Below are 55,140 nucleotides of genomic sequence, written 5' to 3'. Positions count from 1 at the left end.
GGGACTATGGGTTGCAGCAGTGATGTGAAGCGTGGCGAGGTGGTGTGCATGTGCGGCGGGCCCACCGTGTTCGAGGGGGCCGTGATTGGCCAGGTGTTTACCGGCGATGTGCAGATGCAGTGTCCGCATGCGCACCACCACAGCGCGCAAGCCGACGAACGCGAACGGGCGCCCACGGAGACGGGGCGCCCGTTGTCGACAGCATTGATCGCGCTTGCGATCTGGCAGGCCACTTACCCGGCGGCAGCGGTTGCGGATGACTGCGGATCTTCGCTCGCGCATGCCGCCATGTTCTTCGCCGCAGGCGCGCTCACGCGTTACTTCAAGCCGAGACTTCTGCGCTGGATTCGCCGCCGCGCTCAAGCTCCAGCGCGGTAACAAAGCCGCCGCCGCCGTCGACGGTGTGGGTAGCTTTGGACACCAGCCAATCGGTGCCATCAATTTCCGGTTTGAAGCCGCTCACCGTCACGGTTTGCTCTGGGTAGATATCGGCGCGCCCGAGTGCGAGGCGGTAGCTGAGCTGGGCGGTGCCGCGATCAAGCCGTTTGAACTCTGCCTCAGCATGCTGGCGCGCTTCCTCCGCAGTGGCATACGTGGGCTGCAGCTTTTTCTCGTTCTCTGACGTGCCCACCAGGACGCCGGTGCGGCGTGCGGCCTTGCGGTCGCCCCAGTACGCGCGCACGCCTGTGTACTTCTCGCGGTCAGCCACGGTGTAGCGGTGTTGATCGCCGGATGCGCGAGTGATCTGGACACCGGGAAGCGGCTGGCCGCTGGCTGTCTTGCTGGCGCCGATGGGCGCGAAGATCAGCGCGCCGGCTTTCACCGTGGCCACCGCATCAAACCGCTTCCCCAAGCGCGTCAGGAGATTGATATCGCTCTCGTTGGCCTGGTCGAGATGCGGGATGCGGACGGACGCAAGGTTTGTGGCAATGGACGGGCGCAATGAATGCTCGGCGGCGATTGTGCCGAGAATGTCGCCCAGGGTGGCGTCATGCCAGCTGCGCTCGCGGCGGCTGCGGACAGCTCCGGTCAGATCCGCCGAGCGCGCCCGGATGGCGACGATATCGGGAGCGCCGCTGTGCTCCACGTCATCGACCACGAACGTGCCCTTGTCGAACAATCCGCTTTCACGCCAGCCGATGGCCACCTGCAGCGTGACGCCGCGTCGCGGTAGCGCCACGCGCCCATCATGATCGTGCAACCGCAGATTCAGTTCGTCGGCTTCGTCGCCCCGGCTCTCCGTCAGCGACAGGTCCAGCAGTCGCGGCGCGAGACGGTCGGTCAAATCCTGCCCGTCCAGCACCACGCGCCATGCAGGGATCGGGTACGGTGCCGCCCTCATGCGACCGCCTCGGTGGCGCCGTCGTCCTGGCGCTCCAACTGCATCTGAAACTCGATCAGGCGCGGCGTGCCGTCGGGAAAGAACTCCTTTCGCGTCTCGCTCAGGCTGACCAGCAGATAGGCGCCATATACGCGCCCACTGCCCTCTACCAGCGCCTGTGGCTTGCCCTGGTCGCCCAGCTCTCGCAGTGTGTCGAGCACCTGCAGATCGTCCACCAGCTCGGCGGCGATGGTGCCCTGCAGGGTGATGGTGTCGTCGCCTGGGCCGACGTACTGGCGAGCCGGGCGTGCACCCAGCCGGTCGCTGCTGGCATGGCGCCACGTCATCTGCCGCTGCAGCTGCTCATAGGCCGCTGTAGACAGGGAAAACACAAACGTGCCGTAGGTCATCATCATGGCGGTGTGCCTCAATCGCTCAGACGGGAGCCACGGCGGCTGGCCCGCTCGCGCTCGATGGTTTCAATGGTCTGGCGGACCAGGTCGGCGATGGCCTGGCCGTCGCTGCCCGGTGCCGCTGTGATCTGGATCGTGTAGCTGTTGCCGCCTGCGGCGCCCGTGGCGGCCTGCGCGGCACCCGGCGCCACTACCGGGCCGGCGCTGGCCATGACGGGCAGCGCAGCGGCGCCCAGGGCGATTCCTGCGCCTGCCTGCTTCATCCGGTCGCCCAGGGTGGCCACCTGCGACAGCGGCTCGCCCTGGCTGCGGTCGAGACCACCGGCCAGGCCCTGCATGGTGAAGTCGCCGAACTGCGCGAACACGCGTGAGGGGCTATGGATGCCGAGCATGCCCTTGAACTTGCCCACCACGCCCGAAGCGACGCCGGCGACGGCGTCCATGGCCGCGCTGCCTTTGGACACGATGCCATTGACCAGTCCCTGCACCATGTCGATGCCGGCCTGCATCATCTGCGCGGGCCATCCGAGCAGGATCTGATTGACGCCCGCCCACATCGCGCTCAGGCCAGAGCGGATCTTGTCGCCGTTGCCGGTGAACAGGCCCACGATCAGATTCCACGCGCCCTGCAGGTACGTCCACGCACCGCCAACAGCGTTCTGGATCACCGGCAGGATGGTGGTAAAGGCGCTGACCAGCCAGCCAATGGCCTTCACCGCCATGCGCAGGTTCACCGTCAGCACGGTGGCCAGGATCTGGCCGAACCCGCGCCCCGCATCGGTGGCGCCCTGCAGCTGCTCGCTGGTGGCCTCGAACGGCGCGAACAGCTTCATCACCCAGCTCCACGCCTGGCTCATCGCCGAGGACACCATGTCCCATACCGGGCCGAGCGGTTCGAGCGCGGTGGCCAGCTCCGCCATGATCGGATTGACCACGTCGAGAATGCCCTGCCAGGTGCCGATCATGAATGCTTTGATCGGCTCCCAGTATTTCCACACCAGCGCTGCCACCACGCCGATGGCGGCGCCGATGGCCAGCAGCGGCAGGCTGATACCCCCGAGCAGCGGCAGCAGCATGCGGCCAACGTTGAACAGCATCGGGAACGCCCGGCCGCCCAACGAAAGCACCTGGCCCAACAGCTTGCCCAAGCCGCCGCCACCGCTGAGCAGCACCACGGCCTTGTGGATCTGCGTCAGCGCCATCGCGCCGACCCCACCTGCGACAACCAAACCGCCGAGCGCAGCAGCCAGCGCGGTGCCGCCGATGGCCAGCTTGGCGATGGTGGCGACCATCTGAGGGTTGCTCTTGACCCACTCGGCCATGCGGTCGGCGACCTTGGCCACGCGCGCAGCCAGTTCCTTCACCGTGGGCAACAGCGTCTTGCCGATGCGCTGGGACAGCACGATGGCGCTGTTCTTGAGCAGGATCAGGCCATTCTCGGCCGTGCCGACACGGGCGGCGTACTCGGCGTTCATCGAACCGCCGTACTTCTGCTCATCGGAGACCTTGCCCAGGTTCTCCTTCAGCAGGTCGAGGTTCGTCAGCAGCGGTGCGATGGCGCCGATGGACTCGCGGCCGAACAGCTGCGTCATGGTCGCGGCCTGTTCGGCCTTGGGCAGCTGCTTGAGCCTTTCCAGCACGCCGAGAATCGCGCCGCCGGCATCGTCCTGCATCGCCTTGGCCAGATCCCCTGCCTTGAGGCCGAGCTTGTCGAACGATGCCACCTGCCGGGCAGTTGCGGCATCGCCCGAGGACAGCGTGAGCAGCATGTTCTTGATGCCCGTGGCAGACACTTCCGACTCGATGCCCATGCCGGCCACCGTCGCGCCCAGCGCCGCCAGCGGGCCGCTACCCAGGCCGGCGACCTCGCCAAGGGCACCGATACGGTTCACCACCTCGCTGATCTTCTGCACGCTGGCCGGGCCTGTGTTGCCCAGGTAGTTGATCTTGTCGGCCAGCACGACAACGTCATCCTGGCCCATGCGGAACGCGGTGCGCCAAGTCGCCATCGTCTGGCCGGCGTCTTCGGCGGTGGTGTCGAACGCCACACCCATCTTCGCCGCGTCCTCGGCGAAACGGGTCAGCTCGTTGCTGGCGATGCCGGCCTGGCCGGCGGCGGCGACGATCTTGGCGATGTCGGTGGGCACCATTGGCAGGCGCCGCGACAGCTCCTGAATATCGTTGCCCATCTTCTCGAAGCCGTCTGGCGTGTCGAAGTCCACCACCTTCTTCACGTCGGCCATAGCCGACTCGAAGTCCATGGCCTGAGCGATGGGCAGGACTTGGGCGCGCAGCGCGCCGAACGCGGCCAGTGCGACACCCGCGCCGTGGGCTGCTGCGTTCATGCCGGCGCTGTGGATCTTCTGGCTACGGGCCTTTGCTGCGTCCAACGCGGCCAGGCGAGCGCGCTGCTGCTCCATCTGCTGCGAGGCGGCGGCGATATCCGTGCGCAGCCTGCGCTCATGCGCACCGAGCTGGCGCGTGCTGATGCCGGCCCGATCCAGTCCCGAGCGCAGCCGCTGCAGCTCCACCTGCTGCTGCTTCTGCTGGGCGCTCAGCTGGGCGGCGGCAGTCTTGGCCTGGCTGAACTCACGGCTCAGCTTGCGCGTGGGGGTGCCAGCCTCCCTCATCTGGCGGGCAAGCGCCGCCACCCGCACCTGCGCCTGCTGGTAGCTCTGCTCGGTGCCGCGCAGCGCCTGCTGCTGCTGGCGGTAAGCGCTCACATCCCGCTGGGCGCTGTTCAGGCGCCGGAGGGTGGCTTGCTGCGCCTGCAGGACCGAAGCCAGCCCCTTGCTGCCGGCCATGACTTTGCGGAAGGGAGCGGTGGCCTGATCGAGAGCCTGCAGCACCACCTGCAGGCGAAGGTTGCCGCCGCTCATGCGACGACAACCGCTGCGCCGGCTAGGCCGAGGGCGTGTCGGTCGGTGAGGAAACCAGCGCCGCCAGCAGGCGGCACAGCGCGCTCAATGCCCAGGTCAGCAGAGTGCAGACTCCGCAAAGCAGGAGGCCCGCCAAGGCGATGAAGACAACTATGTCCATGGGCGAAAGGTATCACGGCTCGGCTCCACTTCTTACACGGGCGCGCTCGCGCCATTCGATCAGTTCAAACAGCGAGAGGGCCGATAGCTCGGTGAGGGTGAATGGGAAGATCACCGCGATATCGGCCATGAAATCCTCTACGCGCTGAGGAATTCCCGCTGCGCCTTCGGCACAAAAAAACCAGCGGCGAGGGTGCCGATGGCGACCAAGTCGGCAGGGTCCAGCTTGTTCACGTCGGCAGCCGTCAGCGTCGGCTCGGTGATGCGCGGCAGCAGCGCGGCCACCGCGCTAACGTCGATCTGCAGCAGGTCCACCAGCTTGATGCCGCGCAGCTCCCCAGCGTTGGGCTTGCGCAGCTTGATGGTGGCGATGACCTGCTCGCCGCGCTGGATTGGGTAGTCGAGGGTGACCGTGTTGGCGTCGATGGCTTCGGCGCCGGCGGTGGTGGTGGCTTTGTCAGTCATGTCGTAGGTCTCTCAGGGCAGAGGTAGGCCGGACCGCTGAGGCAGTCCGGCTATGTGGGTCAGGCGCCGATGGCGCGTCGCTGGCCGGCCAGCTGGTCCACGCCGTTGACGATGAACACCATGCCGACCATGTCGATTTCGATCTCGGTACGGCCGTTGATGCTCAGCTTGTAGTAGCTGGCGGTGGTCTTCACGCTGAACTCGGTGTCGTCACCGACCTTGCCGGTGCCGGGGTCAATCTCGCTGTGGCGGCCGCGGATGACGATCTCCACCGCATCCACGTCGGCGCTGTCTTCGCGCTGGTATGCGCCAGCGAAGCGCAGCTGCACGGCGTTGTGGGCGATGGCGCCGTACTGGCGCAGCACGTCGCGCATCAGTCCGCCGCACTTCCATTCCAGTTCGATCTTTTCCTGGCCGAGGTCGATATCGATGGGGCCGAGCATGCCGCCGGCGCGGTATTCCTCCATCTTGCGGGTCAAGGTCGGCAGCTTGACCTCGGTGACCTGGCCCAGGTAGCTGAGGCCGTCATTGAACAGGTTGAGATTCTTGAGCTTGCTGGGCATGGACATGGGAGTGGTTCCTCAGTACGGCATCAGCCGTTGATACGGGCCGGGAAGTCGGCGAAGTAGCGGTCGGTGATGCGCTGGTTCAGTACCAGGTTCTCCAGCGGCGGTACCGGCGTGTAGTCGTAATCGATGGTCACCCGGCCGGCCTTCAGCTGGCTGGGCTCGTTGGCGGCTTCGTCGTACCAGGCCGATGCACCCAGCACATAGCCCGCGTTCACCAGCTCGCGGAATTTGGCATTGATGCTCTCCAGCATGTCGCGGATGAGCGACGGATGCTCGGGCTTGTCGATGTAGACCATCTGCGCCTCTGCAATGGTGTCGGCCAGGATCTGCGCGGTGCGCGTGGCCGTCTCGAAGGCGAACAGCGGGTCGTCGCTGCAGGTTCGCGAACCCCAGAACTTGTAGCCGTTGGAGTTGATGAGGGTGGTGATGTCGGCGGCGTTCAGCAGGCCAGCGTCGGTCGCCGGATCTTGCAGGTCCCAGTGCACGTCGCGGCTGATGCCGGTCACGCCGGCGACGGCCACATTGGAGATCGACTTGTGCCAGCCCTGCTGCTCATCGATCATCGCGCGCAGGCCCAGGGCGCGGGCGGTCGCGAACGCCATGCTGGTGGTGGCGTCGGCAGTGTTGAACGCGACGAAGTCGGGATAGATCAGCATCAGCTCGCGCTGGCTGAACTGCTCGCGATAGGCGATGGCTTCGCTGACCGAGGCACTGGCGGCACAGCTCGCGTAGGCCATCGCGCGCAGCTTCTTGGCGATGACCGCCAGCGCGGCCGAAACCGGCTGGGTGTCCAGACCGGGTGCGCCCAGGATGCGCGGACGCACGCCTACCTGCGCCTCAGCCACCAGCAGCGCCTGCATGCCGGTGAAGGTGGCGCCGTCCTTCTTGCCGATCACGTTGGCGGTGGTGGCGCTGTCGTCGGAACCTTCGGCGACGCGCACCACCACGGTAATGGCGTTGGCCTGGTCGGCAATGGCCTGCAGCGTGGCGCGCAGCGTGCCGCTGGTGCCGGCCTTGCCGACGGCGCCCAGCACGTCGGTCAGCAGCACCGGTCGGTCGAGGGGGAACAGCGTGGCGTCAGCGTCCTGCGCGGTGCAGACGACGCCGACAACAGCGGTGGCAACAGTGCGGATCGGACGCACGCCGCCGTTGATTTCGATGACGCGTACGCCGTGGTGGTAGTCGGTGGCCATGAGGGGACTCCTGCGGTTATGGGGTGCGGAAGCGAAGCGGGACAGAGAGACGGGTGGTGCTGGAGGCGCCGGCGGGCACCGTGCGCTGGCCATCCAGATCCAGCACGAACGTGCCTGGGTCCTGACCACGCGAGAGGGTGATGCGGCTGAGGCGCAGGCGCGGCTCCCAACGCATCAGCGCCGTTGCAGTAGCGCCATACAGGCGCAACCGCGTGGCTTCGTTGAACGGCTGGTCGATCAGCTCCGGCAGCAGCGAGCCGTAGTCGCGGCGCTGGATGCGCGAGCCGGTGGGAGTAGTGAGAATGTCGGCAATGGACTGCCGCAGATGCGCGGTGTCGTCCTTGAAACTGCCTGCCTGACCGTCCATGCCGATCATGCCGGCGGTCCCGACGTGCCGCTGCCCGGCTGCACCGCGCCGTGCTTGTGCTGCTTGAGGCTGATGCCGCCGCCCACAACGTCCTCGGACGCCTCAGCCTTGCCGTTGATGGTGACCTGGCCGGTGATGCTGGTATCGCCGTTGATGGTGACCGGCCCGTTGATCGTCACGCCACCATCTGCGGTGATCGTGGCATTGCCACCGCTGGGCAGGATGGCTGCGAGCGCATGTGACGCGCTGTCGTAGCTGATGACAGCGCCATCACTGAACTTGACCATGACCAGATCCGCATTGTCGGACGGGGCGGGGTACTGATCGCAGTACAGGCCGCGCAGGGCGACCGCATTGGCCAAGTCGCCGTCGCTGCACACCAGCGTCACCTGCTCGCCGACGCTCGGCGGTGCCCACACCGCGAGCGTGCCGGCGGCGGATGCCAGCCATGGGATGTAGTCGGTATGGGCCTCGCCCGTGCGGACACGACACAGCGCACGCGCATGATCGACCGTCGTCACCACGCCATGGCGCAGCAGGTTGTTGATCTGTTGGGGCTGGGCGCTATCCATGCGCCCATGTTGTGCCGTGCCTCTCGCGCGCGCACGTAATGGCACGCGTAGATCGACGCGCTACAAAGCTTCGGTTACCACCAGCCGGCCGCGCCTACGCTGGCCACCATGATGGAACGGCTGACGTTCCCGCCGGCCCTTCGCATGAGGCAGTGGAACTCCACATCCGCGCGCACATTCTGGCCCGAAGCGCTGGGCACGCTGACCTGGGCCGAGCACGACTGCGAAGCGCTGGCATTGCGCCAGTCCGGCGCCGTACTGCCAACGTTCGCCGCGCCGACGTTGGCGAACTCGAAGCGCACGTCGTACTCTCCCACGCCGCCGTTGCGCAGCCACATCCCGCGTTCTGCCACGCGGCTGGAGTTGTTGCCACCGCCGATGGTCGACACCCAGACCTCGTAAGCGCCATCGGCGTTGATGCGCAGCTCCACCTGCGCCGAGGTGCTGCCCTGCGCGTTGGTATCTGATTGGTTGTGTGCGGAGAAGCCCTTGCCGTGAAAGGGTAGAACGTAGGTTGCTGTGCCCTTTGCAGCCCACAGGTTCGACACGTCGACGCCGCCGGAGCGATATCCCACGTCGCCACGCTTCTGACCGTACTGGATGTGGGCATACCGGAGCGGTTGCCCGCTCCGCCGGTATCCGCTGGCGGTCGGGCCATCGCCCATCACATCGGGGTCGAACAGGTCGTCGAAGTCCACGCCGCCGCTTCGGTATCCGCTCGCCATGTCAGACTCTCTCCCGCAGCTCTCGAACCTGCCCCGCAAGCTCCTGAATAGCACGAGCCAAGACAGGAAGCAGCTGGTCGAGCTTGACGGACGGAACGCGCTCGCCGTTGAACTCGACGCCCTCAAGATCCACAGCCTCGGGCACCAGCTGTGCCAGCTGTTCGGCGACGAAGAACAGCCGCCGGCGCCCGTCGCTGTTGTACTCCGGCTTGTAGCGGCCTGCGGCCAGTTCCATGCGCTCTAATGCTGCCAGGCCATAGGACACCGGGCCATCGATGTCCTTCAGCTTGCGCGACGAACCGAAGTCGAAGCCGCCATTGCACGAAAATGCGCCGTTGCCGGCGAAGGTAAAATGACCGACGCCCCCGCCGGCGACCAATAGCACATTCTGATTGCTGCCCTGGAATTCGATGTACCCCATGGTGGTCGCATCCACCTGCCGGCCGATTCGCCAGTTGAAAGCGGACCAGCTGGTGTTGGAATCATTGGTGGCGCGATAGTATTCCGATTGCAACTTGTCAGCGTTTGCGCCCGGCTGTGCCGTAAGCTTTTGCAGGACGTAACCCGCGTACTGCCCTCCGGGGATTGCCGGGCCGTTGACCGACAGCTGCGGGGTGTTGATCTTGTAGGTGCCAGCGAAGGTGCTGTCGTAAGAGTCGCCCCGCACATACATAGTTGCGAAGTTGGTGCCCGCCTGATTCACGGCCTGCAACGCCGCGCTGCCATCACCCTGGTTGGTCACCCGAAGAACAGATGCCCCGCCGTAGTTCCAGTTAAGCGCGCCGGTCACCGTGTCGCCGGCCCTATTCACCTTTCTGGCAGGGTCAAAGTTGCCGCTTGTCCAGATGGTGCCGCCGGCCGAAAGGGTGGCGGTATACCCGCCCGCCGAGTTGTTGAAGTCGAAGTAGGCACCGTTTTTTACAATGGAGGAGCCGGTATCGCCCAGCACCAGGATGCCGTTGCTGGCCACCCCACTCCATCCGTAGGAACGCAGCATGGCCCCATTCACCGCCAGTGGCCCGGTGAAGGTGTCTCCGGCACGGTTGGCTTTGCCGTCGAGCGCTGGCTGCAGGCCGTCCACCTCGTCGATGGGATGCGAGTGGGGAGCCGGCGTGAACCTGTTCGGCACGCCGGTGAAGTTCTTCCAGTCCAGGTAGTAATCGCCGTGCGCGCCGTCAAGCAAGTCCGCGTTGAGGCCGTTCCCATGGCCCTCATCGCGCAGCGCAGCGGACTTCAGGCCCAGCTCGACGCGGAACATGGCAGCGGTGGCCAGGCCGAGCAGCGTCCTGACGAAGGTGGAAGGCGCGCCGGTGCCGAAGCGGTTGTTGATGTAGCGGGCCAGGCCGCGCGGGGTGATCGCCGTGGCAGGATCGCTGCCGGCGTCGGCCTCCTGCTCGGTGGCCAGCCGCACCACACCCATCTGCGTGGTCGTCGCCGGTGGATTGATGAAGTCGATATCGCCGACCTCGATGCTGGTGGCGTTGATCTTGGCGAACCGAATGTCCGTGGCCAGCAGCAGGGTTGCGGCCGCTGCCTTTTCCATGATGGGTGTGGACTGCGAGTAGACGGCAAACAGCGTGCCATCCTGCAGGTACAGACCAAAGCCGCGCAGCGTGTAGGTATCGGTGCCGTCGTCGCGCACGTTCAGGTGCAGCGTGTCGTCAGCAACGGCCTTGCCACCGAAGGTGGTCAGGCGCTTGAACTCCGCCGGCACGGATGCGCCCACGGCGCCCACATCGAAGTGCTGAGCGGTCAAGCCAACCTGTGTGACCTTGACCGGCGCGGTGCCCGTGTTCTCTGCGTTGACGATGGCGGCAAAGCCTGCCGGCGTAATGGTGATCTGAGGGATGGGCATGGGTATGTCCTACGGTTCGCTGGCGGCCAGCTGCAGGCGGGTAGAGGTAAGCACGCGGGCCACGCCCAGTACGCCGATGGCGCCCTCGGCGTTGATGCCCTGAGTGAAGGAGTAGTGCGAACGCACGGGTTTGGCGCGGTCCACCGCAGCCATCACCTGGTCGATAAAGTCGGCGGTGGCGTCTTGCCCACCTTGACCGCTGAGGGTCAGCAGCAGCTCGAAGGTGTGGGGCTGGCCGGGCGGGTCCATCTGCCACCACTCGCGCAGCTGCACCTGTCCGCCGAAGCTGGCCACCACGTCGGCAATGCTCTGCGCGGTGCCCTTGTGCCGTTGGATCTGGAACGAGCTGGCGATGCGGGCGCGCTTGATCTGTTCCGGCCACTCGCTGTCCCAGGTATCCACCGACACCGTCCACGCCAGGAACGGCAGAAACTCCGCCGGGCACGTCCACGGGTTCCACAGCAGGTGGTGAACCATCGGGATGCCCATCAGCTGCGCATCGGCGCCCTCCACGGCCCGTTCCAGCGTGGTGGCATTGGGGGGCAGCAGGGTGCGCACCTCAGTCATTGGTGCCCACGTGTTCGATCACCACAGCGGTGCAGTACGCCGCGCTCTGCGGACTGACCGTGATATCTGCGGCGGGGCTGTCCAACTGCACGCGCTGCACGCCCTCGACATGCAGGGCCGAATACAGCGCCGAGAGAGGAACGTCACGGCCCAGCCGCTGCGACTGGCTCAGGAAAAGCCGCATGCGGCGGTTGGCCTCGGCAATGACCAGGGCGCTGTCAGGTCCGTTGAAGGTGGTCAGCTGCGCGCGGACCTCGTACGGCTCAATGGTCGCTGCCGCCACAGTTACGTGGTCGGTGAGGGGGCGCACGTTCCCATTGAGCAGGGCCGATTCCACCGCAGCCAGCAGCTGCCCAGAGGGCCTGCCGTCGCCCTCCCGTGAAAGCACGGTCACCACGACTTCGCCGGGCGAAGGGCTGGCCACGCTGGCGTCGAGTACGGCCACGTCGGCCGACAGGGTGTGGAAGATGTAGGCCCCTTCGGGGCCAGCAACTGACAGGCCCTCAGGCGCCAGCTGGATGCGGCGCCGGAAATCGGAATCGCTTTCGTAGACCGCCGGTGTGCCCGTCTCGGGATCTGCGGGGGTCAGTAGCTTTCGCTGAACCCCGTACGGTACCGCCAGGTTGTCGAGGTCGCCGCCCTGGGAGTACGGAAGAAGGAGGCCGCGAGCGCGCTGGTTGAACTGCTCGCGCAGCAGCACCTCTCGGTACGCACTGGCCTGCAGGATCTTCACCACCGGGTCGGATTCGACCACGGCGGTGTACTCCGGGCAAAGGCGGCGGAATTCAGCCAGACGCTCGGCGTAGATCGACTCGAACGAGCGCTGCTCGAAGATGTCGGGCGCCGGCAGCTTGTCGACTTCGATGGCGGTAAATGTGGACACGACAGCGCCGATTCGGGGATGCGTTCAGCATCCCATCGCGCGCGCGCGTGCCTATCGGCTACGCCATGTAGGGGGGGCGATTACGCTACAGACCTTCCAGATGGTCGAGGATCAGATCGCGCACAAGCCGTTCGTCGGCTGGCGAGAAGCCCAGCAGGCGCCGACGTGCATAGGTAACGCGGGGACCGCCCTTGCTGACCGCATCGCTGCGGCCCTCCTGATGGATCAGTGCAATGCGCGATACACGGCCGGTGAAGCCGACGGCCACCTCATTTGGGGTCACGCGTACGCGAAGGTGCCGCGCCTGCCGGATCTTGGCGAACATTGCGCCGCGCTTGATGCGCCCGGCCTTGGCCCGACGCAGGGGCGCGGCACGGCGCGCCGCGTACGGCGTGCCATCTGGGTTCTTCTGCGTTGCGATGCGCTGCTGTTGTGCCCGGCGCAGCGCGGTACCGACCTTGCGCGCCAGCTTGCCGCGTTCGGCCGGCTGCAGACGCCGCAGCAGGGGCGCGGCCCAGGCTTCCAGTCGCTGTAGATCCTCGCTCACTGCGTGATCGCCGGCAGGGTGGCGATCTGGACGCCGTCTGCGACCAGGGCGCCGCCGGCGAGCGTGTCGGCGTGGGCACCCTCTGCAGGCGGCTCCGGCAGGTGCTGCAGCTGCACGCTGCCATCGGCGGCGCGGGTGACCAACACCCGTTCGCTGAGCGGCATCTTGATGGCCAGATCCACCAGGCTGTCGCCCAGCACGTCCACCTCAAAGGTCAGCTTCTCGCGGTTGGCAGGATTGGCCAGTAGTTCGGGCTGGTGACGGGTCAGCCATTGCAGCAGCGGCACCATGACTGCCTCCGGCGCGCCGCCGAAGTCGGTCAGCACCAGGTCGAGGGTGTAGCGGTACTCGAACGCCAAGCCCGGCCGGTAGGTGCCGGCCAGGCCACCACTGTCGACGAAGATCAGCAGCTTGTCGGGGTCGCTGGCCAGTGCCGGGACGGCGGCGACCAGGTGGTCCCGCAGCAGCTGGGGCTTCTTCATGGTGTACCTGCCTGCCGCTCAAGGTCGGCGTGCAGTTCGAGGGCCAGTTCCTGCAGGGCCACTACCTGCGCGGCGGTGGCGTGGCAGGTGGCGTAGTTGCTGGCGACGGTTTCGGCGACGACAGAGAGCGGAGTGGCGGCGGCGGGCGCATCAGGATCTCCGGCAGGGCCGGAGGTGGCGTTGCCGCTCGCGGCGGTGTCGTGGAGCTGCACGAAGCCAGCAGGAACAACGCAGGCAGCATCAGCGTTCGCGGTGACATAGATGGGAACCTCTTTGACGATGGTGTCGCCGCGCTCATGCACCAGCTGTACGCGATCCACGTACTCGGTCACGACGCGGGTGGTGCCTTCGGCCAGCTTGAGGCTGCTGGCTAGGGCGGCGTTGTCGGCGACGGCCTTGGCCAAGGCCGCGTTGGCCTTGTCCAGCGCGATGGTGGCGCGGCTGACGCGCGACTGCTGGCAGCTGAAGAGACCGGCGGTGGCCAGCACCAGGGCGGCCAGTGCGAGGGCGCGGTAGAGCATCAGCGCGCCCCCAGCGCGGCCAGGGCGCGCGTGGTGCGGGCGGTGCGGTCTGCCATGCCATTGGGCGTGGCGCGGCTGCGGGCGTTACCTAGGTTGATGACGCGGCTGACGGTCAGCACGTCGCGCTGATCGGCGTAGGAGTTGAGGCCGTTCTCTTTCCAGAACGCAGCCGCCGCCATGGCGCCGATCTCCGGCTCGATCAGCAGGCCCGGCTGTTCTTCCAGCGGCTGGCCGATCAGCTGCCCCATGCGGCGATAGTTGCCCCGGCCGGTATGCTGCAGCGGGCCACGGCCGCGGAACAGGTAGCCGTCGCCGCTGGCCTCGTTGCCATTGCCGTTGCGGCTGGCGTAGACGCGGTTGCCGAGCTTGGCCGGCTGATGAACGAACCCGGCGGCTTCGGCCGGCGTGATGTACCGGCCGAACACTTCCAGCAGGCGTTCGCGGCTGTAGCTGAGCGACTCTTCGACGCGCGACAGGCTCAGGCTTTCGTGGCCGAGCTGTGCCAGGAAGTAGGCCGCGCGCACCGGCGTGTTGATGCCGAAGCGCTTCATGGCTGCATTCAGCGGCTCGGCCCAGCGCTGTGCGCGCTGCAGCGGGCACTGCATGATCTGAGCGAGCAGAGCAGGGGTCAGCATGTCAGTTGCTCCCGAACAGGTGGGCCACGTTTCCGCGCGCCCGGTAGACGGCCACCAGCAACACCACCAGCAGCGCCAGCTGCCATGCGGTGACACGGGCGCCGGCGCCCTGCAGGATGATCTGCAGGGCCTGCCCGCCGGTGCTGGCAATCAGCAGCCAGGCGCACCAAGCGATGCCGTGCCGATGGTTGGCGTTGGGTGCCGGCCGGTAGGTCAGCAGGCGCACGCAGATGGCCACGCAGCACAGCAGCGTGGCGGTGGTCAGCAGCTCAGCCATCGGAGCCTCCGCGCGGCAGACGGCTCGGATCGGCGCTGCGGCTGCGCTCGATCAAGGCCAGGGTGAGGGTAATGATGGTGGCCGCGCACAGGAACGCGGCCAGACCACTGGACGCCACATCGAAGCGGCGCATGACCTCCGTGCCGCCCATGTAGCCGGCCACCACGCTGATGGCCAAGTAGATCAGCCGCTTCCAGAGCGACAGATCCTTGGCGGATACGACGAACAGTGTGGCACCGGCGAACGCGCCGATGAATGCGTCCGTCTCGATGCCCGGCAGCAGCGAGGCGAGGCCGACGCCGGTGGCCAGTGCGGCCATGCTGCCGGTGGAAGTTGGTTCGGTCATCTTCAATCCCATAGCTGGACAAGGGGACGCATCACTGCGCCGGTTGAGGGTGTCGGTACGTCCGGCAGTTCCACCACGGTGCCCATGGGCAGGACAGGGCCATGCAGGCTGATTCCATAGTTCAGCGCCATCACCCTCTCGACCATGCCGGCGGTGGTTCCGAGGTGCCGATAACACAGCGCGTCGATGGTGTCGCCCTGTAGCGAGCGGACGCGCATCAGATCAACTCCACCGTGACCCGGCGCAGCCCTTGCAGATCGCTGATGGCGTTGCGGTGATCGCGCCGCAGTTCATCAATGGTCGGGGTCAGATCGTCGGCGCGTTGATTGCCCTGGGCGGTAGCGTCATAGGACCGGTAGCGTTCGTGCAGCTCCACGGCGGTGCCACACTGCACGGCGCGCCGGTACAGCTGCAGCAGCACCGACTCGCCGTCGATCTGCTGCGCCGGTATGTCTGCCAGCGCCGCATAACCGTCCGCTTCCTTGCGGGCCTGCCACAACGCCAGCTCCCGCGTCACTGAGGCCACGGCCACCACCACGGTGTTGCGCAGCCGCGCCGCCAGCATATCGCCCGGTACCCGGATGGCCTCACGCAGCGCGTCCACGTCGATCTCTGGCCAGAACGGGCCGGCGATGACAGGGGCAAGCTTGGAAGCGGGCGATGCGTTGGCGGTGAAGGCGCTCATGGTGTGTCCGTAGGTCGCCGGTGGTCGGGGCGTCACACCAAGGGAGAGAGGTCTTGGTGATCGGCCCCGAGCCGGCGGGGTCGCGGGGTACGCTCGGTGTGACGTCAGTCGTTGGACTGGCTGGCGTCGAACTTCTTCTGCAGGCGCTCGGCGCGCTTGAGGTCTTCCTTGCCGCCGCAGCTGTCATGCAGCTGGATCGCGGTGCGCAGGTCTTCGATGGCCTGGGCAACTGCGTCGGCGCTCAGTGGCGCCGCCTCGGTATCGGTGGCCAGCAGGCTGCGTCCACGCGCCAGCAGCAGACGGGCGCGCACTTCGTCGGGCATGTCCTGGCCCTCGGTGAGCGTGGCCGCCCGGTCGATCACATTCAGGTCGAACGGGGCGCTGGTCTTGAGCGCGTTCAGCGCGGCCAACCCGATCTCCTCAGCCACCACGCAGGCCGCTGTGCGCTTGTGGGTGTCCGGCATATCCAGACCGTGGGCCAGGACATACCGCGCAATGTCGAGGCCGGCATCGAAGAGCCCGGCATCGAAGTGCCACAGCATCAGCGTGGAGACGATATCGTCCTTGCCCCCGGCGTCCGCCGACAGCACGCCGTCCAGATACGGCGCATAGGACGGCAGCAGCGCAACCTTGAGTTGAGCCTTGCCCTGCGTGGACTGGATCTGCTTCAGCCGGGCGCGGTCGGAAGCCAGGCGCACCTGCATCTGCTGGTAGATCGTGGTCCCTTCCATCAGGTTGCTGCCGGCGGTGCGCGCCGCCTCCTTCGAGGCGAGCGCACGCTTCACATGGCGGCTGGCGGGGGTGTCGGCCATGGTCAGATCCCGAACTCGATGTTCTCGGCCACCGCGCCCAGACCGTAGTCCTCCACCACGTAGTCATCGTTGGACGACTCGAAGTTGGCGACGCGGTTCTTGTTCGGCTGCTCGATGATGTGACGGCGGCGCGAGGCAATCTGCCAGTACAGCGACAGGTTGCTCAGGCTGGTCACCATCAGCGACTTGGCCGGGAAGAACGGCACGATGACCGGCTGCAGGCCACCGATGCGCTTGGCGCCCAGGATCAGTTCGGCCGCGACCTTCTCGGTGGGGGCGTTGTCACGGTTGATGATCGGGAAATACTTGTCGTGCACCAGCTGGCGGCCGCAGATCACCACCAGGCTCGGATCTTCCTGATGCCACGGGTCGATCATGTTGGCGACCAGGTCCATCACCAGGGCATCAATGTTGCCGTAGTCAGCGCCGGTACCGCCCACCTTGATCTTGCCGCTGCCATCGACGCCTTCGGTCATGACGCGCTCGGGCGCATGCTCGCGGTACTTCTGCAGCCAGCCCTTGTTCACGTCCTGCAGCATCGGATTGGCGACGCGGTCGGTGTTGATGGCAATGCTGGTGCCGTGCCAGCCGATCATGATCCGGTCCAGTGCCTGGCGCTGGATGATCGCGTCGCGGATCAGGGTCTGGAACTCGGGGCGATGCGCCCAGGCGTCCAGGCGGGCATAGGGCAGGGCGGTGTCAAAGTCGGTCTTCTGGCACTCGTAGGTGTTGGACACCAGCGAGGTCGGATCGGACGGATTGCGCTCGCCGTTGCCGCTGGTGTCGGTGCGGCCGGCAATGGTGCCGGTGATGCCAACGCCAACCTTCTGGCCCTTCAGTTCGTTCACGCCGACCATGTTGATCGCCTGCAGGAAGGTACTGCTTTCCTGCATGCGGGCTTCGAGGCTCTGCTGCACAGTCGGCTCGACAGAGAAGGTGTTGGCCACACCGCTGACGTTGTTCAGCGTGGCAACCTGCTGGGTGTAGCCCTCGAACAGGCGGCGGGTTTCGGTACGCATGGGGTAGCTCCGGGATGTTGAGAGAGGGGCCGATCAGCAATCGGTGATGTTGGCGGCGTCCACATCCTTGCCACCCGGAACAACCGGACGCTGGGTGAATGCCTGCGGGGTGTCGTCCAGCCTCTTGCGCAGGCCAGCAACCTGAGTGGACAGCGCCTGCACCTGCTCGCGCAGTGCGCGGTTGTCCTGGCCGAGCTTGGCCATGGCCGCATCCTGTTCACCCACCGCGCCGAGCAGCTGAGCGGCGAACTCGGCCACGTTGAACTCGGGATCTTCCTTGGCAGGCGCCGGCGCGGCCTTCTTGCCCAGGCCGAGGCTCGAAAGGAACGCAGCGACCGGGCCGGGGCGACCCTCCGGCTCATCCTCGGCGGTGAACTTGATGACCGTCTCGGTGGCCTCGGTGAACAGGTTCTCCGGGGCCTGCTTGCGGTCCTTCAGCGGGCTGCTCTCCGGGTGCTGGGCCGAGAACGCGAGCATGCTGGTGCCCAGGCTGGCGGGGGAGTCGGTCACGGCCAGGCCGAACAGGTACGCCTTGCCGCTGTCGGCGAACTCCGGGGAAATCTCGATGCTGGTAAAGACCTTCTGCTTGCGTACGTTGACCATGTCGACCAGGTCATCGGTCGGCTCGACCTGGGCGAAGAGCGCCAGCTTCTTCTTGCCGGCAATTTCGACTTCCTCGGCCTTCACCGCCAGCACGTCGCCATAGGCGCGGAACGGGCTGTCCGGCAGCGTGCTGCGGAAGTGTTCCAGCCAGATGCGTGCGCCGTACACCTCCGGGTCGTAGGTTTCGGCGATGTCCGCGATCTGCTGGCGCTCGATCACTCGGCCATCGGTGGTGGCGCCTTCGACGGCAACACGAAAGAACTCGGAACGCTTCTTGGTTTTGCTGGCCATCTCGCCCTCTGCTGGTGTCGTTGCGCATCGGTTCTCGATGCGATGACCCATGGTCGAATGAGGGCGCTGTAGCGGCAACGCGGTCAGTTTGTAAGCCGCTGTTCTACGTGGGTTTTTCGTGTCGCGCGCGCGTGGCGGCGGGCAACCTGTTCACGTGACCAGCGTAGCCGAAAAACTCCACGTCGATCCACGACGCCAAGCCAAGTTCCTGTACTGGATGGGTTGGCGCGTGTGCGATATCGCCTCGCTGATCGGCGAGAAGGAAAAGACGGTCCACAGCTGGAAGGCGCGAGACGAATGGGACCGCGCAGACACCGTCGAGCGTATCGGCGGCGCATTGGAGGCACGCCTGGCCATCCTGATCCACAAGGAAGGCAAGACCGGCGGTGACTTCAAGGAGATTGATCTGCTGCACCGCCAGCTGGAACGGCAGGCGCGCATTCAACGGTACCAGGGCGGTGGCAACGAGGCCGACCTCAATCCCGCAGTGGCCAACCGCAACGCGGCTCCCAAGAAGAAGGCGCGCAAGAACGAGTTCAGCGAGGAAGAGATCGAGCGCCTGCAGACCGCGTTCGTGGATGGCTGTTTCGACTACCAGCGCGATTGGTACCGGGCGGGCAACGAACGCACGCGCATCATCCTGAAGTCGCGCCAGATCGGTGCCACCTACTACTTCGCCCGCGAGGCGCTGATCGACGCGCTGACCACCGGCCGCAACCAGATTTTCCTGAGCGCATCCAAGAGCCAAGCGCACATCTTCCTCGGCTATATGCGGGGCTTCGTGCGTGAGGTGCTGGACCGTGACCTGACCGGCGACCCGATCACCCTGGCCAATGGCGCCGAGCTGTTCTTCCTGGGCACCAACGCCCGCACCGCACAGGGCTACCACGGCAATTTCTACTTTGACGAGTTCTTCTGGACCTACGGTTTCAACCAGCTGAACAAGGTCGCCAGCGGCATGGCGATGCACAAGAAGTGGCGCAAGACCTACTTCAGCACGCCGTCCACCATGGCGCATGAAGCCTTCGACTTCTGGACCGGCGAGCGCTTCAACAAGGGACGCTCGGTGTCCCAGCAGATCCAGCTGGATGTGAGCCACGCGCGCCTGATGGGTGGCCGGCGTTGCGAGGACGCGATCTGGCGCCAGATCGTGACCGTTCTAGATGCGGCCGGCCGTGGCTGTGACCTGTTCGATATCGAGGAACTACGCCGCGACTACAGCGCCGAGGAATTCGCCAATCTGCTGATGTGCGAGTTCGTGGATGACAGCGCCAGCGTATTCCCGCTCACGATGCTGCAGCCCTGTCAGGTCGATAGCTGGGTCGAGTGGGCGGACGACTACAAGCCGTTTGCCGTCCGGCCCTACGGCGACCGCGCTGTGTGGATCGGCTACGACCCGGCCGAGACTGGCGACAGCGCGGGCATTGTGGTGGTAGCCCCGCCGCTGGTGCCCTGCGGCAAGTTCCGCGTGCTGGAACGCCATCAGTTCAAGGGCATGGAGTTCAAGGACCAGGCCGCGTTCATCGAGCAAATCACCAAGCGCTATTGGGTGACCTACATCGGCGTGGATGCGACCGGCATGGGCACCGGCGTTGCACAGCTGGTGCGCCAGTTCTTCCCCGGCGTGACCGTCTTCAACTACTCGCCCGAGGTGAAAACGCGGCTGGTGCTGAAAGCCTACGACGTAATCAATGACGAACGGCTGGAGTACGACGCCGGCTGGACCGACCTCACGCAGTCACTGCTGGCGATCCAGAAAACCATCACCCCGAGCGGGCGCCAGGTGACCTACACCGCCGGACGCTCGCGCACCACCGGCCATGCTGACTTGGCCTGGGCACTCATGCACGCGCTGCAGAACGAGCCGCTGGAAGGCGGACAGGCTGCGCGCGGCACCATGGAGATATTCTGATGACCGACACCGACCAGGGCGCCATGGCCGCGCCGCCGGTGAGTATCGAAGCCTTCACCTTTGGCGAGGCCAGCCCTGTGCTGGAATCGCGCGGTTTCCTCGACTACCTCGAATGCTGGCGCAATGGCCGCTACTTCGAGCCGCCGGTGGATCTGCAAGGGCTGTCGCGCACCACGCGCTCCAACCCGTACCTGCACAGCGGCCTGACATTCAAACGCAACATGCTGGTGCGCACGTTCCGACCGCACCGGCTGCTGGGCCGCGAGGCGTTCTCGCAGCTGGCGCTGGACTACACCACCTTCGGCATGGGGTATGTCGAGCGTCGCCGCGCTATGTCAGGAGCCGCGCACAGTCTTGCGGTGCCGCTGGCGCAGTACGTGCGCCGTGGCGTGCAGCCCGGTGAGTTCTTCCAGGTGCGCGCCGGACGGGTAGAGCATGAGTTTCCCGCTGGTGAGGTGTTCCAGCTGCGCGAGGCGGACGCGGATCAGGAAATCTACGGCCTGCCGGAATGGATGCCAGCCGTACAGGCCGCGTTGCTGAATGAGTCGGCCACGCTTTTCCGCCGGAAGTATTACAACAACGGTTCGCACGCCGGCTACATCCTCTACATGACCGATCCCCAACCCGAGGGCATGGACGTGGATGCGTTGCGCGACGCACTGCGGCAGTCGCGCGGGCCGGGCAATTTCAAGAACCTGTTCGTTCACTCGCCCAACGGGAAGAAGGACGGCCTGCAGGTGATCCCGGTCAGTGAGGTGGCGGCAAGGGATGAATTCACCGGCATCAAGAGCGTGACCCGCGATGACATGCTGGCCGCGTTACGGGTACCGCCGCAGCTGCTGGGCATCGTGCCCCAGAACAGCGGCGGCTTTGGCTCGATCCGGGACGCAGCGGCGGTGTGGGCGGCGATGGAGCTTGCCCCGCTGCAGACGCGCATGACCGCGATCAACGAGTGGCTGGGGCAGGAAGTGATCCGCTTCGACGTCTTCGAGCTGGGAGCGGCAGCGGCATGAGTCAAGCACGACAGAACCTCCGCTGCGGCGCCTGCGCGCGCCTGTTGGCCAAAGCGGCTGGCGACTACGACCTACAGATTAAGTGCCCCCGGTGTGGGGACATGAACCACATGAAGGCCCAGAGCCTCTCCACGGATCGCCACGAGCGACACCACGAAGAAGGCTCTACCCATGAAGAACGAACTGATCCACGGCGATGCGCTGACCGTCCTGCCGACCCTGCGGGCCAACAGCTTCGACGCGCTCATCACTGATCCCCCGTATGCCAGCGGCGGCACGCACGCCTCCGCCCGCCAGCGTAGCCCGAACGAGAAGTACATGCAGAGCGGTGGCCCGCACCTGCATGCGGACTTCCCCAGCGACGAACGCGACCAGCGATCACATCTGGCATGGATGCACCTGTGGCTTGCGCAGTGCCACCGCGTCCTGCGCGATGGCGCGCCCGTGTTGCTGTTCACCGACTGGAGGCAGCTGCCGCTGACTACCGACGCGCTGCAGTGCGCCGGCTTCATCTGGCGCGGTGTGGCGGTGTGGGACAAGTCGGGCGGCGTGCGACCGCAGCGTGGCCGCTTCTCCAACCAGGCCGAGTACGTTGTGTGGGGCAGCAAGGGCGGGATGCCGCTGGGGCGGGCGGCACCCACGCTGCCGGGTGTATTCCGCGAGGCGGTACGCAAAGCCGACAAGCATCACCTGACCGGCAAGCCGACCGATCTCATGCGCCAGCTTGTCCGCATCTGTGAGAAGGGTGGCCGCATCCTCGACCCGTTCGCCGGCTCCGGCACCACGCTGGTGGCCGCAGATGCCGAGGGCTACAACTGGACCGGAATCGAGATGACCGCCCACTACTTCGACGTGGCCAGGGCGCGCCTGAACACTCCGTAACGCACGCACATCTCAGCTCAACACAAGCCGCCTTCGGGCGGCTTACTGGGAGTTAGTGCGAACCGCTACCAGTGCGGCGGCTTGTTTATTGGCTTCTTGCCTGTGTGTATCCGGGCGGGCAGCAGCGCTCTCTGCAGTTCTTCATCAAGAAGATACTGCCTTGTCCAATCTGCATGTTGATCGAGGGAAGAACTTACGGCGCGTCCTGTTGGCTTGTGCTTATCAGGCGGGTGGCGTGGGGTCACCACTCCCAATCTCACATTGGGGAAATCGCAGCGTATGGCTTTCAGTACTGGCTCGACATCACTGTCGTTCGAGCAGACCACCAATTGCTCGTAGCGCCCGGACGCAGCATCCCGGTACATGGCTAGCGCAAGGTTCACATCGGTTTGCTTTTCTTCGATCTTCCACACGCGTACGCGGTGCGTGCGATCGTAGGGCTTGTCAGGGACGAAAGCGGGGATCAGCGTTCCCTTCTTATCCATGCTGTGCTTGCCCAGCGTCTTTGAGAACCGCGTTGGATGCAGATGTTCCAGTGCACGCAGGTAGCTCTCTTGAGCGGCAACGGACGCGGCTCCATGCGTGGCAAAGCGCCCTAGCGCCATTGCTGTGAAGTAGCTCACATGCTGAAGGTCGTTAGCTGGATCTTGATCCCGCAGAAGGATCTCAAACAGATGCACGACGTCGATCCATTTGAACTCCGTGCTGCGGATTCGGCCGTAGTAGAAGTTGTACCCGTCTACGTACACCGCTGTTGGAATGGCCATCTTTGCTTCCTGCAGATGTGAAAAAACCGCCTTTCGGCGGTTTTTTCGTCCCAAGCCGTTTAGCCAACTGAATGACGACGGCGAAGGAGGAGTGGTGAGCAGGATTGTATATCCGGATATGCATGAAATCCCGCACAATCCTATTCCAAATATGGAACGCTACCGTAACGGAGGTGGAACAATGGCGTAACGGCATCAGCGGTGTAAGACGGCGGCCAGGATGATATCTCAACTAGGGGAACCGATTCGATTCCGATGGCGGCGCCCGGCACTGGGGTGCAAGACAGATTCAGCGCGGCTGATGCCCGGCCGGGGCGCCCGGCCCAGGGGCGCCAGCAAGACAGATGCAGCGCGGCCGATGCCCGGCCGGGGCGCCCGGCCCAGGGGCGCAGCAAGACAGATTCAGCGCGGCCGATGTCCGGCCGGGGCGTCCGGCCAGGGGCGCAGCAAGACAGATTCAGCGCGGCCGATGCCCGGCTGGGGGCGCCAGGGCTATGAGCGCAAGACAGATTCAGCGCGACGGGCGAGGATCGGACCCGACCATACCGGATTGGTCGTGTGCGTAGGTTCATGCCGTCTGTACCCCGACGCGCGCACTCGTCTCCCCGCCACGCCTGCGCACTTCATAGGGTGCTTTTTCTGCACTCCCCGCAGCAAAGCCCAGCCCCGGCCCTGTATGGCGTTCTCCGGGGTTTCCAGCCAACGCCTGGCCCTGCGGTTCCCTGCGCGAAAGGGGCGCCTGCGAGGCCCTCTGCGGGCGTTCCCTGGCCCTTGTCGACAGGCCCGATTTTTCAGGTGACCACGGGAAAGAGGTAACCAGGTAACACCCGGCCTCGAACAGGGTCTAAGCCTTTGATTGCAAAGGCATAAAGGTGGTTACCTTTTGAGGTGATGGGAGGTAATTTTCTGCCGCCTACAAAGTAATGTCATTGATTCATAAGGAATTTTTACTCTGCCGATGTTACCTCCCCAAAAGGTAATCGGGTTACTCCAAGGTTACCCGATTGTTACCTTCATAAAGATCATATAAGTAATTGATTTTAAATGTTAACTTACCGAATTCGATGGGCTGATTACCTTTGTTACCTCTTTCCCGTGGTCACCTCAAAAATTGCAATCTATCGCGCGTAAGGGGGCCGTCAGCTTCCCTGCCGCCGCACGCACTCACGCCTGCAGCCCGCGCCCTTGTCGCAGCGTTTGCGACGCCCAGCCGTATCCTGCCGGCCATGCCGCTGCCCCCCGACTTCTACTGGACGACGCGCTCTGCCAGCCTCCCCGACGATGCCCCCACGGTCATCGCTTGCAGTGGCGTGTGGGTGGTCGTACTGCTACGACGGGTGAACGATGGGATCTGGATTGCCAGTCTCGACCGGCATCGGCATGGTCCCGGCGGGCCGTCCCGCCGGTGTAGCAGTTACGAGCAGGGCCGCGCCGGCGCTGAGATGTGGGTGACCAGGCACGAGACCCGCCTGCGCGAGGATGTGGCCAAGATCGAGGCCTATCGAGAGGCGGTGCGGGCGAACAGGTTGAAGAAGCTGCACATCGAGCCGCCTTTCGGCTGGCAGGGGTAGACGCCTGCCGGCATACGCTCAGGCTACGGGCTGCAGGAGCTGCTCGGTGTTGTTGCGCGGGGTGTTCACAGCCCGGCTCACGCGGTAAGCCTGCATAGCGGGCGGCTCGGAAGCCAGCAGCATCGCCATCGCTTCCTCCGGCTCAGCCGTGAGCCACGCGTCGAGCTGGCCAGGGTCGATCCAGACAGGCATCCGGTCGTGGATATCGGCCGACACCCCGCTGCTGTCGCCGGTGACGATGGTGAAGGTGCCCAGGTTGCCATCGGGCAGCAGCGGACTGGTGTCCTCCCACAGACCGGCGGCCAGTAGCGGCCCGGTGGCGTGGATGAACCAAGGGTCTTTCTTCTCGTCTATCAGGCTGACCGACCACTCGTAGTAGCCGGCCATGGGGACCACGCACCGGCGCTTCTTGAACGCCGAGCGGAAGGCGGGCTTGGTGGCCACCGTCTCGATGCGGGCATTGATCGTGGAACCCTGCAGATTCTTCGCCTTTGCCCAGAACGGTAACAGGCCCCACGCGAGCCGGGATACCTGCCGGCCCGTGCCCCGGTCAAGGATCACCGACGCCAGTTGTGTGGGCGCTAGATTGTAGCTTGGCGGGATCTGGGCTAACGCCGGCGCGAGGTCGACCAGCGATCGCAGGCCGAAGTCGACGACGGGGAGTTGGACGAATCGACCGCACATCTCCAGACCGTATCGCCACACGCCATGACACGGCGTGAAGCCGGCAGCGCCTACCGGCTACTAAGTGCAGGCGTGGAGTACCTACGCAGTTGCTCCTCAGACGAAGCGAAGATCATCGTAGAGCGCTCGGTCTGCAGGCGATTAATCGCGTCAACCGCATCGCACTCTAGGAAGTGAAGGCCTGGGTAAAATCGGTTCGAATCACATATGGCGATAGCGCGAAGCGGAGACAGTGGCATAACCATATCAAGCGATGCGGCCACATCCGGTTGCATGTTGACTATCGGCTGGTCGGAAATTATGAAAGGTGCCTCAGGGGTTGTAGCCAGCAGGGAAATGCGCGAAGAGTCAAGTGACCGATACAGGCTCTGCCCAAACGCCGCACCGTAAACGAAACTCAGGAACCACCACGCTCCGGCCAAGGCCTTGTTGGTCGGCTCTTGTATCGCCTCCGATCTGACCTTGGCAACGCTGTCCCGCATGTGCTTGGTCCGCATGGTCGCCTGGCCCACGTACATGCAAAGCGGCAACAGCCGCGTGGTATCAGATAGCAAAGACGTGTCGTCCTGCAACAGCGCATCCATCGCCTTCCTGGCTTCTAGCTCATGTGCGGTGTGCAGCGTCTCCATGAAGTTGCACTCCAAGGCATCTCTCACCTGCCTAAACTCATCGGCTAGCTCTGGTATTACCGAAGTCTCCAGACCGCGCTGGATGGAAAGCCACTTCTGGAGCATCGAGTGGAGAAACTCCCTTGACGCGCCAGAGGGAATGGCGTCGATGGACACCCTTAGGATCTCGACTTGGAACGGAGTGAGGATGGAGGCGCGGTAGAAGTCGATCTCCCGAGCAAGACCTCTGACGCTGTCAAAACCGATCTTGCCAGTCGGTGTCGTGTAGTGGACGTCCCTCCCGTTTTGGGCCCAGCGTGAAAGGTGCCATGACCACACGAAGTGGTGCTTCCTCTGGACTTCGACGCTCTTGGAACTCACGGACTGCCGCCGGTAAAAAAAGTAGTGAGGCCAGCAGACTGAGTGGTTTCACGCAAGGTCGCTGGGAAAATATATCGATCTATCTCGCTGATCTTACAGCTAAATCCAACTATCTTGTAAACAGTAGGTCATCCGTTCGATTCGGATAAGCGGCACCATCCTCCGATCCACTGGCATCCACGGATGTCCACGGTGCACAATCAACCCGCTGAAATAGCGGGTTTTTTTGTGCTTTTTTGTCCCCGGCCGTCCATGAGCATCCACCCAGACTGGGGGTGCAATTGGGGGTACATGGGGAATCAAGCAAGAGAGATAGGAGGATGTACCCCCAATCGCCCATAAGTCGTTGACGGATATGGCTGCAAGGAACGCAAAGGGCAAAGAGAAGCCCTACAAGCTTGCAGCAGGAGCAGGGCTCTACCTGCAGGTCATGCCCAATGGGAATCGCTACTGGCGAATGAAGTACCGCCATGCGGGCAAGGAGAAGTTGCTCTCCATCGGGGTCTACCCAGAGGTGACCCTGAAGGAGGCGTGTGACAAGCGCGACGCCGCGCGCGCGCAGCTGAGAGACGGCAAGGATCCGTCCGAGGAGAAGCAGCTGGGCAAGCTCAAGGCCCAGCTGTCCGCAGATGGTCGCTTCGGAGCTGTGGCCCTTGAGTGGCTTGAGACAAGAGGTGACCTGGCAGAAAGCACGCGGTCCAAGGCCAAGTGGATGCTTGAGACATACGCATTCCCATGGCTGGGCAAGCGCTCAATCGAGGACATCAGCACTGCAGAGGTTCTGGCAGTTCTGCGCCGGCTTGAAGCCCAGGACAAGATTGAGTCGACCCAACGACTGCGGCAGATCTGCGGCCAGGTGTTTCGATACGCAGTGGCCACCGGTCGGCTTGATCGGGATCCTACTGCCGCCCTGCGAGGGGCTTTGAAGACCGCGAAGAACCGTCACTATGCCTCGATCACGGATCCAGCAAAGATTGGAGAGCTACTGCGGGCGATTGACGGGTATACGGGACAGCTCACTACCCTCTGTGCCCTCAGGTTCGCGCCGTTGGTGTTCGCCCGCCCAGGCGAACTGAGGAAGGCGGAGTGGTCCGAGATCGACTTCGAGACTGGCCAATGGTGTATCCCGGCAGAGAAGATGAAGATGGGCGTTGCACACATCGTCCCTCTATCAAAGCAGGCCATGGCGGTTCTCCGTGAGCTTCACCCGGTGACCAGCAGGAGTCGTTACGTCTTTCCTTCAGTGCGCAGTTTGCGGGATCCCATGAGCGAGAACACTGTCAACGCGGCACTGCGTAGGCTGGGCTACGGTACTGACGACATGACAGGTCATGGATTCCGGAGCATGGCGTCCACCCTCCTGCACGAGATGGGTTGGACCTCAGATGCAATTGAGCGGCAATTGGCTCATGCGGAGCGAAATCCAATCAAAGCAGCCTACAACCGCGCTGAGCATCTTCCAGAACGACGTCGGATGATGCAGGCATGGGCTGACTACTTGGACAAGCTGAAGACTGGAGCGAAGAAGCCGCAGCTGCTCGCGGTTGCGTAAGCCTGACATCTGGTTGATAGCCCTCAGCCAAGAATGTCGATAGTGCATAGCCGCCGCCCTAGCAGCGGCTATGCCAAATCGGAGTTCCGCTTCCGGCCGTAAGCGCACATCCGGCCTACCCTCGATGAACAAATTTAACCTACTTTCCAGTGGATGATTGCCTACGGGCTAATCTCAGTGGTAGGCCGAGCAACGACCCGCGCGAGGGACGGATGTGACTGACGGCGGATATACTGCGCTTAACAGTGGCGCGCGATGTGCTGCCGGCAAATCCACTCGTGCTGGACGCACTCTGTGTTGCTGGCGGGATCTACCTTCCCTATCCAGTCCATTCTCATGGCCTCTAAAGTGCGCAAAAACTCAAGGACGTTTGCCGTTGCAGCTCCCGCAGTGGCACCGGCGGAAGGCGAACGCCGAGCTCTTCGTGGATTTATCGGACAATTCGAGCGCTCTGGGGCTGCAATCTACGCTGCGCTTGAGCGCGACGAGCTACGTTGGATTGGCGTCGCCGATCGCAATGCCGGAATTGCAGACGACCTGGTGCTTGGATTCGACGGATTGGTTGTCGGTCACCAGTTCAAGACGTCCAAGTTCCCTAAAGCTTTCACTGTTGAGACGTTACTTACTGGTGCCAATGGCCTCTTGCAGCCATTGGTCTATGCTTGGCAATCTTTGCGCAATGACAATCTGGGAAGTCGTGTTGAGATTCACTTGGTTGTCAATGACTTTCCATCGACCACTGACAAGCCAGGTGACGGTACCCCATCACACAGCGCGGCATTCCTTGAAGAGTTTCAACTGCATCCAGATCGGTCGCTGTCGGATTGGTGCAAGTCAAAATGGGGACGACTAATCGACCACCTGCGTCGCGAAGCCGGCTTGGACGATGACAACTTCGAAAAGTTCTTGCACAGCCTCCGTGTGGTTTGCGGAGCTGCGGCGAATTTTGTCATGTCCCATAAGCTGAACTCTGAGCAGGCGCGACAGGCATCGGAGATCGCCAGCGTACTGCCAAAGCTAGTCGCCGATGAACGCGACAAGGATAGGTGGACGCGTGACGAGCTACTCCGTGAGCTTGGATGGGACGATCCCGCCAAGACGCTGCTCATCCATCGTTTCCCAATCGGCGCTTATGTCCAGCGAAACCGTGACACTGAGGTCAAGCTTCTGTCCGCGCTGCATGCCGCCGACCAGGGCTACATCTCACTCATAGGGCCGCCCGGCTCCGGAAAATCCACTCTCCTGCAGGTCGCACTGGCCACTGAGGCAGGTGTACGGCTCGTTCGTTATTTGGCGTACGTGCCGGGCGCTGCTCAAGGCGTGGGCCGTGGGGAGGCCGACTGCTTTCTGGCCGACGTAGGTACCCAACTGCGAAACAGCGGTTTGGTTGGACTTCGTCTTCGCGATGACTCACTGTCAGAGCGTCGCGAACAATTCGGCGTCTTGGTGCGGCAGGCTGGCGAGCGCTTTGCTCGCGACGGGATCCGTACAATCATCGTTGTCGACGGGCTCGACCATGTGCCTCGCGAAGAACGGCCGACCAATTCGTTCCTGGGAGAGCTGCCTCTTCCTGCAGCCATCCCCAATGGGGTTGTGTTCGTACTTGGCACGCAGCGGCTGGATCTCGCGAATCTGAAGCCCGCCGTAAAAGCGCAGGCGGAAAAGACTGAGCGACAGGTCCTGATGGCGCCTCTCGGCCGCGAAGAGATCGCCCAGATGGCAGATGCGCTAGGCGTTCCAGCGGCGATTCCGAGGTTGGATCTGAGCAATCTCACGCATGGCCACCCGCTCGCAACGCGATACCTGATTCAGGCCTTGTTGCACGCTGATGAAGCCGGCCGCAAAGACCTTCTCAGCGGCGGGATGGCGTTCGACGGCGATATCGAGACCGTATACGCGGCCGCGTGGCGGGAGATCGCATACGATGCTGATGCAATGGACGTGCTGGGCTTTATCGCTCGGGCCGAGGCACCCATAGACCTGCGACTGCTGGCCATGATAGTCAAGGAGCCCGCGATTGAACGCGCCCTGATCATTGCACGACACCTGCTCGTCAGTTCATCTCAAGGGTGGAGCGTCTTCCACAACAGCTTTAGGCTGTTCGTCATCGCTCAGCCGCGAGCCCGCCTCGGGAGCGTCGATGCCGAATACTCGCAGCGCGTATACCGCGACCTCGCCAAGTTGGCGAAGAGCGCGCCGCCTGAATCGGCGCAGTACTGGCTTGAGCTGCGCTACCGCGCCCGTGCCGGCGACGGTGCCGATGTACTTGCATTGGCGATACCCGCTCGCTTCAGGCAGCAACTAGCTGAAGGGCGCTCCATCGCCGATATCCACGCCGATATCCACCTGGCCCTGCTGGCAGTGCGTGCAACGCACGACGCGACTGCATTTGTAAGACTGCTGCTGTGTCGTGACGAAGTGGGGCGGCGCGAGTCAGCCCTTGAGTACGCCAACCAGCTTCCGCTGGCAATGCTGGCGGTCGGGAACATTGATGCAGCACTCTCCTTCGTGAAGGACTTCCCCGGCCAGGGCTACGAGGTCGTCGACGCCCTGCTTGCGCGAGGCGACTTCGAGCGAGCGAAGGAGCTGTTCGAAGGCCTCGATCCGCTATCGCAGCTCCATACGCCCAAGTTCCAGAACCACGGGTTGAACCATAACGTTAATGAGTTCGAAAGATGGGCAAGACGCGTCTTCCACTTCCGAGACGCCGAGCAGATCCAGGCAGCGATTGATCACGTCGCCACATATGGGCTGCGCGATACCGAGCCGATGGATCCGGCAACTGTCGCCGCGCTGCGGCTACATCTGAGGAGGGAAGTCGCAAAGGCGATGCTCGTGCAGAAAGCAGACTCCGATCCAGAGGAACTGTGCAGCAAGCTTGGAGTAGCCGACGAAGACAAGCCGTCGGTAATGGTTCACGCGGGGCTCGCGGCCAGTCGGCGCGGCGACATTGCGCAAGCGCTTGCGCTGTTTGATGCTGCCACTGCCCTTCCAGGTTTCGGGGAGGTGCCCAACCACTACCGCCGTCGGATGGCGCTGATTGCATTCGCAGCTGACCGCCGTCACCTAGCCGAGGCCCTGTTCGACAAGCTGGTTGCACCGATGATCTCCATGTCCGATGACAAAGCGGACTTGGCTGGGCTGGGTGGTCTGGTCGGCGCAGTGATGGATCACGCACGGCTTTGTACATTGCTCAATAGGCCGCTGCCGAGTCCGGCACCGTCGAAGTACACCTTCCTTCATCCATTCCAACAGCACGCCGCAACGATAGGTGTGCTCCTGGGCCGCAGCGCCCACGATAACGGCTCCTTGCCTGCAGGCGGCATCCAGGACGCAGCCCGCGCCTGCCTTGGGTATGTCCTACGTCTGGCACCAGAGGACGGCATCGACGCATACCGCATTCAGCAGGCCTTGAAAGCAGCCCCCGTGTTTGTGAAGGCGCTACTGAGGCTTGGCGCCGAGCGAGGCGAGACTGAGTATCGCGCAGTACTACGGGAAACTGAAGCAGCCATTGCCTCATCGACGTTGAGTGGTACTGACTACCTTCGACGCAGATTGGCTGTCGATGCGTATCGGGTTGACGGTGACCGGGCGGCTGCAGTTGATCGGCTCAACGCGCTCCTAGTGGAGCTTCAGGAGAGTACACCGAGCGAGCAGATCGACGGGTTAGCTAATCTGGCCATCGGATTGGCTTCGGTCGGAGACGTGGAGCGGGCGAAACAGTTGCTGGCGACAGTTCCCGATCAATGCCTTGGCTACGCGCTGGCCCCCAAGAAGGACCCGCAGTACGCAGTCTGGCGAGACATCCTAGTCCTTGCGAATGCAGCTGACCCTGAGGGCCGTGTCAAACGTGTCTCAAACTTGTTGCGCCAGGTCGACGGCATGACGGAAACGGAAGGTTCCTCGGCCGCGCATCGCCTAACAATGTCGCTGATAGAGGAAGCGATGCAGGTCGGGCCCGGCTTCGGCTTCGAGGTGTCAGAGACACTGGCGGATTGGCATTTGATTGGCTGGCCGAACCGCGTCGACCTGCTCATGAAAGGGATGGTCCGGCGAAGCCCTGAACTCGTCCTGGTTTGCGCGACCGTCTGGTGCGGTCTGTGTTTGCCTTTCTATATGGAACCTCACTACCGGGACCCGTACCACGTCGGTGACTTCATCAACGTCGCCGCTGACGCAGCCGGCCCTGATCAGATTGAGGCGCTTGCGCTGATGCTATTGGACGCCGTTGAGGTGACCAGCAGAGCGCATGAACGGGTAGCGCTGCTCCAGCGCATCCGCACGGCTTCCGGAAAGCATGGGTTCTCGTCGGCCGATCTCGAAGCTGCGGTCGCCCGGTGGAAGTCAGAAGCACCGGAACCTCGACACTCGTATACGCCCAGTAAGTACGACGCGGAAGCCACTCTCGAGGACCTTGAGCACGCATTTGAAGCGGATGGCGCCGATCTGAACTACAACGCTCCTTACCGCTTCAGAGAGCTGGCTGACACCGCTCCACTTCATCTAGCGAAGAGGATGTTTGAGCGTTGGCAGAAATTGCAAGACAGTGCGCCCTGCCGCTTCCTGATGGTGAAGCGGTTTGCTGCGGCGGGTGAGGTCGAGTACGCCAGGAAGCTGATGCAAGGCTACGAGACAGGCAAAGACCCTTGGAGCTCGTGGAGCCAGTGGATGGGCGGCGGCAAGTTTTTCTACTTTGAGGCGAAGAAGATTTTGCAGGGAGCATCTACGTGCCCTGCCGCCTTTGAGAACATCGTCGACTCGGTGACAGCGGGCCAGGAAAACACCCAGTCGCTGCTTGCAGAGCTAGACTCGATACTGCCGGTAATCAGCGCGATGCCAGATTGGCCGGCCATCTGGTCGCTGCTTGAGGAGCAGATGACCTACACTCGCGAGTTCCAGTTGGGACGGCCCTTCCAGTCCAGCGAGCTACCGCTCAACGACACCGAGCTTCTGGAGGATTTGCTGCATTTTGCCTACCGGCTTCCGGTTGCAGAACTTCAGCGCCATGCACGCAACACGACGCTGACCCTGGGAGAGCAAGGTGGGCTTGGTCAAACTCTGTTTACGTCTGTCAGTCGGCGACTCATGGACGGTGTGTTGGACGCTCCGTTGCAGGCGCTCGGAACGCTGTTGTCTACTGACAGCGAGCACCTTAAACCCGAGTTGGGCAGCGCCGTAGCTACGCTGGTCAGTCACCCTGACATCGCGGTAGCAGAGTCAGCCGCGCTATTGTCGCATCGGTGGGGGCTGACTGTTTCTGTAGACTCGACTCAGTTGCCGCTCTTCTATCGCCTCGAGCTCGGCCATCTGCCAGAGGGCGACCAGGCATTCACCGATGAGAGAACTGGCGCAATGCGCGTCGAGTCGCTGCTTGGCTGGACCGATATGTTGCGCTCGACGGCACGTCACATTGCGAAGGCAGCTGACATTGAGGAAGTGACTGTCCGCCGCCGGGCCGCGATGTTCATCCAGAACTGGGGAGGGCTTGATGCATTTGGGCCCTCTGGCGTCGATAGGCTTGAAGCTCAGCTTCGCGTCCTTGATATGAAGATCACTTACCTGAAGCCCCATGCCTACATCGCCATTGCTGCCCTCCGCCACGTCGCGGGAGAGCTGCGGCTTGCCGGCAGGCTCAACGACCGCGACAAACCGGTGCTGTTGGAACAGTTGGGCTGCCCGCTTCCGCCGCGACAGTGGACGCTTCCGCGAGTTCGCCCCGAATGGATTCGACTGCCGCTGATTGACCCCAGTGCAGGCTGGTCCGAGCGAGCGCGGAAGTGGGTTGACGAGGTTGAAGGAGACGTTGCCCCTTTCCCAGTCCACCGTGACGGCCAAGTTGTGGCCGAAGTGTCCCGCTTCCATATCCTCAAGGCGCGGCTGTCAGAGCATCGCCTCTACCGCTTTAGAGCGCCCTCGGCAGAAACTGATGGTGAAGACTTCGGCAATTGCTATGCCAAGCTGCCCATAGTTGTTTGGGTAGGCCAGTACGTCGCACTTGACCATGATCTGGCGCCGACGCTGATAAGGCGAGTTGTCTGCTCCGTGGACATGGGGTGCGACACAGCGGCTTACCCATTCGCCCTGTGCCCGAATTGGGCGGAGAGACTTCGCTGGCGCTCTCAAGAAGAGAATCTGAGCGTTTTCCTGGATGCAAACGGAATTGTGGTCGCGAAGCTTTACTGGTGGCGCGATGCGGGTCCGGTTGATATCGATTCGGATTCTTTGTGGGGGGAGGGCTGCTACCTCGTTGTGACGCCGTCAGGCCTCAAACAGCTCAATTCTGCACGTGGCGGGCGGTCCTTGGGAATCAATGTATTCGCAAGCAGGCAGATAAGGGAGCCAGGTGGCTTCGGGCAAACCCTTCTAAGAACAGCGAAGAGCGGATACTCGGTCTAAAGCCATCCGTGTTCCGCTTCGACGTGGGGTGTTCAAGTAACCGCCTCGATCGCCGTTGGCTTTAGTTTTGGGACGAAATTTGAAGGGACTGCTGCGGTAGCGGCAACCGTTTCTCATTCCTGCGACAGAAATGGCTAGCCGCTTACTAGGTTCGATGTCTACCTATGGCGGGTAGACATTGAACATTGGAACTAGGCTGACCAGCAAAGCAGCTTCGGCCTGAACAAATTGCTGGTGACTACTCTGCGGCCAAATACGGAAGGCCCTGGCATAGCACTTCTAGAGGGATGATTGAGCTGGGTATAGATCTAAAGAACTCAGGCTCATTGTTGATGTGGTTTCGAAGCCTGACTGCATCTTTGGTCGTCTGGACGAGAACGGCAATCGGCTTGGATGGAAGTGTAAAGCTGCCCTCGCAGCGCCACTCCCGTTCGTGAACCCAATTTATGCCTGTTCCATCGACGGCTTCAAGTCTTACGACACGCCACAGCTCACTTTTTGGAATGCCAAGGAGGCCTAGTTCCTCGTCTGAAAGGTACAGAACAGGCCTGCAGCCATCTTTGTACGCGCGTCTCTTTGTTATGACCACCCCGTACGCTTCATATCGAGGCTTCTTGGGATCTGTATTGGACTCATTGAGCACATACTTGAGTGAGCCCAGCGGGACATCCATGAAGCAAGCAGCGGATGACCCGCCCTTGATGTAGCCAGACTTGGTTGTGCTACCAAATATCTCACCAGTGCCAAGAATGCTAACCAGATTCTCATAGGCAGTGAATTTGTCGGTCTTTACCGTATTTCTTGTGAGGTGAACCAAAAACGGGGAAAGATCAGGGCGCTCGAAGAATGGAAGATCATTGTCAGCAGTTGCCATACTCTCTCTCGCAGTGTCTAGATATCCAATTGCCAGGGTCCCTGGTCACGGGTATGCGAAATAACCACAGCGGGTCACATGGTGAACGTTTCTCCACCGTGCTGCTCGATTCTACGGCGGTGGGTTTCAGCTCACAAGTCAATGCAAAACAGAGAGGCGCGATATCAAAACCTCTGGCTCTTCTGGGGAGGCAAGTGTTGAGTATCGGTCGGCTACTGCGCTCGTCTATCTCCGATAGAGGGCTCGGCAACAGCAAGGTGCCCGGCATCTTGGCCAGCCGAGAAAGCAGCCCGTAGGGCTGAATCACTTTGAGCAATCACCAGCCAAACGTCTTGCCACGGACCTTCGTGCTCAGGCTTGCCTGGTCCAGCAACCAGTGATAGCCCACGTCGTTGGGGTCTGGGTCAGACCAAGGATCGATTTAATGGTGCGGTGCATGCTCGCGGACTTGCACGCCAACTCTGAAGGGCGTCCGTCATCCTTCGCGCAGCGCCGGGTTTTGGCTGTCGTAATAGGCTTTATTTTGCCGGCAGAGATGCGCTTGAATCCCCTTCCTTGAAATAGACTCGTGGCCTTGACGACTCTTAAATCAATTGACGCTGAGATCAAGCAGCTCGAAGCGCAGAAGAAGCTTGTTGAGAATCGTGACAGTGAGCTGCCACAGGCAATCGCTGTTCTCCAGAAGTACTCGGGGAGTTCTCACGGCCGCTCAGCGGCGCCAGCTTGCGAAGCTCGTGGGAAGCGCTGGCGATGACGACGCAGCCGCACCCATGCGAGCGGCGAAGCCTTCGAAGTCTTCAGCTAAGGGACGCACGCTCGGCAAGGTAGCCCCGAAGTACCGTTTGCCCAGCGGCGAGACTTGGACGGGCAGGGGGCTGACGCCGAAGGTCTTCACCGCTTGGGCTAAGTCCGCTGAAGGCAAGGCCTGGAGTGCCGCGAACGTCGGCGAGAAGTATCCTGCCGCAAGTTCAACCAAGCCGCAGGCTAAGGTCGGCAAGGCCGTGCTGAAGAAGGCGCGCAAGGTCGGCGCTAAGGGTAAGGCGGCAAGTGCTCCGGCCAAAAAGGGCGCCGAGAAGATCGCTCGAAAGGCCGTTCGCAAGGCAAAGTCTGCCTGATTTGAAGGCGAGGGCCCCTCTCGACTGGAATCAAAGAAATTTCAAACCTGTACTACGACCTTGAGGACGCTACCGAGAGTCCTTGCGGATAGGGCTCCGCTGGCAGCCCTAGAGGAAGTACACGTGATGTCGAACAGCAAGATCGAGTTGATCTACTGCGTGATGGTGGTCGCCACAGCAGTACTGGCGGGGGTGGTGAAGTGCACCGCCCCAAACAACTGCATCAACTGCAGCTTCATGGATCCCTGATCCCAACTAGCGACATACAGAACGCACAAGGCCCGGCTAGTCCGGGCCTTGTGCGCTTCTGCTGCCAATTACAAAGGAAATGACGATGGTGAACTCAGTTGAAGGTCTGGCCCAGCGCATCCGGGGCCTCTGGATGGCGGCCTTTGCCTCAAGGCTTGGCCGTTGCGACACCGCGAAAACTGGCGACACACAATTAGGAAGCGGAAAAGTGAAGATGCCGCGTGAGCCCCTGACGAGGACGACCACCCGTGCGAGGACTGCCGGCGGTCGCAAGACAGGAGACCGGTGATGCAACTCCAGGCCCGAGTGGATCCCCTAGATCGTAGCCAGTGCGCTGCGATGGAGGCAGCCTCGAAGCTTCGCGATGACCGGGCAATCGCCCGAGCCCTGCGGATACTGCAGCGCCGAGCCTGTAAGCCAGGTCAGGCCATGAGTGACGTCGCCACCTGTGGCGCGTTCTTCCGCCTTCGATTGGCTCATGAGACGCGAGAGCACTTTGAAGTGGCCTTTCTTGACGCTCAACACCGGCTGCTGGCGGTTGAACGGCTGTTCTCCGGAACGATAGGCTGTGTCAATGTCTATCCGCGGATCGTGCTTCAACGGGCACTGGTCCTGAACTCAGGAGCTGTGATCCTGGCCCACAACCACCCCAGTGGGAACCCAGACCCGTCGGCTGCAGATCGAGCTATTACGACACGCCTCAAAGAGGCTCTTGGCCTGGTCGATGTCAGGCTGCTGGATCACTTCGTTGTGACAGCGGACAAGGCGCTATCGATGGCTGCGCGGGGAATGCTTTAACGAAGCAGCTGCCGCTTCATTGATACCTGGCAAGAGAACTTGGTGCAGTGGTCCCGCAGTAAGCGTGGCGCGGCAGTTATAGGGCGGTCCCGGAGTTCTCAATCTTGTCTATGAACTCCTGGCGTCTCTCGGGCGGTAGCTTGGCCAGAGAAGCAAGTGCCATAGCAAGTTCTGCCTGCTGCTTCTCGCCGAGTGTTCCCAGGCACAAGATCGCATCAGCCATCGCTGAGCTGCCTGCAACAAGGTAGGCGGGTGGAACCTCAAGGGCAGCTGCCAGCACGAAAAGCGAATCAAGGCTGACGGCCATTGATTCGCTTTCATATCGGCTTACTCGTGCCGACGCTGTGTCTTTATCCAAGCCCATGCGAACTCCAACTTCACGTTGACTAAGCCCCCGTAAAGCACGGGCTTGTCGCAAGCGTGCAGCAACCACGCCGCGAGGAACGGGCGTATGGCTGTTCATGAACGGTTGGAGGGCTTGGGCCGCATGCCAACAGGATGACGCCACTTCTACGCACGGGGTAGACTCTACGTGGCACGTAAGTTCGGCGCAACCTCAAGGCCAATCAATTGATCGCATGCAGCGGCTTACGTGTCGCTAGCTGCGGGAAACAGTCAAACGGGCAATTCAATTAACAAGGAACAACACACCATGGGCGTCATCCTCTACAACCTTCTGATGATCTTCTTCCTGGTCCCCCTGACGATCAGGGCATACCTGAGCCTCAAGAAAAACAGTCTTCCGTTGCCGCACTTCCAGAACAACGTGGTGGTCAACCGAGTCAAGCTGCGGAAGGCAATCGGGATCTGGTCCCCGATTCTCTTCTGGGCCTTCCACGGCGGCTGGCTGATGTTCAACCTGTCCATTGATGCCTGGATCGGCGTACTGGCGACCATTGCCTACATGGTCTCAAGCGCCTTGCTCTCCAGCCAGATCAAGGCCAAGCAGATCGGGGTCATCCCAGAGCAGGCTGCCAGTGGCAACGACCCAGCCTGATCGGCTTCAAACGGCCAGCTATCGGCTGGCCGCTTCGTGTGACCGGAGTACAAATGAAAAAAAACGATAGACGAGCGGAAAGCTACCTGGGCTAGGGAGCGAGCTTCGGAGCTGTGGGCTCGGGCGACAGCGCTTGATGCAAATCCAAGTGGCGGCTGGAGGGATCGTGCCCGCCGGCGGCGGGCTGCCGATAGGCTGATCAGAGAAGCGGCCTACTACGAGCGGCTGGCGTCTCGGCTTGACGGGCTGATCGCCAGTGAGGATTGGCTGCCGTTCTAGCTCACGGTCTGACTCGGGAGATGGACTGGCAGGGGGCCTTGCGCCCCCTGCCCGGACTCGACGTCATTTTTTCTTTGTACCTTGCGCCGGGCCATTGCGCGACCATTCGGCGCAGAAGATCGGCCGCTTAAGGTCAGCGGCCGATCAGGATCTGGTCCGCTAGTTCAGAACCGCATGCCCTGGATCGGGTGCCAGGTCTGAATTCCCAGCTTTTCTTTCTGGTAGTACGCATAGTTAGTCACTGCAAGCGAAGGCGGCTCTGGCATAGCGGATTCTGCGGTAGGCGCTAGCTGGCCTGTCCGCCTTGGAATCTACAATTCTTCGCCCTGATCGTCCTCTGCGCTAACATTTGGGAGTGGCTCTGGAGTGAATGGAGAGCCTGGTGGGCGAATAGTCCATGGCGCTGTTTCCGTCAGAGGGACATGGCGATCTTATCGGTCTTCACTGCGGGCACAGTTATAAGGATGAGGATGTCATGCGGAACCCGGATATTGCGTTGACGGATGAAGAGCAAGCTTTGTTCTTGTCCATCAAGTTCGATTGGACAGATCACGATGATTTGCGTGGATCGCTTGAGCCGATGAGGCTACTTGCAAAGAGTGTCCTTGGGCGAGGTGCGGTACCGGAGGTTCGAATCGCCTTCTTTACGGATCCTGACTTCAACCCCGGTGGGCGAGGTAAGTCGCGCAAACAGGTGTTCGAGGGCAACGGTACTTGTGGTGATGAAATTCTTGGTCACCCAAGCTTCCTCAAGCATCTTGAGTATTTCATTTGCGGCCCAGAGCTTCCTGCTGTTGTGATTGAAAGGTTCAAGAGCGAAGCAACTGGCTCCGGCTATCTTACGGGCGGGGACATAAACGACCTAACGCCCTTCGCGAGATCCTGTGTTCGCTCAAACGGCTTGGACCCTCATCGTGCTGCGGAGGAGTTCTTCAAGCTTGCTGTTGAGTGCGGTGCAATGCCGTCTTCCGCAGAGTCCGTGCGAAGTTCGGTTCGTGCGGTGAAGTTGCGATAGCAAATTGCGATGGTGTCGCAAGTATGCCGAAGGGCCATAGCACTAGAGCTCTACCTTTGGATGCTGCGACTCGAAGAGCTGAGAAGGCAAGCGGGCCGCCCTGTTCGGGGCGGCCCGGGCTACGATCAAGTTTGATCAGATTTCATCGTCGCGCCAGGTGTCGTCCGGGCTTGCGCCATCCTCGCACTCTATATAGATCAGGCCGGCACGTCCGGCTTTAAAGAACAGGAGCTTGCCCCAGACGTCCATGGAGTGTCCGTTGTACATGCGATCACTATCGGGGTCGTACTCGCCGCTCATGGTGCCGGTCGCCTCGATACTCCACTCCGTTGGAGCTTCCCATAGGTCGCCACTGGTCGTTGCCTCGTCTTCCATGTAGGGGCCTTCTTCGAAGGAGGCATTGCTCTCCGCAGTTGCCATCGCTGTTGAATCGCCCTCGGCGATGGCCAGTTCCAGCATCTCTCGCGCGTATCCATCGTAGAGATCGGATATGCCACTGTGAACGGGAACGGTGGCCACTACCTTCAGCGCTTCGACACAACTATGTACGGCTATCTCGGACAGGCCAATGCTACTGGCCCGGACTAACCCCAGCGGAATATTCAGTATCAGCCGCTCGGCGTCGTCGAGATGGTAATCCAGGTTCTGGTCAGACTCTTCGACGTATAGAGCGGCCAAGGTCCTGTAGCCGAGCAATGCGGCGACAACTTCTGATAGATGTGAGCGGGAGATGTTCACGCCCCGCCGGCACATAGCTTGAGATGCCGCATATGCGGCGCTACTGACAAGTTTCATAGGAAATGCCTCTTACTGCTCGAGACGTCGGACGTTTTGTCGTCCTCGGGCAGCCGGCTTTCCGGTCGTCGAAAACGGAGGGGTGCGGTCCTGCAGGTCAATCGGCCTGTTTCAAGCTGTCCGAAGCTTAGGCGGGCGCCCAGCCACTACCATAGCCCCGGAACTTGGGAGACGCAACCAACATGACAATCTGGTCAGATCGGGACGTAGAAGTGGCTTACGACGTGGTCGCCCGTTGGAGGACGCAGCCTGCGGGAACACCTCTGCGATCCGTGACATTCTCCGCAGCGCAGAGGTCGAGGTGTCACGAGAATGTTGCGCTCTATGTAGCTGAACACGGGGGTGAAGTGGTCGGAGGGTTCTTGGTCGAACGCGCCGCCAATGCGCCTTGGGTCTACATTCGTGCGCATTCGGTTGTCCATATGGGCGACGAGCTGATTGATCCAACACTGAGCGCTGAGGACCTAGAGGCACAAGCGTTCTTCGTGCACCTCGGGCCGGTGCAAGAGTTTCGCGAGAGAGCTCAGCGTTGGGCGCAGATGCCGGTCCAAATCCCGCAGCCGGAGGCTACGGATGAGTCGTACCTGTAAGAGTGGTTGCCCGCCGTGCGGCATCGATAGGCATACCTTGATCAATGCGATAGAGCAGGGCGCTCAGTCATGCGGTTGCGATTCCGAGACGAGGCCGATTGTCGGGGGCTGATCTAGAGAGCCAGAAGGACTCGATCACTGCGACCTGTTCGCACCGGAATGACTCCAGAACCGAATCCTTGAATTTTTGAGCATGTTGTTCCAGGCCGCACACGGATCAAATGGAACCCGACAGGCACACGGCCTGTCGGGAATCCGGCCGGACTCCTTCACATCAACACCCGAAGGTTTCCAACATGAACACGATCCAGACGCGTTCGGCGCTGATGCCGGACTGTGGCACCGTTTTGCCCGCCGACTCAGCATTCGCTCTTATCCCCGAAGGCCTGCGTGACCGCCCGGCCTTGAGCCTGAAGGAGCTGCTCCGGGTGATCCCGGTTGGCCGCAGCAAGGCCTATATGCTGATGAAGGAGGACCCGACCTTCCCCAGGGGGGTGCCGCTCTACGACGGCGAGAACTCCCCCAAGTTCTACTGGACCCACGAGGCCATCGCCTGGCTGCAGGGCCGTGCCGCCAAGATTGGCGCCAACAAGGGAGGGCTGTGAGCATGAACAGTCTCGTCGACGCCCTGGCTGGCATCCACACTCCTCTGGACCGCCTCCAGCACGCCTTGGATCAGGATCTGAGCCTGGGCAAGAGCAAGCTGGAGATGGATTTCCGCCAGGCTTACCCCGTGCTGGAGCAGTACCTGATGCAGCGGACGCGCAAGCGCTTGGCGATGGAGCGCTTCAATGCCGCCTACGACCACCAGCTGAGTCTGCCCCAGTTCCGTAAGCTGCTGAACGCGGAGCGGGTGCGCCGGCAGGAGACGGGCGACATCGTGGTCTGCTCCGGTTGCGGGCAGCCCGTCCTGAGCTCACCCGCGGCCGAACAGATGGAGTCCGAATGACCACCACCTTTGGCCGTGTTGCCCCCCGCTATCCACTGAACGCCTTCCTGGTGGTGGCGCGCGAAGCGGGTTACGAGATCTCCCGCAACGTTCAGGCACCGGAGGCGCTGATCGGGATGAGCTTGATCAACGCCATCTCCATGGCGTGCCAGGGACTGATCGACGTCAAGCTGCCCACGGGCCTGATCAGGCCCGTATCGCAGAACCTGCTGATCATTGCCGAATCGGGCGAGCGCAAGTCGACCGTGGCCTCGCTGCTGTTTGCGCCGTTTCGCGACGCTGACACGAAGGCACTGGCAACCCATAAGGAGAAGAAGAGGGCGTACCAGGCCGAACTGGGTGCGTGGGAGGCCAAGCTGAAAGGTCTGCGCAGCGCAGTTGCGCGGGCGGTCAGTCGCGGCCAGGTCAGCGACGAGCTGGAGGCTCGCCTACTGGAACACGGCCGCTGCAAGCCGACCGAACCCCGACTGCGCTACTTCATGCGGCAGGAGATCACCGGCAAAGCAATCACCGAGGCGCTGGTGGGGGACGGGGAGTCGATCGCCATCAGCACCGACGAAGGCCATGTCCTGTTCCGAAGCGAGGCGATGTCTCATCTCGGGCTGTTGAACCGGTTGTGGGATTCCCCGGGCGTGCTGATGCGCGACCGCGCGGACGAGAATCTGCTGGCCATGAATCCCCGGGTGTCGGTCAGCATCATGACCCAGCACGAACCGCTCAAGGCCTTCCTGGATCGAAAGGGGTCGGTTGCAAAAGGCAGCGGCCACTGGGCGCGCTACCTGGTGGGCTGGCCGCAATCGAACATGGGCTTCCGCCAGGTGAGCGGAGAGGAACCGACCTGGGAGCATCTGCCGGCGTTCCAGAAGCGGATTGGGGTGCTGCTGGAGCGTTACCGGACCCAGATCGAATCGGGATCGATCGAGCGCGAACTGATCGAGTTCAGTCTCGATGCGAAGAGCCGCTGGGTTGAACTGGCGCAGGAGACCGAGCGTCTGCTTCGCCAGGGTGAGTACCTGAGCGACATCAACGACTTTGCCGCCAAGGTAATGGAGATCCTGGCACGGCTGGCGGCTGCGATGCACTACTTTGCTGAGGAGGCCGGCCCGATTTCAGTCGATACCCTCAATCGAGCGTTCGAGATCGTCAAGTGGCACGAGAGCGAGTACAAGCACTTGTTCTCGCCTGACTCGGTAGTGCCCCAGGATCTTGTCGATGCCCGGGCCCTGGCGCACTACCTCAAGACCCGGATCTGGCGCGGCCCCTTCTCTGATACCTGGGTTCCGCGTAACCACGTGCTTCGCAATGGTCCCGTCAGGAACCGTAGCCGTCTTACTGCAGCTTTGGACCTGCTCCAGGCGCGTGGTGCTCTATGGATCATGACCGGGGCGATGGACCGGAAGTGCTACCTGCGGCTGGCCGACAACTTCTTTGGCCAGATGCAGATGTCCCTGTAGGATGGGGCAGGGATCGGTGAAGGCGAGGGCGTTGGCCTTCACTCGATCCCTGCTAAGGCCGCTTCTTCCTCTGCAGGCCGGCTGAGGCCCGAGCGACTCTGCGACAAAATCGCAAAGTCGCCCTTGTTCAACAGGGCGCCAGCGGGGTGGCGGCATCATGGCCAGCCCGATACGCCACGTACTGGGCCTTCTCCCCGTCGGCCATCCCCTTGACCAACAACGGACCCAAGTGGCGCTCTGCCCGTCGTTCCAGTCCCTGGTCCCGAAGGCTGCGGTGGTCCACCCTGGCACTGTAGCCGCACTCGGCCAGCATCTCGTTCTGAGTATCGGCCACCAGCTTGCGTCTGGCCGTGACGTCCTGCCGCAGTTCCAACGGACTCTTGCCCCCGCTGTCCTTCCTGCAGCCGCCTTCACTCGGACGGGTCGGGTTGTAGCGCGAGAAGGTTCGATCTGGAGTACGTTCGATTCCATCCGGAACGCGGTCCGAGCACATCAAGTGGACGTGGGGGTTCTCGATACCGCCAAGCGCGCCCTCTGGCGCATGGAGTGCGTACTGGTACGGTTTGGTTCCGGCCAAACGCTGAGCGAGTCGCTCAGCCAGCTCAATCAGTTGGGGTTGGGTCAGCTCGCTGGGCAGTGCGATCTCATGCTCGCGATAGGCCGCGCCGTTGGCACGCTCATGGCGGTCGGCCATGCTCCAGAATGCTTTGGGATCCTCCTGGGCCCATGCCGGTAGGTTGCCGTGACTGGCGTGGACCAAATCCTCTCGCTCGCTGTGCGAGCCCTCCCGCTGGATGTAGCTGCTGTGTCTGCGAGCGGTGCCCCTCTTGCCGCTCTTGATGCTGTAATGGAAGCTTGCCATTGCTGTATCACCCTTTCTCTATGCGTAAACGAAAAAGGCCGACAAGATTGCTCTTGTCGGCCTGTGTGGAGTGGGGTTATTCGTTAGCGAATACGGCAGGATAGAGAAACGGTAAGTGCGCGTGCTACAGCCTCCTGCATGCAACCTGTAAGTATCGCTATGTGGAGACCTGACACACCCTCGTGTATCAACTCTGTACATAGGCACTGTTCTACAGCGCCTCCTAATGCTCACGTCTCTCTATCCCTGCTAGCTGCGAACACATCACTTCCATATACATAGGGCCGGTGGTGTATGAAATTACCGATTCATTCGATAGTGGTCGATGGCCAGGTCTTTGGCGAGGTTCACACAGTATAAGTTCAGCGTGTTCAGCCCGGTAGTGATCGCCGTGATGTTCTTCAGATCCAGCACGGAGCGGTACGCGCCCAGTACCGCGATCTGGTATCGCATCCATGCCTGATAGCTGCCGATCGTTCCTGTAAAGATGGCTTGGTACTCGTAGAAACGATTCAGATAGATCTGCATCACGCCTTGATGCTGATACGGCCGGGCATCGCTCAGGCCCTTATCGAAGAGACGCTGGGGGTTCTTGCCCTGATCCGTCTGGCCGTGCCAGTACGGCTTATAGTCCTGTCCACGCTCCTGTTGGTAGCGGAAGGAGCAGAACGCGGCCACCACGTCGTATACAGTCAGGACTGTGGCGTCCGGATCCGTACAGTCGAACGATCGATAGGCGTACGAGACAAGCAGCGGTCTGACGCGATCGCGGTGCGCCTGAAGCTGTCGGACGGTCGTAGGGATGCCGGTGGCCTTTTGGACCAACTCGCACATCGCTTCCGAGTGCTCAAGCAGCAGGTAGTGGAACGTACTGATTGAGAAGACACGGTCAGCCGGTCCATGGTGATACTGGGCGCCATGGGCTGCCAATTCGCAGAAGCGATTGGCGTCATCCTGGATGTCTCCGATCGCACCGTGGATACGTGTTTCCTCCAGGTGTCTGGGGTAGTGCTGGATGAAGTGCCGGAATGGCAGTGTCTGAAGGTAGATGTACATCGCCTCTGCAGCGGATGGGGACATCTCTTCCATCAGCTCAACGCGGAACTGGTCGAGCGGCTCGGAGATCGAGTCGAACGCGCTCACCAGTAGCGCCTCCTTCACGCCGAAGGCGTCATGTAGGATTTGGGAGACCTCATCGTTCGTTCGCTCAACGTGCAGGAGCAACTCTTCAGCGACGGAGTGCTTATCCCTGCGAGAAAGCATTTGCTTAAGCGTACTCAATCTGGACGGATCGATCTCCAATGCCAGCGAGTCGCACAGGGTCTGGATCAGCTCGTAGGCGTCCGTGTCACGCGGCACGGTGGTAACGGTGCTGAACTCCATCGAAGCCAAGTCCTCTAGCTGCGGGGGCGATAGCAGTCTCAGTACGTTCTTGGAGTGGTTGTGGTCGGCCAGAAAGAGCAGGCGAATGGTCTTCAGGACTGGCAGCGGTAGGGACTGCTCCCTGCCCGACACATCCACGCCGATTGTGGATCTGACGAACTCCAAGGTGCGCTTCAGCGACCTGGTCGTGATCAGCTCTCCATTTTCCTTCACGAGTTCGATGTTCAGCGCGTCGATCAGGTCCGCCAAGGTTGCGGTTCTGGCCGCAGCGCAGGGTGAGAAATGAAACTCCGCAGGTCTGATGTGAGCCTGCTGCTTGTCTACTTTTGCCATGTGGAAGAGCCGAGTGTTGAGATCTATTGCTATCGCAAGTGAGATCGCAACGTTTGCATGATAGGTAAGACACCTCAATTCGACCCTCCAAATTGATGCGCGGCTGTGGTCTCGGGAAAGGCCGCAAAGAGCGCCGCCTAGCTTGGTGGACTTGAATCCTGGAAGAATTCGGTCGGGCTACACAGGCAAGGACCCGCACTCAGATCCGAGGGCCAAGATTGGCCAAAAGCGACAATGGGTGAGGTGTCTGCCAGTGGAAGGAATGCCAACCAGTCCGGACTTCCAATTTGACCACTCCGTCTCTCTGTAGGAGCACGCGGGCCATAGACAGGTCGGTCAGGACGGGGGATCGTTCGCATAGGTCATCCCCTGGCGCTGCATGAGCATTCTCAACGTTCTGCTTCGCCCTGATCAGCTTTTAGTGGCGGTCGACACCCTCGCGGAAGATGCGCTCTCCGGCGCTACGTCTGCAGGTGCGAAGGCCCTGTTGATTCCGCAGCACAATCTGGTGCTAGCGACCCGCGGCTCAACTCAGTTCTTCCTGAAGATCTACGAGCTTTCTCTACAGGCCAGCTTCCGAAGCGATTTCACGATGGAGCAGCTGATGCGTGAGCTGGGGTTGGTCATCGACCAGCTTTGGCGGAACTACGAACGGGCTGCCTTAGAAGCCGGCTTGCGGGCTGAGATCTCCACACGGAACTAGTGCTGGGCGGTTGGTCACCTCAGGGCCAGCGGTTCGAGGCAACAGCGTATGCGAAAAGCACCAATGCCACGCCTACACTGGTGCAGCGACTTAAAGGTGGCATGGTCTCTCCAGGAGAGCCTCTTGAGGGAAGGAATGATAGCTTCTCGTTTTCGGAAGTATTGACTGCAGGACGTCTCCAGGCTGCATGGCTGAATAGGCGAGTGGGGCGGAGAGTCGCGGGGGGCCATCTCCTTGTTACCACTCTAGAAGAAGACAGTGCGGAGGTACGTGTCCTTGGGGTGTTGGAGCCTTGACCCCATCGGCGCAGGGGAGGGGGCAAAGAACGATCAAGAACGCCCGTTGCGTGAGCTCAGATCTCGATGGCCGCTGCGCAATAAGGAGTCTATCCGTCCTTGGTCTTGCTCTATGCGGCATTGAAAAATTGTGCAAATACCTCAAGGAGGCAGTGTGAGCGAAATTCAGGTCGACATGTTGGAAGTGCAGCTTGGTGCATCAATGCTGCTTCAGTTCCAGGTAGGAGAGAGGACGGTGCGCGTCCTTGCGGATGCCGGCAGCAGCCACGGAGCTTACAAAAAAGATCACGTGCTTCTGAAGCTTCAGAAGCTGCTGGCAGACGGAGACGGGTACCATCCTATCGATCTGCTGATATGTACTCATTATGACGGTGACCATCTCAACCAGCTTGTTCCGGTTGTTGAGAATTTTAAAATTCGTGAGGCGTGGCTGCCCCCAGTAGCGGCAGACGACACTGTCGCATGGGAGGAGCAGGACGAGCCGGAGCTGGGTGACTACCTAGGTAACGCATTTCGCGATCTTGATCGCGGACCAGAGAGATTGCGGGGGTACTTGGATCACAAGGCGCGCACGATAGAATCTGTTGCTCAGATCCGGACTGACGAGCAGGCGCGTTGGCAGCGCGGTGAGCACGAGCTCAAGTTAGATGTTCCTGACTGGGAACGCTGCAAGGACAATCCTGATCAATGGGAGGCGTACTTTCGCCAGACCAGTCGCGTGGCGGGTGCGATCATTGCCAACGGCAGTCACGCTGCATGCGGGGGCGAAGGCCTGCCCACACCTGCGTCTGACATAGTCGAGATGCTTGCTAAGAATTACGGGGAAGATGAGTACTACAAGTGGCAGTACTGGGTTCGCAATGCTGCAGATCATTTTGGGTCTTTGACCGAGTACTATATCAATGGCGGTGCTACTGATCCGCAGATCAGGTCGCTGGCAGGAATTGAGAAAAGTCTTTCTGATCAGGCGATTACTGCAATTCATTTGGCGCGTGTAGTAGAAGCGCTCCAGCGTAAGAGAGTCTTTATTGAATTCAAGTCAATTGCGGACGGGAAGCCGGATACTTACTGCTGGTGCCCGCGATGGAATAGGTTTCTCCTTGGGGTGCCTGAAATCCCAAGTCTCCCCAAGCTGGTTCTACTGGGGCCCTCAAAGAGCCTGATTAAAAAGCACTGGAAGAGGCTGCCGACGATTCACTACGTTGCATTTGCACTTATGCAGCATGTTCCAGTGAAGAGCATTACTCCATCTAACGCGCTTAGCTACTCAATGGTGTTCAACCATGGTGGCCAAGGTGTCTTGATCTCGGGTGATACGGGGTTTGTAGATTTTGTAAAGCCTGAAAGCACGCGATCCAATCTTCTGTTCTACCCTGAGCTTATCAATGAGCTGAAAACATACCTGCCTATAGTTCAGGTCGCTCACCATGGTGGAAATAACAAATACTTCTATCACGCTCTACTGGAGGCTGGGCTAAAGTTCCAAAAGGGGCCCTGTTTCCTTCTCCTGTCACACGAGGAGGACTCGGAGCATCGTCCATCGCTAGCATTCGAAAGCTTTCTTTCCAGGGTGCATCCATGCGATGTCAAGCTTCTATTCACGTCAAGGCCGCGGAAGATCGCAACATACAACTATGAACACCTCTACGAATCGGTTGTAGGGAGCCCGTCGAACAATACGAGAGGTGACGTTCAGATCATTTACAAAGGCGGGGTGTGGATGACAACCAAGCACGCGGTGGTGCCCCACATCTAAACGCTGCCACCCGTACCGGTTAAGCGGCGGACCGAAATGATGGACGCGCAATGGCAGATCTGCGCCAATTCAAGAGCCTGGGTGAGGTTAGTCCCAACTTAGAACGCCGACCGCCGAGGCCTTTCCGTGCTTGGCGGTATCTCTTGTTGCTCTAGGTAGACCAGCATTGGGCCGCAGCTTTGCTAAAGGCTCGGCTTTCCCTTAAATGCTCGCTGCGTACTTTGTACAGATCAACCGAGCCATCGATTACGCCTGTCTGGCGCCCACCTGACCCTGAAACGCAAAGCCTAGCCGCGATGTTCGAAGACGCGGCCAGGCTCAATCGCGTGCGCGATGACTGGCTGGATTGACGTTGGCAACCCCGGGCAATGCCCGGCGGACGTAGCGCCGCGACCAGGTTGTCAGCCTAGTCTCTCCTGAATCGAGATGTCAGCCTGTAATGAAGAAGCTCACGATAGGCTTGAGCATCTTCATCTGGTACTCAACAAGGACATCTCCATCGCCTTGGTCGGTGTCGACCCGGTACGAGAAATCCACTGACTGCTCGCGCTCCTTGAGCTGATATGTGATGCGTGCGTCGCATTGATAGCTGTCGATGTTCTCGTCGTATTCAAGGGTGCGGATGTGTGATATTTCGTAGGTCTCACCGAGCACGCGAAATCCCTCTGATGCAGTAGAGCGGTTGCGGTCTGCGTACTTATCGACCTCCGTCTTTATGGCTTCATCCAGGATCGCCAGCGTGTCGGAGTCTGCGCAATTCGGTGTGCCGCCGGCACAGCCAGCGAGCAACGTGGAGATCGCCAAGATGCTAGCGAGCTTGGTGCCTTTCATGAAGCCTTCCTTGATTGAATCAACTTGATCGTAACGAAGTGATCGGGCCGCAGGGCGTAGGGCAACGCTCAGTCCAGCGCCAGTGGCTGCGTTTGTAGACTATAGTCCGTCGCACTATAGTCGCACCGACACTACCGTCGGTCGTCAATGGCGACCGACGGAAAAGCTGTCCAAAAAGTATTCGGGGAGGTTCTCCGCGCGGTTCGTACCGAGCGAGAGATCTCTCAGCAAGACCTTGCCCTGGAAGCGGATTTAGACCGGACCTACATCTCGATGCTTGAGAGAGGGCTGCGCCAGCCTACGTTGTCCACACTCATCGCTTTGGCGAGTGCAATGGGAACAGATGCGGCCTCTCTAGTGCGAGAAACGACAGATCGACTACGGAAGTAGCTTTGCGGCTGAGCTCCCAGCTGCTGGTGCCAGGATGATCATCTGGTGTGATCGAGCGTTGGGGCAGTCAATTCAAGTTGACGGTGGTGGGCCTGCTATTGGTTGTCCTCACCCGCTGATGCGCTGGATGTTGGAGGGCGAAGGCCCCACCCGCTGGAAGGCCATCCGTCAGCCAATGACTGCAGTTCCCGTCATGCGCGGCAGAAATTTAGCTAGTGCCCACGCGATTCCAGAAAGTCGAGAGCACCGAAACAGCGTTTGGCATGGAGAAGAGAAGTGACGGAAAGCGGTGGTCCGACAACGCAGGCAGGAATTCGTTTCCAGGATAGGGTGGCGGCGCTTTACATGGGGCGCATGCTTGACGCGAGAGAGCGCCCTAGTCGTGACCGCCCAGTTGAAGTCCAGATGGAGACTCTGGACGCTGTGGATGACTTCGTCGTCCGCTTTGATGATGGTTCCAAGCACTTCTTCCAGGCAAAGCTGAGTCTTCAGCGCCACCCAAGCGTGTGGAATGGTCTGTGGCAGGATCTGTACAAGCAGTTCACCAAAGACCTCTCTCCCGATGATCGCCTTGTTCTCATGCTGGGAGAGCCCTCCGCACTCTCTTCCGACCTGACGGAACTTTCCACTCGCAGCAATAGCCTTGATGCAGCAGAGTGGTTGAGCCGCGCAACTGCCAGGCAGGGCGAAATCACTTCCTCGATCGCCGGAGTGCTTTCCGAACCCGCAGAATCTGTCTTTCAGCTGTTTCAACGTCTCGATGTCTGCGTCTGGCCTGGCAGGGATCTCGCAAGGGACTACGCGCCTCTTTGGATGCCTGCAAGTAGTCTGCCTGCTGCGCAGATGTTGGAGGTCCTGGCTGGCTGGGCGTGGGCTGGCTCGGAGACACGCCAGCGATTTGAAGGCGCTACGCTACGTGAGCGGCTGCGCTTGGAGTGGAACGTCAGAATATCTGACGCGCCCAGCTGGGGGCTCGCTCGCTACCGAGATATGGTGGCAGAGATGGCCGTCATCGAGGTGCCGGGCACAGGATTTCGCCAGCAGCGAGAGACGGAGTTTCTCTGGCCTCAATGTTTTAGATACGACCGCGACCGTCGACCAGACTTCGACGACGACTTCCGAGGGTGGCGAGAGTTCAATGCAATCGATGGGATTGATCTTCGTCATTTCCCCAGCGCTGGCATTCGAGCAGCAGTGCTGGTTGCAGGGCCTGGGTTTGGTAAGTCGACCGTAGTCAATGCTATCGCTGCGAGGATTGCACGTGACGGACTGATCCCCGTGGTGATACCGGCAACGGAATTGTCCGATGCGAACTGCTCCATTGGCGATTACCTCGAGCAACGCGTCAATCAAACATTTGACGTAAGAATCGACTGGAGGGCAGCTGCGGCCACAGGTTCCCTTGTGGTTCTCCTGGATGGGCTGGACGAGATTTCAACAGATAGACGTACTTTGGTGTTGGAACGATTCAAAGTGTATCGCGCCGCGTGTCAAGGGGTTCCTTGGCTAATGACCGTGCGCGATCCCGCTGTGCTGGCACCACCAGATGGGGCCGAGATGCTCGAGCTAGCGCCGTTGTGCGAAGAGGACATCAAGACTTACGCGCAATTCTACAGGCCGGGCGAGCCTTCTATCGGCGAAGCTCTTCTAAAAAGAGCGTCGGCCCGCGCTGATCTGGCGCAGTTGACGAGAATTCCAATCTTCCTGTCGCTCATGCTTGTGCTCCGCCTAGAGAATTCTGACCTTCGACGGAGTCAGCTGTTAGAGGGTTACATAGAGACGCTCTTTCGCCCTTCTGAGTTCAAGAAGATCGAGCGTGAGTCAGTAGACGTTGCCACCTTGCGGCGTATCGCTGAGCGGGCTGCGTATGAAGCTCTTGAAGGTGATTCAATCGGACTAACAAAGCAGATTTTTGAGCGAAGCGTTGTCAGCGTTGCTCCTCAAATTGCTGTCGACAACGCGCGCGAGGCCCTGATCCGGCGAGGTCTTCTGAGAAGAACTGGGCTCGCAACTCTCTCCTTTCCGTTCCCCATTGTTCAGGAGTACCTGGCGTCAGCTGAGTTGCTTACGCAGTCGGTGGACGAAATTGTTCGGCGCCTTTCGCTGATCTTCCGCCGCCCTTGGGCTCAGGCGATTCAATTCGCGCTCGAGCGACATCAGAGCCCAGAGATTTTTGTTGCTCGCTTGCTAGATGGACCGGATGACGTGTTCCACACTGCGCTGCGACTGCTCGGGCGATGTGTAGCCAATGGAATGCACATCTCTTCTGAAAGTCGTGATGAGTTAGGGGTGCGATTTGCATCCATTTGGGGAAGTGGGCCCTGGAGAACAAGAAAGCTCGTGGATGGCATCATCCTTGACGCATTCTCAAAGCCCCTTCACGCATCGATTCGGGAGAGACTAGGGGACCGCTGGCTTATCTATCATGGATCAGTCGCGATTGTTGCCTTGAATGGCGACAAGAAGCTGACCCTGTCGGTGCTTAGTTCGCTACTCGACGGTGATCTAAAACACCTTTTCCAGCTTGAAAGTATGCAGGGTGAACTGGATCGATTCGCCGGAGAAGCGCTCGAGCTGTATCTGGCTCGGTGCAGAAGGGGGAGCTTGGCTGAGACAGACGAAGATGCGATTAGTTGCCTAATTGAGAAGCTCGACTGTAGCAATGTCGATCAGTCTCGCTTGTATCTTGCGGCGACGGACACTGGGCTTCCCTTGCCGGTAAGGCTTGTGGCTTGGTCAAAAATGTCAAGTGAGCCAGATGACTCCATAGAAGGGCTCATAATCACTGCAATGCGAGAAGGCAGCTACCGTGCTAGGAATGCTGCTGCAGCGGCACTGGCGCATTCAAAACTTTGTGCTTATGACGTTGTTCGAATACTCAACTCTGGAAGCAGTGATGCTGAAATGCGGATCGATCTCGTCGATCAGCTCCTAGAGAAGTGGCGCGAACGTGGTCTGCAGCACCGTATCCGAGATTTGATGGGTGTCGTGGAGTTGGAGGGGACATGCCGCGATGTCGCTATGCTCTATGCGATTAGTGGAGGGGACCATTCACTGTTTAGTGACCTGTTTGGTCGAATGAGATCGCTTCAGCCGAGAGTGGCGAGCATGGCCGTAAGTTTGCTCGGTCATGTGCAGGATCGAGAGGTAGTGGAGCTTGCTGTGGCAGCGGCGTCCACCAGAGAATGGTCAGCGAAGGAGACGGTGGCGATCTCCGGTGCTTTTGCTACCGGTCTAACCTATCGAATGAAAATGATGGGCTTAGGGACCGGAAGCCTAGAGCCCCGCGAGCTCCATTTTGGGCGATCACTTCCTCTCGATATGATGGGCAAATGGCTCGAACGAGAAGATCAGAGTCCGTTGAATCGGCTGGAAATCTCCCTGGACTGTGTGCAGCTCGGGATGCCTCTGGCCCGCGCCGCTCTAGGGCCCAGCTTGAGGGCCGCGTTGGACGACGGTGCGGGCTCGGAGACCATGAGTGCAATTTCAGCTGCTCGAGCACTGGCGGCACTGCACCGCGCTGGCGAAGGTCTGCCGATTGATGAACTTGAGCAGCTTGCCAAAGAGAGCTCGTACAACCTGGCAGATTGCGCCTTGGAGCTGATCGCAGCTAACGGCTCTCGTGATGACGTGAATACGCTCGTCAATCTCTACTGTCAGGTAAGTCCCGAACTGAAGTTGGTAATCCTGGGCTACCTTGAGCCGCTCGCCAGTCGGCATTCGCTTAAGGTAACAAAGAACTCAGGGAAGCTTGTGATCTCTGCGATTTAGGCTCTACTAGCGCGCTGGTCGAGGTCCTTCCTGACCTTGCTGCGAACTAAGTTCCTCAGCGAACTGCCGCCCTGTCAGGGAGAAGGGGCCGGCATTCGCTGTGGGCTTAGTCGTCTAGTATTCGCGCAGCGGTCGAACTGCCTTGATAGTCGAGACGTCCTGTGATGCCAGTGAGTGCGGGCTTGGGGCCCATGCGTCTTGAAGCACCGTAGCCCCAAATGTAGAAGAGACCTGGATCCCATTTTGGCCCCATACTCGTCTACCAAAGGCTGGCTGGCCAGAGCGTGCGGATCAATCCGGACGCGCAGCTGTCACATCGCTAGGTCTGCTACCAAGAAGCACTTCGCAGCACCACACAAGTCCCTGTAGGTTAGCTGGCCAACCCCAGTGCGGTCTTGGCCAACGCCGTGGCGATCTCTTTGAGGACGCCCATACTGACCGAGCCGCCAACAGTCGCAACCTTTTGCTTGGTCTTGTTCCAGATCGTCTCATCGCGGATCGTATCGATGAAATCATGCCCTTCTGGCGTAAGGCGGAATGCTAGAGCTGCTGTGGGTACGGTTGAGTCGCGACTGCCCAAGGAGTACTGAACAGTGCCTACCGCGAGGCCGGAATCGACGATCATCGCCAAGTGATAGGCAACTTGGGATTGAGTGAATCCCTCCATCGGGTTGGTGGCGCTGAAGGGGCGTTCGCTGGTCTCTAGAGCCAGCATCAGCTGGCGAATTAGTTCGCTATCACGTTTCATGGGGATGCCTGAGTTGGTTGCTGGTTAGGGATTGGAATTCTGGAGCGCCATCCTCATTCGAGAAGTTGGGAAAATGTTCTAGCGGAAGCTCTACTGGATCATCGTCGGACTCCGAACTCCGAACTCCGAACTCCGGACTCCGGCTCAATATTCCAATGAGACAACCTTAGACGCAATCCGAGCAATCCGGCGACTGCCTGTCGCCCGCTCCAGCAAATGGTCTCTCGCCGAAATTCCACCGCTTCGGACAGAGTTGATCAGCTGAGTCTTGCTCCGGTTGTCAGAAAAATCCTACTCGCGTAAGCCGGATGGCTGGTGGAGGTTTCTGCCTGGGCGCGGCATGATATGGCGACGGGTAGCGTGCTGGCCTGATGCTTAGCCTGATCGCCGTTACCCATACCTTTCAGACTCCAGGGGAAATCGATGACTTACACCGCTGAGATCAGTAGGACCAGCCCGACGGCTTTCCTTTTCCTTGTCGACCAGTCCGGTTCCATGCAGGACACCATGGAGAACGGGAAATCCAAGGCGCAATTTGTTGCAGACGTGCTCAACCGCACGCTCGCTACATTGATCACTCGATGCACTAAGTCCGAAGGCACCCGGGACTACTTCGAGGTCGGTGTCCTGGGATATTCGGGCTCTTCTGCCAGCAATGGCCTGAGTGGTGGGCTGTCGTCGACAGTGCTCCATCCCATTTCCGGGATTGAAGCCAATCCGCTCCGAGTGGAAAACCGCACCAAGCGCGTTGACGACGGTGCTGGTGGACTCGTCGATCAGTCCATCAAGTTCCCGGTCTGGTTTGAAGCCAGTGCCTCCGGTGGCACTCCGATGTGCACCGCGATCACCACCGCGGCTGGTGAGCTGGCTGCTTGGTGTGATGCGCACCCGGATAGCTACCCTCCGACGGTGCTTCACGTCACCGATGGCGAGTCGACTGATGGTGATCCCGAGTCACTTGCGCGTCAGTTGCAGCAGATCAGCACTAACGATGGAAACG

The 55,140-nt window shown here is 61.3% G+C and carries 54 protein-coding genes (1 of these 54 running past the window's edge); 20 read left to right on the top strand and 34 right to left on the bottom strand.

Going from position 1 to position 55,140, the window contains the following annotated elements:
* Positions 1–322: 322 nt before the first annotated feature.
* From N5E02_RS01370 to N5E02_RS01255, 24 genes are all read right to left on the bottom strand, one after another.
* Positions 323–1,342 (bottom strand): phage late control D family protein, encoded by a 1,020-nt coding sequence (locus tag N5E02_RS01370; protein WP_279945757.1) that lies wholly within the window; start codon positions 1,340–1,342, stop codon positions 323–325.
* The gene (locus tag N5E02_RS01365; RefSeq protein ID WP_130767817.1) at positions 1,339–1,737 is read right to left on the bottom strand and encodes a phage tail protein; all 399 of its coding nucleotides are present in this window, start codon (positions 1,735–1,737) and stop codon (positions 1,339–1,341) included. Before N5E02_RS01365 ends, N5E02_RS01370 begins: the two co-directional genes overlap by 4 nt.
* Positions 1,738–1,748: 11 nt before the next feature.
* Entirely contained in the window at positions 1,749–4,613 is a 2,865-nt protein-coding gene (locus N5E02_RS01360) for a phage tail tape measure protein (protein WP_279945756.1), read from the bottom strand.
* 172 nt (positions 4,614–4,785) lie between these two features.
* The gene (locus N5E02_RS01355) at positions 4,786–4,902 is read right to left on the bottom strand and encodes a GpE family phage tail protein (protein WP_014648142.1); all 117 of its coding nucleotides are present in this window, start codon (positions 4,900–4,902) and stop codon (positions 4,786–4,788) included.
* An 8-nt stretch (positions 4,903–4,910) separates the two neighbouring features.
* Positions 4,911–5,237 (bottom strand): phage tail assembly protein, encoded by a 327-nt coding sequence (locus N5E02_RS01350; protein ID WP_061478809.1) that lies wholly within the window; start codon positions 5,235–5,237, stop codon positions 4,911–4,913.
* Positions 5,238–5,296: 59 nt separating this feature from the next.
* Positions 5,297–5,806, bottom strand: coding sequence for a phage major tail tube protein (locus N5E02_RS01345; protein WP_014648140.1), 510 nt, complete (start codon positions 5,804–5,806; stop codon positions 5,297–5,299).
* 23 nt (positions 5,807–5,829) lie between these two features.
* Entirely contained in the window at positions 5,830–6,999 is a 1,170-nt protein-coding gene (locus tag N5E02_RS01340) for a phage tail sheath protein (RefSeq protein ID WP_279945755.1), read from the bottom strand.
* Between the two features lie 16 nt (positions 7,000–7,015).
* Positions 7,016–7,375 (bottom strand): GPW/gp25 family protein, encoded by a 360-nt coding sequence (locus tag N5E02_RS01335; protein WP_279945754.1) that lies wholly within the window; start codon positions 7,373–7,375, stop codon positions 7,016–7,018.
* Positions 7,372–7,938 carry a phage baseplate assembly protein V gene (locus tag N5E02_RS01330; protein WP_279945753.1) on the bottom strand — a complete coding sequence of 189 codons (567 nt, stop codon included), beginning with the start codon at positions 7,936–7,938 and terminating at the stop codon, positions 7,372–7,374. The genes N5E02_RS01335 and N5E02_RS01330 overlap by 4 nt, the downstream gene beginning before the upstream one ends.
* 74 nt (positions 7,939–8,012) lie before the next feature.
* Entirely contained in the window at positions 8,013–8,636 is a 624-nt protein-coding gene (locus N5E02_RS01325; protein WP_279945752.1) for a hypothetical protein, read from the bottom strand.
* A 28-nt stretch (positions 8,637–8,664) separates the two neighbouring features.
* Entirely contained in the window at positions 8,665–10,518 is a 1,854-nt protein-coding gene (locus N5E02_RS01320; protein ID WP_279945751.1) for a tail fiber domain-containing protein, read from the bottom strand.
* A 9-nt stretch (positions 10,519–10,527) separates the two neighbouring features.
* Positions 10,528–11,085, bottom strand: coding sequence for a phage tail protein I (locus N5E02_RS01315; protein WP_064237456.1), 558 nt, complete (start codon positions 11,083–11,085; stop codon positions 10,528–10,530).
* Positions 11,078–11,968, bottom strand: a complete 891-nt coding sequence (locus tag N5E02_RS01310; RefSeq protein ID WP_279945750.1) for a baseplate J/gp47 family protein — start codon at positions 11,966–11,968, stop codon at positions 11,078–11,080. The genes N5E02_RS01315 and N5E02_RS01310 overlap by 8 nt, the downstream gene beginning before the upstream one ends.
* Positions 11,969–12,053: 85 nt before the next feature.
* Positions 12,054–12,515, bottom strand: coding sequence for a phage virion morphogenesis protein (locus tag N5E02_RS01305; protein WP_053461909.1), 462 nt, complete (start codon positions 12,513–12,515; stop codon positions 12,054–12,056).
* A complete protein-coding gene (locus N5E02_RS01300) occupies positions 12,512–12,997 on the bottom strand; it encodes a phage tail protein (RefSeq protein ID WP_279945749.1) in 486 nt (161 codons plus the stop codon). The genes N5E02_RS01305 and N5E02_RS01300 overlap by 4 nt, the downstream gene beginning before the upstream one ends.
* On the bottom strand, positions 12,994–13,518 hold the full coding sequence (locus N5E02_RS01295) for a hypothetical protein (protein ID WP_279945748.1): 525 nt from the start codon (positions 13,516–13,518) through the stop codon (positions 12,994–12,996). The genes N5E02_RS01300 and N5E02_RS01295 overlap by 4 nt, the downstream gene beginning before the upstream one ends.
* The gene (locus tag N5E02_RS01290; RefSeq protein WP_279945747.1) at positions 13,518–14,153 is read right to left on the bottom strand and encodes a glycoside hydrolase family 19 protein; all 636 of its coding nucleotides are present in this window, start codon (positions 14,151–14,153) and stop codon (positions 13,518–13,520) included. The genes N5E02_RS01295 and N5E02_RS01290 overlap by 1 nt, the downstream gene beginning before the upstream one ends.
* A 1-nt stretch (position 14,154) precedes the next feature.
* Complete coding sequence (locus tag N5E02_RS01285) at positions 14,155–14,430, bottom strand: phage holin family protein (RefSeq protein ID WP_014648128.1); 276 nt, start codon at positions 14,428–14,430, stop codon at positions 14,155–14,157.
* Positions 14,423–14,776 carry a putative holin gene (locus N5E02_RS01280; protein WP_049405104.1) on the bottom strand — a complete coding sequence of 118 codons (354 nt, stop codon included), beginning with the start codon at positions 14,774–14,776 and terminating at the stop codon, positions 14,423–14,425. The genes N5E02_RS01285 and N5E02_RS01280 overlap by 8 nt, the downstream gene beginning before the upstream one ends.
* 2 nt (positions 14,777–14,778) lie before the next feature.
* On the bottom strand, positions 14,779–14,994 hold the full coding sequence (locus tag N5E02_RS01275) for a tail protein X (protein WP_279945746.1): 216 nt from the start codon (positions 14,992–14,994) through the stop codon (positions 14,779–14,781).
* A complete protein-coding gene (locus tag N5E02_RS01270; protein WP_279945745.1) occupies positions 14,994–15,461 on the bottom strand; it encodes a head completion/stabilization protein in 468 nt (155 codons plus the stop codon). The genes N5E02_RS01275 and N5E02_RS01270 overlap by 1 nt, the downstream gene beginning before the upstream one ends.
* A gap of 104 nt (positions 15,462–15,565) precedes the next feature.
* Positions 15,566–16,273, bottom strand: a complete 708-nt coding sequence (gene gpM, locus N5E02_RS01265; protein ID WP_279945744.1) for a phage terminase small subunit — start codon at positions 16,271–16,273, stop codon at positions 15,566–15,568.
* 2 nt (positions 16,274–16,275) lie between these two features.
* Positions 16,276–17,292, bottom strand: a complete 1,017-nt coding sequence (locus N5E02_RS01260) for a phage major capsid protein, P2 family (RefSeq protein WP_049405099.1) — start codon at positions 17,290–17,292, stop codon at positions 16,276–16,278.
* A gap of 33 nt (positions 17,293–17,325) precedes the next feature.
* A complete protein-coding gene (locus N5E02_RS01255; protein ID WP_049419458.1) occupies positions 17,326–18,186 on the bottom strand; it encodes a GPO family capsid scaffolding protein in 861 nt (286 codons plus the stop codon).
* 154 nt (positions 18,187–18,340) lie between these two features.
* On the opposite strand from N5E02_RS01255, the gene N5E02_RS01250 reads away from it, so the two are divergent.
* From N5E02_RS01250 to N5E02_RS01235, 4 genes are read left to right on the top strand one after another with little or no spacing between them, the layout of a single operon-like run.
* Positions 18,341–20,098 (top strand): terminase ATPase subunit family protein, encoded by a 1,758-nt coding sequence (locus tag N5E02_RS01250; RefSeq protein ID WP_189638113.1) that lies wholly within the window; start codon positions 18,341–18,343, stop codon positions 20,096–20,098.
* Positions 20,098–21,111 carry a phage portal protein gene (locus tag N5E02_RS01245; RefSeq protein WP_049405093.1) on the top strand — a complete coding sequence of 338 codons (1,014 nt, stop codon included), beginning with the start codon at positions 20,098–20,100 and terminating at the stop codon, positions 21,109–21,111. Before N5E02_RS01250 ends, N5E02_RS01245 begins: the two co-directional genes overlap by 1 nt.
* The gene (locus N5E02_RS01240) at positions 21,108–21,365 is read left to right on the top strand and encodes a Com family DNA-binding transcriptional regulator (RefSeq protein ID WP_080354613.1); all 258 of its coding nucleotides are present in this window, start codon (positions 21,108–21,110) and stop codon (positions 21,363–21,365) included. The genes N5E02_RS01245 and N5E02_RS01240 overlap by 4 nt, the downstream gene beginning before the upstream one ends.
* A complete protein-coding gene (locus N5E02_RS01235) occupies positions 21,283–21,993 on the top strand; it encodes a site-specific DNA-methyltransferase (RefSeq protein WP_279945743.1) in 711 nt (236 codons plus the stop codon). The genes N5E02_RS01240 and N5E02_RS01235 overlap by 83 nt, the downstream gene beginning before the upstream one ends.
* Before the next feature lie 65 nt (positions 21,994–22,058).
* On the opposite strand, the gene N5E02_RS01230 is transcribed toward N5E02_RS01235, so the two are convergent.
* Positions 22,059–22,760: an NYN domain-containing protein gene (locus N5E02_RS01230; protein WP_065427877.1), complete on the bottom strand. Its 702-nt coding sequence runs from the start codon at positions 22,758–22,760 to the stop codon at positions 22,059–22,061.
* Between the two features lie 1,226 nt (positions 22,761–23,986).
* On the opposite strand from N5E02_RS01230, the gene N5E02_RS01225 reads away from it, so the two are divergent.
* On the top strand, positions 23,987–24,331 hold the full coding sequence (locus tag N5E02_RS01225) for a hypothetical protein (protein WP_279945742.1): 345 nt from the start codon (positions 23,987–23,989) through the stop codon (positions 24,329–24,331).
* A gap of 18 nt (positions 24,332–24,349) precedes the next feature.
* Here the strand turns inward: N5E02_RS01225 and N5E02_RS01220 are convergent, their stop codons facing one another.
* On the bottom strand, positions 24,350–25,015 hold the full coding sequence (locus N5E02_RS01220) for an SOS response-associated peptidase (RefSeq protein ID WP_279945741.1): 666 nt from the start codon (positions 25,013–25,015) through the stop codon (positions 24,350–24,352).
* A 50-nt stretch (positions 25,016–25,065) separates the two neighbouring features.
* Positions 25,066–26,004: a DUF4238 domain-containing protein gene (locus N5E02_RS01215; RefSeq protein ID WP_279945740.1), complete on the bottom strand. Its 939-nt coding sequence runs from the start codon at positions 26,002–26,004 to the stop codon at positions 25,066–25,068.
* Between the two features lie 355 nt (positions 26,005–26,359).
* On the opposite strand from N5E02_RS01215, the gene N5E02_RS01210 reads away from it, so the two are divergent.
* Positions 26,360–27,556, top strand: a complete 1,197-nt coding sequence (locus N5E02_RS01210) for an integrase arm-type DNA-binding domain-containing protein (protein WP_279945739.1) — start codon at positions 26,360–26,362, stop codon at positions 27,554–27,556.
* A gap of 336 nt (positions 27,557–27,892) precedes the next feature.
* A complete protein-coding gene (locus N5E02_RS01205; RefSeq protein WP_279945738.1) occupies positions 27,893–33,952 on the top strand; it encodes an ATP-binding protein in 6,060 nt (2,019 codons plus the stop codon).
* 238 nt (positions 33,953–34,190) lie between these two features.
* Here the strand turns inward: N5E02_RS01205 and N5E02_RS01200 are convergent, their stop codons facing one another.
* Positions 34,191–34,826, bottom strand: coding sequence for a DUF2971 domain-containing protein (locus N5E02_RS01200; protein WP_180877561.1), 636 nt, complete (start codon positions 34,824–34,826; stop codon positions 34,191–34,193).
* 770 nt (positions 34,827–35,596) lie between these two features.
* Here N5E02_RS01200 and N5E02_RS01195 point away from each other — a divergent pair.
* From N5E02_RS01195 to N5E02_RS01185, 3 genes are all read left to right on the top strand, one after another.
* A complete protein-coding gene (locus N5E02_RS01195; RefSeq protein WP_279945737.1) occupies positions 35,597–35,941 on the top strand; it encodes an H-NS family nucleoid-associated regulatory protein in 345 nt (114 codons plus the stop codon).
* A 126-nt stretch (positions 35,942–36,067) separates the two neighbouring features.
* Positions 36,068–36,190, top strand: a complete 123-nt coding sequence (locus tag N5E02_RS01190) for a hypothetical protein (RefSeq protein ID WP_258010005.1) — start codon at positions 36,068–36,070, stop codon at positions 36,188–36,190.
* Positions 36,191–36,619: 429 nt separating this feature from the next.
* Positions 36,620–36,988: a JAB domain-containing protein gene (locus tag N5E02_RS01185; RefSeq protein WP_279945736.1), complete on the top strand. Its 369-nt coding sequence runs from the start codon at positions 36,620–36,622 to the stop codon at positions 36,986–36,988.
* Between the two features lie 76 nt (positions 36,989–37,064).
* Here the strand turns inward: N5E02_RS01185 and N5E02_RS01180 are convergent, their stop codons facing one another.
* Positions 37,065–37,451 carry a helix-turn-helix transcriptional regulator gene (locus tag N5E02_RS01180; RefSeq protein ID WP_180877563.1) on the bottom strand — a complete coding sequence of 129 codons (387 nt, stop codon included), beginning with the start codon at positions 37,449–37,451 and terminating at the stop codon, positions 37,065–37,067.
* Between the two features lie 189 nt (positions 37,452–37,640).
* On the opposite strand from N5E02_RS01180, the gene N5E02_RS01175 reads away from it, so the two are divergent.
* Positions 37,641–37,985 (top strand): hypothetical protein, encoded by a 345-nt coding sequence (locus N5E02_RS01175; RefSeq protein WP_279945735.1) that lies wholly within the window; start codon positions 37,641–37,643, stop codon positions 37,983–37,985.
* 676 nt (positions 37,986–38,661) lie between these two features.
* Positions 38,662–39,279 (top strand): hypothetical protein, encoded by a 618-nt coding sequence (locus N5E02_RS01170; RefSeq protein WP_279945734.1) that lies wholly within the window; start codon positions 38,662–38,664, stop codon positions 39,277–39,279.
* A 135-nt stretch (positions 39,280–39,414) separates the two neighbouring features.
* Here the strand turns inward: N5E02_RS01170 and N5E02_RS01165 are convergent, their stop codons facing one another.
* Positions 39,415–40,017, bottom strand: coding sequence for a hypothetical protein (locus tag N5E02_RS01165; RefSeq protein WP_279945733.1), 603 nt, complete (start codon positions 40,015–40,017; stop codon positions 39,415–39,417).
* Between the two features lie 419 nt (positions 40,018–40,436).
* Between N5E02_RS01165 and N5E02_RS01160 the strand changes: the two genes are divergently transcribed.
* From N5E02_RS01160 to N5E02_RS01145, 4 genes are all read left to right on the top strand, one after another.
* Complete coding sequence (locus tag N5E02_RS01160; RefSeq protein WP_279945732.1) at positions 40,437–40,664, top strand: hypothetical protein; 228 nt, start codon at positions 40,437–40,439, stop codon at positions 40,662–40,664.
* 296 nt (positions 40,665–40,960) lie between these two features.
* Positions 40,961–41,269, top strand: coding sequence for a hypothetical protein (locus tag N5E02_RS01155; RefSeq protein ID WP_279945731.1), 309 nt, complete (start codon positions 40,961–40,963; stop codon positions 41,267–41,269).
* Positions 41,270–41,271: 2 nt separating this feature from the next.
* Positions 41,272–41,613, top strand: a complete 342-nt coding sequence (locus tag N5E02_RS01150; RefSeq protein WP_279945730.1) for a hypothetical protein — start codon at positions 41,272–41,274, stop codon at positions 41,611–41,613.
* Positions 41,610–43,067: a YfjI family protein gene (locus N5E02_RS01145; RefSeq protein ID WP_279945729.1), complete on the top strand. Its 1,458-nt coding sequence runs from the start codon at positions 41,610–41,612 to the stop codon at positions 43,065–43,067. The genes N5E02_RS01150 and N5E02_RS01145 overlap by 4 nt, the downstream gene beginning before the upstream one ends.
* 127 nt (positions 43,068–43,194) lie before the next feature.
* Here the strand turns inward: N5E02_RS01145 and N5E02_RS01140 are convergent, their stop codons facing one another.
* Positions 43,195–43,929, bottom strand: a complete 735-nt coding sequence (locus N5E02_RS01140; protein WP_279945728.1) for a MobA/MobL family protein — start codon at positions 43,927–43,929, stop codon at positions 43,195–43,197.
* Positions 43,930–44,229: 300 nt separating this feature from the next.
* Positions 44,230–45,645 (bottom strand): hypothetical protein, encoded by a 1,416-nt coding sequence (locus N5E02_RS01135; RefSeq protein WP_279945727.1) that lies wholly within the window; start codon positions 45,643–45,645, stop codon positions 44,230–44,232.
* A 379-nt stretch (positions 45,646–46,024) separates the two neighbouring features.
* On the opposite strand from N5E02_RS01135, the gene N5E02_RS01130 reads away from it, so the two are divergent.
* Complete coding sequence (locus N5E02_RS01130) at positions 46,025–46,348, top strand: hypothetical protein (protein WP_279945726.1); 324 nt, start codon at positions 46,025–46,027, stop codon at positions 46,346–46,348.
* Positions 46,349–46,798: 450 nt separating this feature from the next.
* Positions 46,799–48,400: a hypothetical protein gene (locus tag N5E02_RS01125; protein WP_279945725.1), complete on the top strand. Its 1,602-nt coding sequence runs from the start codon at positions 46,799–46,801 to the stop codon at positions 48,398–48,400.
* 429 nt (positions 48,401–48,829) lie between these two features.
* Here the strand turns inward: N5E02_RS01125 and N5E02_RS01120 are convergent, their stop codons facing one another.
* On the bottom strand, positions 48,830–49,231 hold the full coding sequence (locus tag N5E02_RS01120; RefSeq protein ID WP_279945724.1) for a hypothetical protein: 402 nt from the start codon (positions 49,229–49,231) through the stop codon (positions 48,830–48,832).
* Positions 49,232–49,897: 666 nt separating this feature from the next.
* Here N5E02_RS01120 and N5E02_RS01115 point away from each other — a divergent pair.
* A complete protein-coding gene (locus N5E02_RS01115; RefSeq protein ID WP_279945723.1) occupies positions 49,898–53,392 on the top strand; it encodes a hypothetical protein in 3,495 nt (1,164 codons plus the stop codon).
* A 370-nt stretch (positions 53,393–53,762) separates the two neighbouring features.
* Here the strand turns inward: N5E02_RS01115 and N5E02_RS01110 are convergent, their stop codons facing one another.
* Entirely contained in the window at positions 53,763–54,140 is a 378-nt protein-coding gene (locus tag N5E02_RS01110; RefSeq protein WP_279945722.1) for a DUF2513 domain-containing protein, read from the bottom strand.
* A gap of 423 nt (positions 54,141–54,563) precedes the next feature.
* On the opposite strand from N5E02_RS01110, the gene N5E02_RS01105 reads away from it, so the two are divergent.
* A protein-coding gene (locus tag N5E02_RS01105; RefSeq protein WP_279945721.1) for a VWA domain-containing protein crosses the window boundary here: on the top strand, positions 54,564–55,140 show its 5' portion. It continues 257 nt past the right edge of the window; the window shows 577 of its 834 coding nt (coding positions 1–577); its start codon is at positions 54,564–54,566; the stop codon falls past the right edge of the window.

It is taken from the genome of Stenotrophomonas sp. GD03777 (genome assembly GCF_029842485.1).
In the GTDB taxonomy this organism is placed as follows: domain Bacteria; phylum Pseudomonadota; class Gammaproteobacteria; order Xanthomonadales; family Xanthomonadaceae; genus Stenotrophomonas; species Stenotrophomonas sepilia.
This window is presented reverse-complemented; position numbering and strand designations above follow the sequence as displayed.

What these genes read in the sequence shown, in the direction of transcription:
- N5E02_RS01370 (WP_279945757.1), bottom strand. Translation starts at nt 1,342, where the DNA reads ATGAGGGCGGCACCGTACCCGATCCCTGCATGGCGCGTGGTGCTGGAC.
- N5E02_RS01365 (WP_130767817.1), bottom strand. Translation starts at nt 1,737, where the DNA reads ATGATGATGACCTACGGCACGTTTGTGTTTTCCCTGTCTACAGCGGCC.
- N5E02_RS01360 (WP_279945756.1), bottom strand. Translation starts at nt 4,613, where the DNA reads ATGAGCGGCGGCAACCTTCGCCTGCAGGTGGTGCTGCAGGCTCTCGAT.
- N5E02_RS01355 (WP_014648142.1), bottom strand. Translation starts at nt 4,902, where the DNA reads ATGGCCGATATCGCGGTGATCTTCCCATTCACCCTCACCGAGCTATCG.
- N5E02_RS01350 (WP_061478809.1), bottom strand. Translation starts at nt 5,237, where the DNA reads ATGACTGACAAAGCCACCACCACCGCCGGCGCCGAAGCCATCGACGCC.
- N5E02_RS01345 (WP_014648140.1), bottom strand. Translation starts at nt 5,806, where the DNA reads ATGTCCATGCCCAGCAAGCTCAAGAATCTCAACCTGTTCAATGACGGC.
- N5E02_RS01340 (WP_279945755.1), bottom strand. Translation starts at nt 6,999, where the DNA reads ATGGCCACCGACTACCACCACGGCGTACGCGTCATCGAAATCAACGGC.
- N5E02_RS01335 (WP_279945754.1), bottom strand. Translation starts at nt 7,375, where the DNA reads ATGATCGGCATGGACGGTCAGGCAGGCAGTTTCAAGGACGACACCGCG.
- N5E02_RS01330 (WP_279945753.1), bottom strand. Translation starts at nt 7,938, where the DNA reads ATGGATAGCGCCCAGCCCCAACAGATCAACAACCTGCTGCGCCATGGC.
- N5E02_RS01320 (WP_279945751.1), bottom strand. Translation starts at nt 10,518, where the DNA reads ATGCCCATCCCTCAGATCACCATTACGCCGGCAGGCTTTGCCGCCATC.
- N5E02_RS01315 (WP_064237456.1), bottom strand. Translation starts at nt 11,085, where the DNA reads ATGACTGAGGTGCGCACCCTGCTGCCCCCCAATGCCACCACGCTGGAA.
- N5E02_RS01300 (WP_279945749.1), bottom strand. Translation starts at nt 12,997, where the DNA reads ATGAAGAAGCCCCAGCTGCTGCGGGACCACCTGGTCGCCGCCGTCCCG.
- N5E02_RS01295 (WP_279945748.1), bottom strand. Translation starts at nt 13,518, where the DNA reads ATGCTCTACCGCGCCCTCGCACTGGCCGCCCTGGTGCTGGCCACCGCC.
- N5E02_RS01290 (WP_279945747.1), bottom strand. Translation starts at nt 14,153, where the DNA reads ATGCTGACCCCTGCTCTGCTCGCTCAGATCATGCAGTGCCCGCTGCAG.
- N5E02_RS01285 (WP_014648128.1), bottom strand. Translation starts at nt 14,430, where the DNA reads ATGGCTGAGCTGCTGACCACCGCCACGCTGCTGTGCTGCGTGGCCATC.
- N5E02_RS01280 (WP_049405104.1), bottom strand. Translation starts at nt 14,776, where the DNA reads ATGACCGAACCAACTTCCACCGGCAGCATGGCCGCACTGGCCACCGGC.
- N5E02_RS01275 (WP_279945746.1), bottom strand. Translation starts at nt 14,994, where the DNA reads ATGCGCGTCCGCTCGCTACAGGGCGACACCATCGACGCGCTGTGTTAT.
- N5E02_RS01270 (WP_279945745.1), bottom strand. Translation starts at nt 15,461, where the DNA reads ATGAGCGCCTTCACCGCCAACGCATCGCCCGCTTCCAAGCTTGCCCCT.
- gpM (WP_279945744.1), bottom strand. Translation starts at nt 16,273, where the DNA reads ATGGCCGACACCCCCGCCAGCCGCCATGTGAAGCGTGCGCTCGCCTCG.
- N5E02_RS01260 (WP_049405099.1), bottom strand. Translation starts at nt 17,292, where the DNA reads ATGCGTACCGAAACCCGCCGCCTGTTCGAGGGCTACACCCAGCAGGTT.
- N5E02_RS01255 (WP_049419458.1), bottom strand. Translation starts at nt 18,186, where the DNA reads ATGGCCAGCAAAACCAAGAAGCGTTCCGAGTTCTTTCGTGTTGCCGTC.
- N5E02_RS01245 (WP_049405093.1), top strand. Translation starts at nt 20,098, where the DNA reads ATGACCGACACCGACCAGGGCGCCATGGCCGCGCCGCCGGTGAGTATC.
- N5E02_RS01240 (WP_080354613.1), top strand. Translation starts at nt 21,108, where the DNA reads ATGAGTCAAGCACGACAGAACCTCCGCTGCGGCGCCTGCGCGCGCCTG.
- N5E02_RS01235 (WP_279945743.1), top strand. Translation starts at nt 21,283, where the DNA reads ATGAAGAACGAACTGATCCACGGCGATGCGCTGACCGTCCTGCCGACC.
- N5E02_RS01230 (WP_065427877.1), bottom strand. Translation starts at nt 22,760, where the DNA reads ATGGCCATTCCAACAGCGGTGTACGTAGACGGGTACAACTTCTACTAC.
- N5E02_RS01225 (WP_279945742.1), top strand. Translation starts at nt 23,987, where the DNA reads ATGCCGCTGCCCCCCGACTTCTACTGGACGACGCGCTCTGCCAGCCTC.
- N5E02_RS01220 (WP_279945741.1), bottom strand. Translation starts at nt 25,015, where the DNA reads ATGTGCGGTCGATTCGTCCAACTCCCCGTCGTCGACTTCGGCCTGCGA.
- N5E02_RS01210 (WP_279945739.1), top strand. Translation starts at nt 26,360, where the DNA reads ATGGCTGCAAGGAACGCAAAGGGCAAAGAGAAGCCCTACAAGCTTGCA.
- N5E02_RS01205 (WP_279945738.1), top strand. Translation starts at nt 27,893, where the DNA reads ATGGCCTCTAAAGTGCGCAAAAACTCAAGGACGTTTGCCGTTGCAGCT.
- N5E02_RS01200 (WP_180877561.1), bottom strand. Translation starts at nt 34,826, where the DNA reads ATGGCAACTGCTGACAATGATCTTCCATTCTTCGAGCGCCCTGATCTT.
- N5E02_RS01195 (WP_279945737.1), top strand. Translation starts at nt 35,597, where the DNA reads ATGCGAGCGGCGAAGCCTTCGAAGTCTTCAGCTAAGGGACGCACGCTC.
- N5E02_RS01190 (WP_258010005.1), top strand. Translation starts at nt 36,068, where the DNA reads ATGTCGAACAGCAAGATCGAGTTGATCTACTGCGTGATGGTGGTCGCC.
- N5E02_RS01185 (WP_279945736.1), top strand. Translation starts at nt 36,620, where the DNA reads ATGAGTGACGTCGCCACCTGTGGCGCGTTCTTCCGCCTTCGATTGGCT.
- N5E02_RS01180 (WP_180877563.1), bottom strand. Translation starts at nt 37,451, where the DNA reads ATGAACAGCCATACGCCCGTTCCTCGCGGCGTGGTTGCTGCACGCTTG.
- N5E02_RS01175 (WP_279945735.1), top strand. Translation starts at nt 37,641, where the DNA reads ATGGGCGTCATCCTCTACAACCTTCTGATGATCTTCTTCCTGGTCCCC.
- N5E02_RS01170 (WP_279945734.1), top strand. Translation starts at nt 38,662, where the DNA reads ATGGCGCTGTTTCCGTCAGAGGGACATGGCGATCTTATCGGTCTTCAC.
- N5E02_RS01155 (WP_279945731.1), top strand. Translation starts at nt 40,961, where the DNA reads ATGAACACGATCCAGACGCGTTCGGCGCTGATGCCGGACTGTGGCACC.
- N5E02_RS01150 (WP_279945730.1), top strand. Translation starts at nt 41,272, where the DNA reads ATGAACAGTCTCGTCGACGCCCTGGCTGGCATCCACACTCCTCTGGAC.
- N5E02_RS01145 (WP_279945729.1), top strand. Translation starts at nt 41,610, where the DNA reads ATGACCACCACCTTTGGCCGTGTTGCCCCCCGCTATCCACTGAACGCC.
- N5E02_RS01140 (WP_279945728.1), bottom strand. Translation starts at nt 43,929, where the DNA reads ATGGCAAGCTTCCATTACAGCATCAAGAGCGGCAAGAGGGGCACCGCT.
- N5E02_RS01135 (WP_279945727.1), bottom strand. Translation starts at nt 45,645, where the DNA reads ATGGCAAAAGTAGACAAGCAGCAGGCTCACATCAGACCTGCGGAGTTT.
- N5E02_RS01130 (WP_279945726.1), top strand. Translation starts at nt 46,025, where the DNA reads ATGAGCATTCTCAACGTTCTGCTTCGCCCTGATCAGCTTTTAGTGGCG.
- N5E02_RS01120 (WP_279945724.1), bottom strand. Translation starts at nt 49,231, where the DNA reads ATGAAAGGCACCAAGCTCGCTAGCATCTTGGCGATCTCCACGTTGCTC.
- N5E02_RS01110 (WP_279945722.1), bottom strand. Translation starts at nt 54,140, where the DNA reads ATGAAACGTGATAGCGAACTAATTCGCCAGCTGATGCTGGCTCTAGAG.